The sequence below is a fragment of the Reichenbachiella sp. MALMAid0571 genome (assembly GCF_040151475.1).
Lineage (GTDB): Bacteria > Bacteroidota > Bacteroidia > Cytophagales > Cyclobacteriaceae > CAXBNB01.
On record NZ_JBDKWG010000097.1, the window covers coordinates 1 to 57,671 of the forward strand.

A 57,671-nucleotide genomic window follows, 5' to 3' on the forward strand; every position below is an offset into this window, starting at 1 on the left:
AAAGACCTACTTAAATCTACAGGTCAACCAAATCCACAGACCGAAAAACCCATAAGACTATCTGCCAAATACCAACTACGGTTCGTTCAACACTACATTCATGCTTGGCCTATCGGCCGCACGAATGCTTAGTTATTGGCGGCTGGCTTTTTTTTCTTTTTTGATGAAAGAGTCTTTTTCAATTGCGCTTTTCTTTTAGCAATAAATTCGCTTAACTCGTTTCTTTCTTTGTCTGTTAGTGGAGGACTTTGAATTACAAAATCAACTCCCTTTGGTGTTGCAATATGTCCCATATTAAATTGTTTTAAAATATTTTGTCACTAAAAATTTAGCTGCTCTTGTGTCAATTATCATTCTTTGATTCTTAAAATGATAAGCTCCTAATGCTTCTTCATAATGAGAAATTAAGTTCGATTTTGCTGTAAATGCTACAAAACCATCAAATCCTTTTTGGAATGATACCTTACAAGCATAGGCAACCAAATTTCCTGCTACGCCTTCATATAGTTTTTGTTTACCAATGTTAAACGGAGCGTTTTCCAATAAATTCATGAAAACATGATCTTTTTCAATTGTAATACTTAAAAGACCTTGAACAATTTCAGAATTGTTGGAAATATGAAGTTTATATACCTCTTTAGTTAGGTCTTCAAATTCTGATTTCCAATCAAAATTCCAACCAGTTTTCTTCGAAATATACTTTAAATCAGACTTTTTTAATGTTGCGACATCAGTCTGAAAACTATCTCCAGAAATTGTGTTAAGAATCGAATCGGTTAACCTATCAACTATGAACGCTTGTTCATTTTTTTCCATTCTACTAAGGTAAATAAATAGAAGGATTTTTACGATTCGATTTTTTGCTTGCCGCAAACCTTTAGCTTACCCTTATATTATTATTTTAAGATATAAAGGCCTAAATTTTAATAGTAAAAGAAAGCAAACCGGAACTACCCGCTAACCAAGACCGATTTCTAAATTTATATTTTACTTGGCGGACTTGCTAGAATCAGATGAACTTTCGGATTGCAGATCATCCCTATGTTTATTTATCTTTTTTTGGCGGTATTTATTTTTCAGTCTTTTTAATTTGGTTCAATAAAGGCAACCTTTTATAAGTTTCTTTAATCAGAGAAACGAAAGATTTGTCACTAATTCTCTCATCATTTTTCAGTTGTAAAACACCTACGATTCCGACAATTAGTATTCCCCCAATTAGGACTATAGGGAATAGGTACCACTCAACGGTATTCGATAATACTCCTAAACCACTTATTACAACTATTGTTGCTATCAGGTAAAATGAACCGGATAACCATGGATTGTTTTTTTTCATTTCAGGTTTCTTTTTACCAATATAATCTTCAAGTCGTTCAGCAATATTTTCAACGTCAAGTAGATTTACAGCCATATCTCTTGTATCGCAATAAACACTTTCAACTTTACGAAAATCATCATTCTCATAATCTTTGTTGTCATATTGTTGATGCCAAATTTTCCCTATGGCAATATTATTTTCTTGAGCAACAGTTGAAATTTTTCTTAATCGTTTTAAGTGGTTTTGTTGTACCTCATTTTGCAGGTCATTTTCCATATCTGTTAATTCGGAAATGACAGTATTAAAATGTGTCATTGCATAGGCTACAATATTTCTGAAATCAAAGGGTACGGAGTTTGCCCAATATCCATTCTTGGTAAGAATATCGATATTTTGTTGTATTTTATTTTTAAAAGCAGCCGCATTCTGTCGCTCTTTCTTTAAATCTCCCAAAATATCTTCAAACGACTGATGATTATAGTCGGTCATTCCTGCTAATAGTCCTTTTGCCATTCTGCCAACATTTGAGTATCACTCACTGTACGTGATATATACACTATACTTTTCTTAAATCTAATGATTTTTTATTCTTTCATATTTCAACTATTATTGATGAGGGGCTGAATACCCCATAAATCAAAATTGAAAAAACCAGAACAAATCCATTATATATCATCAGACGACCGCATCAACCTGGCCTTAAGGTTCGGGGTTTCCATGTCTTTGTCAAAAGGAAACATTGGCCGGATGATTCTTTGATGGTTCAGCCGTTCCAGATCCTGATCTACTCCTCCGGGTGTCAGTGCCATAATCCAGTCAGCCCTCATGTCGTACAACTCAGGCACCAAATAGCCAATCTTCACTACTACTATATCAGTATCTCTCGGGTTCAGTCCCAGCCTGGTAAAATCCTTTTCTTTATGGTAAGGCTTGCGCTTTTTCGTCACGATCACATGCACACTGCCTACTTTCACCACTACTTCCGTTTCGGCATGCATGTCTCCATGCTCTATGGACAGCACCGTTCCTGATAGTCGTACAGGAGGAGCAAACCTATCGTCAATGGCTGCACCTACCAATTCATTTACTTTTCCTCCTACGCCTGCTGCTATCGCCTGCTCTACCAGTTTTGGTCCCGGTATAGAAGCATAAATAAGTGACGGGCCACTTGCTGATTTAAATTCAGGACGAGCCAGTATTTCTTTCAATGTCCAGGTGACATCACCAGCCCCTCCTGCTGTAGGGTTGTCCCCCATATCACTGATCATGAAAGGTTTCTTTTCACTGACTACTGCTTTATCGAGAATCTCGTGCAATGTACCCGTTGGTGCTACAAACACAAATTCCGACCTCACATCCCAAAAACTTCTGGCCAAATCTTCGGCAGCACTGGTTACTTTTTCCTTGTCGTCACCTGTCACCATCACCACGGCATGATTACGGGGTTCGTCAGCCCAGGCATATCCCACCCATATCGCTGCATCTATTATTCCATCCGGAACGGTAGCAGGAGCTACTTTGGCATACAGGCTCTTTCCCGGCTCTATTCTCGTACTGGTTTTTTCACCAGGCAACAATACAGGCACTGGTATCCAGGCCTTGTAAGCAGGTTTTCCTTTGCCCGATTCTAATCTCGACAACAGATTGTCCACTGCCCGTTTTTTTGATTCCAAAGCATCCTCATGAGGTGCCATTCTGTAGCATGTGATCAGGTCAGTGTTTTCTGCCAGCCGCTGTGAGACATTGCCATGCAAATCCATAGAAGTAGAAATAACGGTTTTCTTCCCTACTACTTCACGCACTCTGACGATAAAATCACCTTCAGGATCATCCATGCCTACCACGCTCATAGCTCCATGAATGTCAAAAAAGAGTCCGTCGTAAGGAAGATTTTTTTTCAACATCTCCAGCGTCTTGCCTACCAGAGATTCATACGCTTCTCTGGTCACCACTCCTCCCGGGAGCGCATGAGCTCTCAAAGTTGGAAGCCAGTTGGCTCTTGATCTGTTTAATGAATCAGGAGATAAAAACGGATAAAAATCGAAAATCTCGTCACCGATTTTGGCATGGAAGGCTTCTTCATGGGTAAGTGCCGGAGAAAATGTACTCGACTCTATGGCAAGCCCTGCAATGGCTATTCTTGGTAATTCTTTTGATGCTGCTTTATTGTCAGTCTTTTGACTACACCCTGTGACAATAAGGAAAAGCGAGACAAAAACTATACTGATATTTATTCTATTCATGGCAATGACTTTTTGTGGTGGACTTACTATTGTACAAATAAGTCATTTTTTAAAAAGTAAGCAAAGTTTTACTCCTAAACTTCAGCGCATCAAAATCAATTATTCCTCCATTAGGATATTGAACCGATAATCGAAAGGGTCAAAAGAAGCCAGAAGTTGGGTAATGAAGTTTTCATTATTCAAATAAAAATTGAGGAAATTGTCGTGCCTTTCCTGCAGGCCTCCATTGGGAAATAATTTCTCTTTCAGTCCGGTAATCTGATTGAGTACAATTTCATGTTTTTGTTCTTCAGCTTTTTGCAATCGTTTTTCGATGATATCAAGGCTTTTTTGTGCTTTACTGTATTCAGCTCCTACAAACCCTGTCAATGAACCATCCACTTCTTTGGCTTTTTCTGCCAATCCATCAAACAAGGCTTTGAGTTTTTTACTTTCATTGCCCAGGTCAATGTCTATGTTGCTGTGCTCATCCAGGTAATTTTCCTTCAGTTGTTTTCCATCGTAGAATATCTCTTCGTTAGAGAGTCCGATTTTTTCTATCTTTTTGATTGAAGGTTTGTTGATGTACAATGCAAAATTTCGAGGCATCAAAATCGGAAAAGCAGTATTATAATGGTCAAATACTGCTTTCAATTGCATCCAATAAACAACCTCTGCAGGCCCGCCAACATAAGCCAAATTTGGCAATATCACTTCCTGATACAGTGGCCGCATCACCACATTGGGGCTAAATTTTTCCGGCTCATTTGCAATCAGTAATTTTATTTCTTCCAATGAAAATGACAGGTTGGTATTCAGCACTTTCCATGTAGTGCCTTCCTTAACTATTCGCTCACGAATATCTCCATCAAGGTAAAAAAAGTTGATAGTTCGCGGAAATACCTGTGCGCTATAACCCATGGAAGTAAGCCTGGAGCTGGTTTCCTCTACCAGGTCATTGGCATGGTGGTTGATCAAATCATCTTCGATCACATGGGTAAATTCTGCTTTGAGTCGCCTGTCATCAGCATCCAGCGCAATTACACCTTCCGTACCAAACAATTCATTGATATAATACCGTACGGCCTCTGCTAGTGAATTATGGTTTTTATACGCTTTTTCAAAGACCTCCGCCTTTTCCGGAAGCTGTTCCAAGACTTTTGACAAACCATCGGTTTTAAACCTACCCACCGCTCCTTTTTGATCACATTCCCAAGTATGTTTTTTTCCAAACAAATGGAAGTAACAGATTTCATCAAAATCATGATCTTCAGATGCCATCCAATATACAGGAACAAAGTTTTTATCGGGATACTTTTCTTTGAGGACTTTACAAGCATTGATCACAGTCACAATCTTGTAAATAAAATACAATGGCCCTGTGAAAATATTGAGCTGATGTCCGGTAGTAACTGTATAAGTGTTGTCCAACAACAGGCTATCAATATTTGCCCGCACTGCCGGGTGTATATCGACATATTGGTCTAATAATGTATCGTGCAAAATCTGCCTTTTGTCAGCAGAAAAATCTTTTTGCTCAATCTGATTTTGAAATCTTTCGGGTTCCGGTCTATTGCCGTAGTATGAACTAAGTTCTTTGGTGTTGGATAAATAATCTAAAAAGAATGGTGAAAACGAATTGGTTTTCGAAAGGTCAATTTTTTCTACCTTCATCAGCAGCAAATGGTCTTTTGGTGAATGAGTTTTAACATAGGCTTTACATACGAGAGAAAATAGTTTTAGATGTGTGAATCATAAAAAGATCATCAGTACATACAAGGCAAAAATGTCAGGCAAAATTTATTAGATACCTGAGGTTACTTCACAGGCTCTCCATACAAATCAAATGCCTCCGAACCTGTTATTTCCACATTTACAAAATCACCAATGCGCAAATAATTTTCTTTCGCATCAATCAACACTTCATTATCTACCTCCGGAGAATCAAACTCGGTTCTTCCAAAAAAGTAATCTCCTTCTTTTCTGTCAATCAGTACTTTTTGTATCGTGCTAATTTTCTCGTCATTCAATTCCATAGAAATTCCTTCCTGAAGTTCCATGACAGCTTCCAATCGCTCTTGCTTTACTTCCTCCGGAACATCGTCTTCAAACGAATGAGAGTGTGTGTCTTCCTCATGAGAATAAGTAAATACTCCCAGTCGGTCGAAACGTGTTTCTTCAATGAAATCAAGCATTTGCTCAAAGTCTTCTTCTGTTTCTCCGGGATGCCCGGCAATCATCGTAGTACGCAAAGCAATTCCCGGTACTTTGTCTCTTATTTTAGAGATAAGGTCAGTTGTTTTCTCTCTGGTTGTTCCCCTACGCATCATTTGAAGCATTTTGGTAGAACCATGCTGCAATGGTATATCCAGGTATTTGCAGATGTTTGGACGGTCGTTCATAATGTCCAAAACATCCTCGGGAAAACCAGTAGGAAAAGCGTAATGCAACCTGATCCACTCGATTCCTTCTACTTCAGACAATCGCTCCAGCAACTCTGCCAAATTTCTTTTTTTGTACAAATCCAGACCATAATAGGTAGAATCCTGTGCAATCAGCAACAGCTCTTTCGTCCCTTTTTTGGCCAAGTTGGTGGCTTGCAACACCAATTCTTCAATCGGTCTTGAGATGTGCTTGCCACGCATGAGCGGGATGGCACAAAAAGAACAGGGTCTGTCACAACCCTCGGATATTTTCAGGTATGAATAATGGGCCGTTGTAGTCGTAATCCGCTCTCCAATCAACTCATGTTTGTAATCTGCTTTGAAGCGAGCCAGCAATTGTTTCAGATCAGTAGTACCAAAATAGTCGTCCACATTAGGAATTTCTTTGGCTAAATCATCTTTGTAGCGGTGTGAAAGGCATCCTGTCACATAGACCTTTTTGATTAGCCCCGCTTCCTTAGCTTCGGCATATTTCAAGATGGTCTCAATAGACTCCTGCTTGGCATTTTCAATAAATCCACAGGTATTGATGATCACAATATTTGAATCATTTTTAGCCGACTCATGCTCTACATCTATCTGGTTGCCTCTCAGCTGGGTAAGGATTACCTCTGAATCCACCAGATTTTTGGCACAACCGAGGGTAACTATATTTACTTTGTCTTTGGTTCTTTCTTTTGTCTTCAATTCACCGCTTGCTTTATGAAGGTGCAAAAATCGGGTATTTGAGCCAGAAAGTTGAATTTTACTACATCTTTATCTTTTGATAACAAAAATGGACTTTAAAACTCCACACCCACCATCAAATTAGGAGCAAATCCAAGGGCATAGCGATCCCTGAACCCCTTCTGTCCACGAAAAACACGATCTGTAAGGTTTTTTTGGTCAAAAGCATTGATCAATGAGAAACCAAAAGTTGCCTCCCATTTCCGTCTATCGCTACGGGGTATTTTATAAGAAGCAGAAATATTCAACAGATATACATTGGGGTATCTTTCGGGCAGGTCCGCAAATGGATCGGATGAAGGAGGATTACCATTTGGAGGCATACCACCAGAACCACCACCTGGAGGACCACTACCGGGAGGAGGATTTGTGTCATTACTGTTTGCCACTATCTGAGCGTAAATGATGTCAAGCGATTGGGCATTTAAACCTGAAGAGTAGTTCCAGGCAGCTGAGAATTTGAAATGTCCTGTTTTTAAAGCACCCCCTATATACCATACCTGCGGTTGTACATATTTTGATTTATAAGTCACTTGATCGGTTGTATCCAGTTTGATCTCAGAATTGCTCAATGAATAACCTACCCACATAGATGCGTCATCACTCATTTGCCGCTTGAGCATAATATCAATGCCATAATTCTTTTGATCCATAGTAGATGTTCTTCTGGATTGCTCTAACATTCGTGTTTCAAACACGGTAATGTTGTTGACTGTTTTATAGTATGCTTCAACATCCATTATCCACCTGTCTTCGTTGATTACATAGCCCGCCATGGATTGAGTCCCTTCTATGATGTTGCCACCTTTGCCATCTGCGAGCAACCAAAGCTCATTGTCAAACCCTCCAGCACCATACTCAAGGTTTCTTGCCTGACTGAGGTACTGATTATACATACCGGTGGAGGCTTTGAGCGTCAACCAATTGTTCGCATCGTAGTTTACCAATAGTCTCGGGGCAATTTTGAAATTGTTGAGCTTACTGTAGTATGTACTTCGGAAACCGAGTTGAGCATACCACTTCTCAGAACCTTGGTATTCTATGTTAGCATAAGGGGAAACGGAATGTGAGCTTGCCGGACCTTTGAAAGTAAATACATTTTTACCTTCTGCGGAACTGGTAAAAAAATCTGTTAAGACTTTTTGCCACTTATAATCAATCCCGAATTGATAGGAAAACATGTCCGGTGAACTTTTTGAAAATTCCTGTTTCAGGTTGATATCTTTAAGGTCATTGATAGCATGGTAGTTCGAAAAATTCGCCGCAACACGCCATGTAGTATAGTTGAATTCATAGTCAGAGAAGGTTGCTGAAAAAGATGATGCCCAGTTGTTCTGCATTACTGATCTCCAGTCGAAGTTAAACCCCAGGTTCTTAAATTGATTTGAATGAAGCTCTGCTGGTAAATCGACTGGGGGAATGGGAGAATATTGCACTTCTGTGTTGGTATAGATAGAGGAAAACGACAACCGATTTTTTTCGTTTGCCTGAAAAATGAGTTTGCCGCTATAATCTTCAAACAATGCAGCAATGTCTGTTAAGATATTGCCTTGATCGTCTCTTACTCCTGTAGCTGCAAACACAGAATGTGAAATCGCATTCAACTTTGGAGACTGAAACTGTCTGGGATACGACCTACGTACTCCAATGGACAGGCCAACCCGGCTATTTACCAAAGGAACTTTTACATACCCCGATCCATATAAGGTATTAGCAGCAGCTCCCACTACAGGTTTCAATGCTGGATTTTCGTCAGAATTTATTATTATGGCACCACCCACCCTGTCGCCCAGCCTGGGATGAAATCCACTGCGGTAAACCTGTACATTATCCACTATTTTAGGATTGTAAGGAGAAATAGTACCATAATAGTGTCCACGGTGATAAACCGGAATGTTGTCAAAAAGAATCAGGGTCTGATCTGTTTCGCTTCCCCGGATGAAGAGGTTTCCGGCTCTTCCATCTGGTGTAGTAACACCAGGTAATGCAGTAATGGCCGCAAAGATATCTCCGTCTGTTTCGCCAGGTAGCAGTGGCAAATCCCTAACGGCAATGTCCACACTTTGATTGGCCGGATTTAGGTTAATGCCTTTTGTCAGGTATTCTTCAACCGTAACCTCAGAAAGCTGAAGCACCAATGGACTCAATATTAGCGATAATGCTTTATTGTTTAGAAGTTCACTAAAGAAAATGACTTTTCGTTTGTAGCCCAGGTTAAAAACTTCTAAAGTATCTGTGGATATTGGTTTATAAAGAAATGACCAACCTGATCCCATCTGTTTTGTTTTAATGGGTTGACCATTGACCAAAACAAAGATTCCCAGTTCCGGTGGAATAAGCTGGTTGTCAATCGAGTCTCTGATCGTTATGAAATACTTTGACTCTGCTATACGTATGGTGTAGTGTTTTTCATCCACCGCTTCTATCTCAATCGGCAATAACTCTTCGACTTTTCGAATGAAACCATCCAGATCAGAAGTGCCGAAAGTATGATCATTGGTGATCATACCAACAATTTCGGAATCAAAGGAAAAGTTAATTCCTTCCTCAGCTTGATAATGGTTAATGGCCTGTGCAAAAGAGACAGACGAATTAGGTTGGGCATAAACGGAAAACATAAACAGACAAACTGCTATACAAAAGAAAAATCTCATAAGCTGGTAATAGATTATTCAGTTAAATATAATTTGTTTCCCTTTAGTTCATAAGATATTTCGAATGGATTAAACACAATTTGCAGTGCAACATCTAGTTTGTCATTTGGATAAGACCCGGTAAACCTTCTTTTCAGAGAAATCGAACCCAAAAAGATTTCTATATTATATAATTTTTCCAGGCTTTTGATGACTTGGATTAATGGAGCTTTTTCAAACTTAGTTTCACTCTTTAACCAGGAAGGTGAAGAATCTCCGATATTTATTCGGTCTTCCCATTCTCCTTCGTAATATAAATAGGCCTCACCACCTTCTACTATAACCGATCGGTTATCATTTGCAGTAGTCTTTACTGAACCTTCATAGCAAACCACATTCAGGCCTTCCTCAAACTCATCTACTTCAAATGTGGTTCCCAGTACTTCTACTTTACCGTTTCCGGTTTTTACTTCAAACGGGCTTCCCGACCTTACTACAAAAAGGGCTTTTCCTTTGAGGATCAGGTTTCGTTTATTGACTGACCAATCGCCTTCATGCCAGGATACTTCTGAGTCAGGTGCGAGGGTTATTTTTGATGTTCCATCCGGTAAAAGAATTTCTTTAGTTTGCGCAGTACTGGTAGAGTAAGTAGTAATGTCCGGGGATATCGACAGCCATAGCATAGTGGAAACCACCAATAATACCGATGCAGCAACAGACATGGTTATCCAGGGGTTGATAAACCTTCTTTTTATTTTTTTTGGTTGACTGGTAACATCTTTTGGATTGAAAACCACTGAATCATTGTCCGGAACCCATCGCTCTACTTCTTCAATAATTTGTTTGTATTTGAGCATATCATGAGCCGGGATGGTTTTTTTCAACTCATCCTCACTTAGTTCCCCGTTAAGCCATTTTAAAAGTTGCTCATTCACTTGGTTATTGTTTTCTTGTCTCTGAATATGAAACGGTTAGCTGGCAAAAAACCCTACTAAATTTTCAACCCGTTCAGTTCGTCCAGGTTCGCTTTGAGTGTTTTTAGCGAATTGGAAATGTGTTTTTCAACAGTTTTTATTGACAGATTCAATTCTTTTGCTATTTCTTTGTTTTTAATTTTATCAATTCTACTCATTAAAAACACGACTCTTTGCTTTTCAGGAAGATTAGAAACAGCTTCTTCCAAACGTATTTTAAACTCTTCTTGCCTGTATAAAAATTCCGGATTATTTTCCTGTTGGCTTTCTGAGACTCCAGATCTGATCTGAAATTTAAGAGCTACTTTTTGGTGGTCAGTATCATCTAAAAAAAGCCTGTTGGCAATGGTAAAAAGATAGCTTTTTACTTTGTCCAACGACACCTTACTACAATTGTCCCAGAGTCGAACAAAAGCTTCTTGGGTGTAGTCTTTGGCTTTTTCCAGATCACCCAGTTTGTAATACAAGAAATTGCGAAGGGTCACAACATGACTACTGTGCACATCGTTGAATACCTGTTCCTCACATACTGATTTATCCATTTATTCAGGTGATAATCCCAGTCAAAGGTATCATATAATGATTTTGTAAAATATTTCCCGGCAGGGTTTTTTCACATCTTTTCGTTTTACCAATATATCAATAACAAAACGTCGTTCCATCAGTGCTCTCATGGTTACGATTTTAGGTGATAAAGTGAGACTCGAAAGGGTCTTGCTTTTTTTAAATTGTGTAGTAGGGTTTTTATAAACTACTCCGTTTTATCAATAATAGGTAAAAAGCATCTTAAAGAAATGAATATGAAATTAACAAAAAGCGCAATCAAGCTAAAAGTGATTTTTGGAATGTTGTTGTTAGTGGTTTTCACTACCAACTGCGGTGAGGAGGAGTCATCGGATATGGATGACCTTGATGAAACAGGTACTGTCGATATTAGTGTGGTAGCAGAGAAATTTTACAATACTTCTGCTGTTTCAGTAGCTGTGAGTGATAACTGGGTAACTATTACGACAAAAGACTTGCCGGATCACAAAAGCATGTATTATTCTCCGAATGACCCACTTTATGAAGGGTATGACGAACCCAATAATCCTGATTTCAAGAAAAATCCGGGTTCTGTCGGCACGCAAAATATAATTGCTAAAATCCCAAGGTTTCCCAAAGAGGCAAGTACTAAATCTTCACCAGGACTAGGACCAATGGGTGTCTCAATCAATAGTGTCGTGTTTTTTAATCAACAGGCCGGGCCTGGAGATGATATTTTCGAAGAAGTAAACACATTTGACCAATATGAAGGCCATCCGGCAGGAGATCAATATCACTATCATGTAGAGCCTGTCTGGTTGACTGAAACAAAGGGTAGTGATGCGTTCTTAGGGTTTCTACTGGATGGATTTCCAGTCTATGGCCCAATGGAAAATGGCAGTGAATTGACCAATAATGATTTGGATGATTATCATGGCCACACATCCGTGACAACTGATTTTCCCGACGGTATTTACCATTATCACATTACAGAAGAATACCCCTGGATTAATGGAGATGCTTTTTACGGTTCTCCGGGAACGGTTACTCAATAATAGACCCATGGTTCAAAAAAGAAAAATACTGAATCTGATTCTAAACTGTGTTGCAATTGCGGCATTAGCAAGTTGTGATCTTGCTTCTGGAAAAGAGATTGCAACGAAAAATTACAACATTGAAATTCCATTAATTGAAATCTCAGAAAATGACTCTCTACTCACCATCAACCGAAATGGGATTTTTTTGAAGGAGGGTATCCCATATTCCGGATATTTGGTCTCTTATAGTCCTGATGGAAATTTGGAATCCCGTAAAGGATATCTGAATGGGAGATTAGAAGGAAATTGGACAACCTATTTTTCAAATGGAAAGGTAGAAACTATCCGTTCTTATCGCAATGGCGAAAAACACGGAAACCACTATGGATTTTATGAAAATGGTCAGATGAAATTCAGCTATCATTTTGAAAATGGCTTTAGTCAGGGGACTCATAAAACATGGTATGCTAATGGTCAATTATCTACCGAAATGAACTACAAGGACGGGTATGAATTGGGAGCTCAGAAAGTATGGAGACCTGATGGAAAATTGCGATCTAATTACGTTGTGAGAGAAAATGGAAGACGATATGGCATGCTTGGCCTAAAGCGTTGTGCAAAAATAGATAGTGAAAGTGGCGATATAGACAAATACAAAGGCAGTTTGAAATGAGAATTCAAGGGGTCATACTGACAATCGTAATTGGTAGCATAGCTATAGCATGCAAAGAAAACAGAAGTAAGGAAATAGAATTGCCCTTCTATAATGAAGCAACCTTTACTCCGGAATGGATAAATGCAGAGGATGAAAAGTACAAAAGTATTCATGCCATTCCAGATTTTGAATTTGTAAACCAAAATGGGGATACCATTTCGAATAATACATTTCAGGATAAAATATATGTAACAAATTTTTTCTTTACCCTTTGTCCAAATGTATGTCCCAGGATGACTGATAACCTGACCATAGTTCAGAAAGCGTTCAACAAAGATGACAGGGTAAAAATATTATCCCACACTGTAATGCCTTGGGCAGACTCAGTTGCCAGATTGGCTGAATATGCTGCCCTGCATGAAATCAACAGCGATCAGTGGCATCTGGTGACGGGTGATCAAAAGGACATCTACAAAATTGCAAGAGAGTCTTACTTTGCCGATGAGGGATTTGGGAAGACCGTTACATCAGATGAAGATTTTCTGCATACCGAAAATATTATTTTGATAGATCAAAAAAGAAGAATCCGGGGAATTTACAACGGAACTATTCGGTTGGATATGAAACGAATGATAGACGATATATATACGTTGCTTTAAGAGATTGAAGATTCCATAGCTGGTAATTAAATCGGGGCTCGCTTTTTTTGAGTCCTGATTTTTCCTTCTGTTGCTCTTTTACAAGCTTCATATTAGATGCAGCAATAAGAATCCCTGGATTTGATACCCTGAATTCAGAAAAAACTGCTTGTTTATCTATACAGTCCAGTCGAGCAATAAAGTTTATTACCCATCGAAGAGGGCAGGATACATTATAATGATTTAATAAAACTTAATTTTACCTCTCAAAGGTAAAATGATTATAGCTTCCACCCGTGTTTGCTACACTCAATTGAATTCGTGCTTTTGTCATCAATTCATTATTTGCTCTATGAAGTTGCTCAAGTCTGGTATTTGAGATAAAATGCAGAAGTATGGTAAATAAATATTGAATTCAACTGTTTTGGTAATTTTACCTGAAAAAATCATAAACATGGATTTGTTTAATACAAACCCCACTTCTAATCTGCTGCCATACGATGGGGAAGTGATTTATTACGGACAGATAATAACTACACAAAAGGCGATACACTATTTTGAGCAATTATATGAGGCAATTGAATGGAGAAACGATGAGGCTGTCATATTCGGAAAACATATTGTAACCAATCGAAAAGTTGCCTGGTATGGCGAAAAACCATTCGAATACACCTATTCTAATACGACCAAATTCGCATTGCCCTGGAACGAAGTATTATTGGAATTGAAAAAAATCACAGAAGAAATTTCGAGAGAAACCTTCAATTCGTGTTTACTCAATTTATACCATGATGGTAATGAAGGCATGGCATGGCACAGCGATGGAGAAAAAGATTTGAAAAAAAATGGAGCTATTGCTTCACTGAGTTTTGGTGCAGATAGAACATTTTCATTTAAGCATAAAATCACAAAGCATCGTATTCCCATATTCCTTGAAAAAGGTAGTTTACTAGTGATGAAAGGAACTACCCAAACCCACTGGTTGCACCGGCTTCCTCCCTCAAAAAAAGTAAAAACACCCCGCATCAATTTGACTTTCAGAACAATCGTGGAGTGAAAATAAAAATTTATACAGAAGGATCGGGCAAAATTTCCGGATGATTATACCTTAATTATTTTATAGGGTAGTCTTTCCAACATTTTGAACCTTAAAACTTCCTTGATTTTTGGTTTGAAGTTTGTATAGACATTCAAATTCTGAAGCCTAATTTTTTAAAAGATCAAATTAACATCAAATGAAATTAACAAACCTAATGACACTATTGCTTGCACTGGTTGTGTCTTTGCCATTGCTTGCTGAGAAAGAGAAGCCTAAGGACAAAAATTACGAGAAAGTTTACAAAGACAAAAATTTCTATTTTTCAGGGTGGGGAAATCCTAAATCCGGAACAGAAGAAGAACAAATAAAGCGGATGCAGCAATGGGCTGATGCCGGAATCACCGATCTGTTGCCAGGTGCGGGAGTCGAAAGATTAAAAGAACTGATCAAATACGGTAATTCTACAGGGATCAGAATTCATGCCTGGCACTGGATGATGAACGTAGGTGGTAGCAAAGAGTGTAAGGAACATCCTGAGTGGTACTCTGTCAACAGGCTGGGACAAAGCTGTAGGGATTTCCATCCCTATGTTGGTTACTACAATTTTCTAAGCCCTTTTTCAGAGGGAGCCCGTGAATACATCAAGAGAGGAGTGAGGGAGAAGGCGCAAATAGAAGGGTTAGCTTCCGTACATTTCGATTACATAAGATTTGTCGATGTGATCCTTGGAGCCAATTTGCAAAAAAAGTACAAGCACAATGGAAGCGAATTGATTCAGGACAGGTTGCTGGCTGAATATGATTTTGGATATCATCCAGTGGCCAGAGAGCAGTACAAAGAAAAATTTGGTGTTGATCCTATGGATATGGCAGATGTTGTGGAAAATCCGGCCTGGCAGCAGTTTCGGATGAATGCCATCTCATCACTGGTAGAAGAATGTGTGCAAATATGCCATGAAGAGGGAACAGCTGCTTCAGCTGCAGTTTTTCCTTTTCCACAACTTGCACGCGAATATGTAAGGCAGGATTGGGGACACTGGAACCTGGATTACTTTTTTCCAATGGTGTATAAAAAAGACCATGAAGGAAACATGGGATGGGTTGGTTTTGCTACAAAGGAAGGTGTGCGAGACATGAATCCGGGACAGCTACTTTTCACAGGCGTATTAGTAGGTCACTACAAGGACAATATGGCGGATTTTGAAGAAGCAATCGTCCAGGCGCATGATAACGGAGCAAAAGGAATTACCTTCTTTACTGTCGGTTCACTGACTGATGAGCACCTTGCGATTATCAAAAGGTACGACGAGAAGTATAATAAGTAACGGATAGATCAGAAAATCCAATTGTATAAAAAATACCTCAAGGATTTCTTGAGGTATTTTTATTTAAGTGGTGCACGCGGAAGGATTCGAACCCTCAACCCCCAGAGCCGAAATCTGGTATTCTATCCAGTTGAACTACGCATGCATTTTGAATGTTGATAGTGTTTTTTAAAAACTCCCTACCAACACCTGATTTGAGATAACGTTCTCTGTTGACAACCTCTTCTCTTGTTTCAAAAGCTTCAAAGTAAACCAATTCTAATGGTTTGTAAGCTTTAGTTGATCTATTTTTTCCTGCATTATGTTGTTTCAGACGTTCTTTTATGTTTTTAGTTTGACCTATGTAATGCCAGTTTTTAATTGTACTTCTTAGGACATATACGTAAAACATAATCAATTTTAATGAACCCTCAACCCCCAGAGCCGAAATCTGGTATTCCCAGCCTGCCGGCTGGCAGGTATCCTATAGTTGAACTACGCATGCATTTTGAATGTTGATAGTGTTTTTTAAAAACTCCCTACCAACACCTGATTTGAGATAACGTTCTCTATTGACAACTTCTTCTCTTGTTTTAAAAGCTTCAAAGTAAACCAATTCAAGTGGTTTGTAAGCTTTAGTTGATCTATTTTTTCCTGCATTGTGTTGTTTCAGACGTTCTTTTATGTTTTTAGTTTGACCTGTGTAATGCCAATTTTTAATTGTACTCCTTAGAACATAAACATAAAACATAATCAATTTTAATGAACCCTCAACCCCCAGAGCCGAAATCTGGTATTCCCAGCCTGCCGGCTGGCAGGTATCCAGTTGAACTACGCATGCATTTTGAATGTCAAGATTCCTTGTTACCCTATCAATTCTGCTACTTTATTGGCAGCATCTTTCAATACGATAGCAGAGTAAACTTTCAATCCGGATTCTTCTATGATTTTAGCACCTTCTTCAGCATTAGTGCCTTGAAGCCTCACTATAATCGGAATGCTGATCTCTCCAATATTTTTGTATGCCTCAACCACTCCGCTAGCCACTCTGTCACATCTTACAATACCACCAAATATATTGATGAGTATGGCTTTGACATTAGGATCTTTCATGATGATTCTGAAACCAGCTTCAACAGTTTTGGCATTTGCCGCTCCTCCTACGTCGAGGAAGTTAGCCGGTTCACCACCTGATAACTTGATAATGTCCATAGTAGCCATTGCAAGGCCAGCACCGTTTACCATACAGCCAACGTTTCCATCTAGCTTTACATAGTTCAGGCCGGATTCAGCTGCTTCTACTTCAGCAGGGTCTTCTTCAGACAAATCTCTCAATTCCTGAAGGTCTTTGTGTCTGAATAGCGCATTGTCATCAAGATTTACCTTGGCATCTACTGCAATTATCTTATCGTCCGATGTTTTCAATACAGGGTTGATCTCAAACATTGAGGAATCTGTACCTAAATAAGCTTTGTACAAGGCAAAAATAAATTTCACCATGTTTTTGAATGCTTCTCCTTCCAAACCTAAGGCAAATGCTACTTTTCTTGCCTGAAATCCCTGAAGACCAACACTAGGATCAATCCATTCTTTTACTATTTTCTCGGGTGTTTCTTCTGCTACTGTTTCTATGTCCATACCACCTTCAGTAGAAGCCATGATCACATTACACCCCTTTGCCCTGTCAAGTAAAATACTTAGATAAAATTCTTTCGGCTCTGATGCTCCAGGGTAATAAACATCCTGAGCAATCAGTACTTTATTCACGACTTTTCCTTCAGGACCAGTTTGGTGTGTCACCAACGTGCCTTTCAGAATTTTCTCAGCTTTTTCAGGTACTTCGTCCAGGCTTTTTGCCAACACTACTCCATTAGAACCTGTTTCATTCACCTTCCCTTTTCCCCTGCCTCCTGCATGTATTTGTGCTTTGATCACAAACCACTCAGTTCCAGTTTCTTGTTTTAGCTGTTTGGCAGCTTCTGCTGCTTTGGCCGGATTGTCCGCTACTATTCCTTCCTGAATTGCAACTCCATATCCTTTTAGTATTTCCTTTGCCTGATATTCGTGAATGTTCATTTTTTTAGAAATTATCCTACTTTGTGCATCTTAAAAAAGGCCTGTCCGGCTGTTGTTTTGCAATAACCCAAAGAAGGCAGGTTTATCTTTTTAAATTTTGTGCGAAGCTAAAGCATTCAACTTGTATTATCAAGAGTAAATTATTGCAGTTTCCAATTTAAAAACCAAAGTAAAATTTTCTCAGAAAAAAACCTCAGTCCACAAGTGTCTATTTTGCTTCCGTCAGATGTGCAATTGCCAGTTTGTAACTGTTCAACCCAAACCCTGATATAATGCCTATACTAACGGAACTGATGAAACTATGGTGTCGAAATTTTTCTCTGGTGAAAATATTTGAAATATGTACCTCGATTACAGGGCTTGTAATAGCTTTAATGGCATCCGCAATGGCAACAGAAGTATGTGTAAATGCTCCTGCATTGAGTACAATCCCGTCATAATCGAAACCAACTTCCTGCATTTTATCAATGATTGCACCTTCATGATTGGACTGAAAGTATTCAAGGTTTATGGCTGGAAACTCTTTTTTTAATTTTTTGAAGTAAGATCCGAAATCATTGCTGCCATAAATTTCAGGTTCACGCTTACCAAGTAAGTTCAGGTTTGGTCCGTTAAGAATTAATATCTTCATCACAATCGTTAAGTGTGTAAATTGCTTTTACTTTGAATAAAGTTAGGCTCAAATTTATTCACATTTGAATAATTAATTGATTTTGAACCATCAATTTGTGATAACCTTAAAGGATTCAAGTTTTAGAGTGTATTAAAAGTAGTCACTAATCAGGGCAAACGCATTTAAAAATTCTTGCTGTCCCCAGACTCCTGCCTCGGCAGGCAAGTGTTCTGGGGTCTGTTAGAATTGACTGTAATTTCAATGGATACCGTAACTGGTACGGTAAGGAGGTTTTTGTTTTTAAATGCGTTTGCCCTGAGTCACTAATGTATTATTTTCATAAAATTGGTAGAAACCCGATTGAACAAAGTATGTCCTGGGATTTACAAATCAAACAATACAAATCATACCTTCAATTTGAAAGGTCGCTTGCTGGTAACTCGGTAGAAGGATACGTGCAAGATGTGAAAAAATTACAACAGCATCTGGAGTTGTTGGGGTCTGATAAGGGACCTCTGGAAGTACAGGATACTGATATTCGCAATTTGATTGAATATATCAGTGAATTGGGAATGTCGGTACATTCTCAGGCTAGAATCATTTCTGGCATAAAATCTTTTTATAAGTATCTACTGTATGAAGGAGATATCAAAAAGGATCCTTCGGAATTGATAGAGGGTCCGAAACTTGGACGCAAATTGCCGGACACATTAAATTTTCTGGAGATAGAAGAACTATTGGGGGCTATAGATTTGTCAAAGCCTGAAGGACAAAGAAACCGAGCCATGTTGGAGACTCTCTACAGCTCCGGTTTGAGGGTTTCGGAGTTGACAGGGTTGAAGCTGAACAATATCCTCGAAGACGTTGGCTTTTTGAGGGTAACGGGAAAGGGCAGCAAAGAAAGATTGGTGCCAATTGGCAGTCATGCACTCAAGCACATTAATTTATATGTTGACCACTTCAGATGCCATTTGGACATTAAGCCGGGCAATGAATCTTATGTTTTTTTGAACCGACGAGGGGCTAAGTTGACAAGAGTGATGATTTTTACCATCATAAAAAATCTTACATTGGCAATCGGAATGAAAAAGTCTGTAAGTCCACATACCTTCCGGCATTCTTTTGCAACGCACCTGATAGAAGGCGGAGCTGATCTTCGCGCAGTACAGGAGATGCTCGGACACGAGTCAATTACTACTACTGAAATTTACACCCACCTCGATAGGGATTACTTAAAGCAGGTTATTAGAGATTTTCATCCCAGAAGTTGAAGCCTCTTTGGGTAAACGCAAATACCATAACGTTTTGAAAATTGATCTGCTTTATAATTCGATATGCTCAAAAGTTTGAGATAGTTTTGTCAGCAGAAAATTTACTGGTATGTACAAAAGTGTTATTCGTCCTTTTCTGTTTTTAATGGCTCCAGAGCAAGCCCATAACTTCACTTTTTCGATATTGAAGATGGTAAAGGCAGTACCCGGTTTGCGTCAGTTAATTCAGCTATTTTCAGACTATCAGCACCCTTCACTCGAAAGAGAACTTTTTGGATTGAAAATTAAAAATCCTGTTGGATTGGCTGCCGGTTTGGATAAAAATGCAGAAGCCATTGACGTGATGTCCTCTTTCGGATTTGGATTTATAGAAATAGGCACGGTTACACCCAAGCCTCAGGGCGGCAATCCAAAACCAAGAATGTTTCGCCTTCCCAAGGATAAGTCACTCATCAATAGAATGGGATTTAACAATGACGGTGTGGTGACAATCAAGAACCGTTTGACCAAAAGAAAATCCAAGGTTTTAGTGGGTGGAAATATTGGGAAAAACAAACTAACTCCTAATGAAAATGCAATTGACGATTATTTGATTTGTTTCAATGAGCTGTTTGATCAGGTAGATTATTTTGTGGTAAATGTCAGCTCTCCCAATACTCCCGGACTGAGGGAGTTGCAAGAAAAGGAGCCGTTAATGAAACTGCTACAAACGTTGATGGATGAAAATAACAAGAAGCACAATCCTAAACCAATTCTGCTGAAAATAGCTCCGGACTTAACCAATGAGCAATTGGATGATATAGTTGAGATCGTAAACGAAACTAAAATATCGGGCGTTATCGCTACCAACACAACCATTGATCGCAATAATTTATTGACCGATAAGCAGACAGTTGAAGATATAGGCAATGGTGGTTTGAGTGGAGCTGTATTGGCTAAAAGATCCACCGATGTTATTCGCTATTTGAGTGAAAGATCTAATGGAAAAATTCCTCTTATTGGTGTAGGTGGAATAGCTTCAGCAGAGGATGTCATTGAGAAGTTGGAAGCCGGAGCTAGCTTGGTTCAGGTGTATTCAGGTCTTATTTACGAAGGGCCTGGTTTAGTGAAGAAAATCAACAAGAAACTGGTTCAGAAATACAGAAACTGAATTCCGGTTTTCTAATCTGTCTAATCACTAAATTATTGCCTTTGTTTTATTTATTTTGCGGTAGCAAATTTCAGAATGTCAAAAAACACATACAAGTCTAAGCCCAAAGAAAAGGAGAAATCAGGTTTCAAACTCCCATCTGTCAATGTGAGTTTTTTGCATGACCGAAGACTTCATCTGTCTCTCGGTTTTTTGCTTCTGGTTTCCAGCTTGTTTTTACTCACAGCTTTTATTTCATACCTGTTTACAGGCCAATCCGATCAGAGCCTGATTGGAGTAGCTGATGAAGGGGTTGTAACGATAGGTCAGGAAACAGATAATTGGCTTGGTTCGATGGGCGCAATTGCTTCGCATTATTTTATGTTTAAGTATTTTGGGATTGCTTCTTATTTGATTCCTCCTTTGTTGTTTCTTGTAGGATTTAAAATCGTTTTCCAAAAGGAAATCCTGTCCATTCAACGATCCTTCGTTTTTGTTGCTTTTTTTCTGGTTTGGATCAGCATGTTTCTGGGCTATATCATGTTCAGTTCAGATCAGGTCAATAGCTGGGGATTTTTAGTAGGTGGTGCTGGGTACGAGTTGGCATTGTTTTTTGACAGCCTGTTTGGCTGGGGCACTGTCATGGTGCTGATATTATCCCTTCTTGTGTTTATTATTTATTTTTTCAATGTTACCAGTTTGATGGGGTTGGAAAATATTTCTTTCCTGAATCCTGAAAAAAGCAAGCCAGCAGAGGAAGGAAATCAATCGGAAGAAGAACTATCAGAATCAGCAAAACTGGCAGCAGTGGTAGAAGCCATCAAGGAAGAAGTAGAGCAGGAAGAGCAAGGAGGTTTTGAAGGGTTGGAAGATGAGGATGAAGAACCCTCTGTAGAAGAATGGGAAGTCAAAGAGGTCAAACCTAAGAAAGTAGAGAAACCTGAGTTGGTTCTTGATGTAGAAATCAAAGACAGTGAAGAGGAAGAGGAAGATGAATTGCCTTTTGAAGTGGCTGACACCTCAAGCAAGGAAGAAAGAACTGATGTGCTGGAAAACTATGATCCAACATTAGATTTGGCATCCTACAAGTATCCAACTGTCGATCTTTTGACCGATTATCCTGAGAAAAATGTACAGGTATCCAAAGAAGAGCTGGAGCAGAATAAGGACAAAATTGTAGAGACACTGATCAATTTCAAAATTGGAATTTCCAGTATCAAAGCGACAATTGGGCCAACTGTAACACTCTACGAGATAGTGCCTGATGCAGGGGTGAAAATTTCTAAGATCAAAAACCTTGAGGATGACATTGCGCTTAGCCTGGCAGCCTTGGGTATCAGGATCATTGCTCCCATTCCCGGCAAGGGAACTATTGGTATAGAAGTACCGAACAAAAACAGGGAGATGGTTGATGTGAAGTCTGTGCTCATGACTGATAAATTCATGAAGAGCAATATGGAGCTTCCAATAGTATTGGGAAAGACCATTTCGAACGAAGTATTTGTGACTGACTTGGCCAAAATGCCCCACCTTTTGATGGCTGGTGCTACCGGACAAGGTAAATCAGTAGGTCTAAATATATTGCTTACTTCGTTGATTTATAAGAAGCATCCGTCTCAACTGAAATTGGTGTTGGTAGATCCAAAAAAAGTGGAATTAACACTTTTCAATAAAATAGAAAGGCATTTCTTAGCCAAACTTCCGGATTCCGAAGAGGCGATCATTACGGACACCAAAAAAGTAATCTATACTTTGAATTCTTTGTGTATCGAAATGGACAACAGGTATGACCTGTTGAAAGATGCCGGGTGCCGAAATCTAAAAGAATACAATAAAAAATTCGTTCAACGAAAATTGAATCCGAATTCTGGTCACAAATTTTTGCCGTATATTGTACTGGTAATTGATGAGTTGGCAGATTTGATGATGACTGCTGGTAAAGAGATTGAAACACCTATAGCACGATTGGCTCAGTTGGCCAGAGCGATTGGAATCCATTTGGTGGTAGCTACACAGCGGCCTTCAGTCAATGTAATTACGGGTATTATTAAAGCCAATTTCCCGGCTCGCCTTTCTTTCAGAGTGACGTCCAAGATAGATTCCAGAACCATTCTGGATGCAGGAGGAGCGGATCAATTGGTGGGCATGGGAGACATGCTGTTGTCAATGGGATCAGAGATCATCAGATTGCAGTGCGGATTTGTGGATACTCCCGAAGTGGAGCGGATATGTGAGTTTGTGGGGTCACAAAGAGGATATGAAACAGCCTATATGCTTCCGGAGTTTGTTGGAGAAGATGGCGAAAGTAGTGTAGGGGATATTGACCTAGCAGATAGGGATGTATTATTTGATGATGCTGCAAGGCTTATTGTTTTACACCAGCAGGGTAGTACATCACTCATTCAAAGAAAATTAAAATTAGGATACAATAGGGCTGGAAGGTTAATCGACCAACTGGAAGCAGCAGGCATAGTGGGAGCCTTTGAAGGCAGTAAGGCCAGAGAAGTGCTGGTCAAAGATGAATACAGTTTGGAACAGTTATTGAATAGCCTCTAGCTGGCATGATAAAAGACTTAAAACTATAAGATTATGAATAAATCAATTTTAATAGTGATGGCTTGTTTGTTTTTTACAATTCAGGCGTTCGCTCAAAAAGATACTCAGGCGTTGGCGATTCTTGATGCGATGAGTGAAAAATACCAGAAGATTCCTGCCTTTAGTGCCAACTTCAGTTACATCATGGAGAATGAATCTGAGGGTATAGATGAGAAATTTGAAGGAAAGATTACTGTGAAAAGTAATAAATATAAACTGGAAATGAGTGGACAGGAAATCATCAATGATGGTTCTACGGTTTGGACTTATTTAAAAGATGACAATGAAGTGACCATATCTGAGTATGATGATTCAGAAGAAGAAATCACACTATCCAATATATTTTCAATATATAAATCTGGTTACAAATACCTTTTCTTAGAAACAAAAGACAATGGCAAGCTGGATGTGGTGGATTTGGTGCCTGACGACAAAGACAAAACATTTTATAAAATCAGGATGGAAATCCAAAATGCTGACAATGAACTCAAAAACTTCAGAATCTTCGATAAGTCCGGTAGTCGGTATTTGTACAAAATCAATCAGTTTGCTGTTAACAATACCATTAAAGACAGTGATTTCAAATTTGACGAAAAGAAACATCCCAATGTAGAGATAGTTGATTTCAGGTAAAAAACATTTCTTTCAGAAGTAAAAAGGGAGCGCAATGATTGCGCTCCCTTTTTTTGTGCGTTAAAAACAGGACAGAATATTACTTTGGAAGTTGGAAGAAGTAATAGTAAATGCAAGTGGTGGGAAGAGTTAATGAAATCAATTAGATTTGATGTAGCTATAGTCATATATATAGCTAGTGGCAAAACAAAATTGTTGTTGGAGCTTATACTCCTTCGCAAGACATGAATCAAGAAACAAAAAGACAACATTACGTTCCTCAAGCCTATCTAAGGAAATTTGGCTATCAACGCAAGAAGGATCAGTTTCAAGTATTTTTAGCAGATAAAGGACGCCTTAACAAACCATTTCCAGTTAACACCTCCAAAATATGTATACAAACTGACCTTTATAGCCTTACAGGAGAAACGGAAGAAGAAAGACAGGCTATTGAAAAATTTTACGACTTTGAAATAGAGACCAACTATGACCGAATTTATAAGATTTTAACTGATGACAGTATCCGGGTCATTGACGATGAAACAAAAGAAGCCATTGTGCTAACTATGATCACTCTTCTGTTTCGGGTAACCAACTGGATTTCATCGTTTAACTTGTTTGTTAACAGAATTTTCACTGATCGTTTTGCAACTGCAAAACAGATGGAAAAAAAATACTTCTATTTTGAAGGAAAAAAGATTGAGATATCTAAAAAAAATGTAAAGGAGTTAATAGTTGAATATGAGAAGAAAACTAGAGAGGGTCAAGTAGTAACTCAGCTTGTTGCCGCCCTTAGACTTTCTAAAATTAGAATGAAGGGTAACCTCGGTATTGTTAAGGTCGAACATAGTAGCAATTTTATTACTTCTGATAACCCGGTAAACCTAAGTAGGTTAGGAGGAGGACATGTTATGCCTTTTGATCCTGACAACCTAATCAGTTTGCCACTCAATGAAAAATATAAACTTACCTTATACTCCAACTTTGATAAAGAGCGACCAAATTTTATTAGTAGAATCTTACATAAAGGAGAAATGGCTGACCGAGAAATTCTCATGAATAACTTTGAGCAATATCAGCAGGCTGAAAAATTCATTATTGGTAACAAGAAAGAACTTACAACTTTTGAAGACTTCCTTAAGCGTTGTAAACAACCAATTGAGCCTAGCGAAGAGCTTAAAAAAAGATTGGAGAAAATGGAAGATTTGGCAAAAAAACTAGGTTTAGAATAACACCCCCTTCTGGTCTTAGCGTCTCGCTGAGACCTTGCACATCATTTGCTATGGCTGGGAGATATAAAACAAAGCGGAAAATTTATCATTTGAATCGTTTTGCACTGAATCTTAGCGAGACGCTAAGACTAGGCAGGGCAATTATGATTGCAGAATTAAAGTGGTCACCAATATTTAAAGAAAATGAATACTATGTATCATAATTTGAAAACAGTTATTTTATTACCGAGCGTGGTTATACTTTTCAGTATTTCAGCATGTAAGAGAATGAATGACCACACTATAAGTAAACCAAATATTCTCTACATATTCACTGATGACCAAAGCATTCGTACCGTCAGCTGTTATCCTGAATCACATAGCTGGGTAAAAACACCCAACATAGATCAACTTGTAAAAGAGGGGGTCAGATTTACCCCTACTGGTCTTAGCGTCTCGCTGAGGCCTAGCGTTCCGTCTCCTATCCTAGAGAGATACGAGACAAAGCGAAAAAATTATAATTTGAATTCGTCTATATTGAATCTTAGCGAGACGCTAAGACTAGGCAAGAGAAAAGACTAAGAAGCAGTAGTAAATACATGCGGTAAGAAGAATGAGGGAAATTTATTAGATTTGAGAAAATTATATAGTAAGTATATGCGACTAAGGTGTATATACTCAAATGTTTGTCACAATGCCCTCATTCCTCGAAGGATATGGTTAAATCGAAACTTTGGATTTTCATAATTTTAGCCCTAACAGGAATGCTAACCATACCTTTTGTCTCTATTTTTTGGGACAGCAACTTATCAGAACAAATAGGTGACTGGGGAGCCTTTGGAAGCTATTTTTCTATTGTTATAAGTGTAGCCAACCTCGTTGTTTTCATTTACTTAACTATTTACATTTCTCAACTTGACGAAGAACACCACAAAAGTCAAATAGCATCCCAACATAAGATTACACTATCACAATTTCGTCAAACTGAGATCACCGCACTTTCGAACAGGTTGAACTTGCTCTTTGAAAACTTCGGTACAGAATCGAAATCAGAGATTTTAGGAAACTTGACAATTAACTCGGTATATCTTAACAACTTTTTTAATGAGAAAACCTATCTCTTTCCAATCTTGGAGAGCAGAGAGATGAAGATCCGAAACAAGAACTTTCAGTCAAGATGTAACCAACTTATTTCCATTGTGGATGAACATTATGGAACCGAATTACCAGAGGAATATCAACAAAAACTCGCAACAAAAATTCAGTTCGTATTTACCATGCGAAATGCAATAATTGAGGAGCTACAGAAATTTCTGCTTGAAGATTTGAAAACATAAAGTAACGAACAGGTGCTCTCACTGGTCTTAGCGTCTCGCTGAGACCTTGTGCGATAAAGAGTCTAACATGTTTATCTGTGTATCACAATCTATCGACTTACTTTAACCCATTCTCGCCATCCTAAAATCACGAGATATGTATTACCTTTAAGTGCTTGAAGACATATTCAAATAGATGATTCGGAAAGAGGAAAACTTGTTTATTGGAAAACCAGCAGACACTGCGGCTGGGAATAAGGCTGTCTATGTGGCTTTAAAGTCCATATTGAAAAGGGTGAACCCATTCAAGGCTTTTCAAGTGCTCAAGGGACTCAATCAAAAAAATGGAGTGGATTGTCCCGGATGTGCCTGGCCGGATCCTTCGCATAGATCCAATTTAGGAGAGTTTTGCGAAAATGGAGTGAAAGCCATAGCTGAGGAAACCATGGACAAAAATGCGGACGAAGCTTTTTTTTCCAAATTCACAGTAGCCGAACTAAAAGACAAGACTGACTACTGGCTTGGGCAGCAAGGACGATTGACACAGCCAATGATGGTTCGACAAGGGGAAAGCCACTACGCTTCGATAGAGTGGGATGAAGCATTCGCATTGGTTGCTGAAAAGCTCAATGCACTCCCAAGTCCAGATGATGCCATATTTTATACTTCCGGGCGCACCAGCAATGAAGCGGCATTTTTATACCAGTTGTTTGTGCGCATATTTGGCACCAACAACCTTCCTGATTGCTCCAATATGTGCCATGAATCAAGTGGAGTTGCTTTAAGTCACGCCTTGGGCATTGGAAAGGGGTCTGTTACTTTGGAGGATTTTGAAAAATCTGAGTTGATATTAATTTTCGGTCAAAATCCTGGGACAAATCACCCGAGAATGCTTTCTTCCCTAGAAAAAGCCAAAAAGAATGGGGCAAAAGTGGTATCCATTAACCCACTGAAAGAGCCTGGCTTAATTAGGTTTAAAAACCCACAAAACCTGTCAGGAGTGTTGGGAGCGGGCACTGAAATCACGGACTTATACCTACAAGTAAAAATAAATGAAGATGTGGCTTTGTTGAAAGCTGTCATGATCAGTCTTTTGGAAAGGCATGAAAATGGAGAGGGTTGCATTGATTTAGATTTTATCAATGATAAAACATCAGATTTTGAATTATTCAAAAGCAGTCTTCAGAATGAAAGTTATGATGCGTTAATCAAAAGAACAGGCTTGGAGGAAAAGGATGTAGCCACACTTGTAGATTTAATTGCAAAAAGGAAGAGGATTATTGCTTGCTGGGCGATGGGACTTACCCAGCATGTAAACGCTGTGGACAACATTCAGGAGGTCGTAAACCTTTTGTTGCTCAAAGGCAGTATAGGCAAAGAAGGAGCGGGCACGTGTCCTGTTCGGGGGCATAGCAATGTTCAGGGAGACCGAACCATGGGAATCTGGGAAAAACCAAGCAAGGAGTTCTTAAATACTTTGGCTGACACTTTTAATTTCCAGCCTCCTCAAAACCATGGAGTGGATGTAGTGGCTTCCATCGAAAAAATGACCAGTACCAAGGGTAATGTATTTATGGGTCTTGGTGGAAATTTTTTGTCTGCTGCTCCTGACACACATTATACCGCCAAAGCACTTTCTAACTGTTCATTGACGGTACATGTTTCCACAAAACTCAACAGATCACACCTGGAGCATGGGGAAGTTGGATTGATATTTCCATGTCTTGGCCGTACCGACCAGATTGTGGAAAAATCAGGTGTGCAAAAACTTACGGTAGAAAATTCCATGGGGATGGTGCACACTACAGAAGGCATGCTCAAACCTAGATCGGAATATTTGTTGAGTGAACCGAAAATCATTGCAAAAATTGCTTCATTAACAGTGGGCAATGACGTGGTGGATTGGGAAAGCCTGATAGAAAATTATGATAACATTCGGGATTTGATAGCCAAATCTGTGAAGGGGTTTGAAAAATACAACGAACGCATTACAAATGAAAATGGGTTTGAATTGCCCAATGGCCCGAGGTATGGTGTTTTCAATACACCTTCTGGTAAGGCACTGTTTACGGTGAACAAGCTTCCTGAGCATGTGTTGGAGGAGAATGAATACCTGATGACTACTATCAGAAGTCACGACCAATTCAATACTACTGTTTATGGTCTCGACGATAGATACAGGGGGATTTTTGGTGCCAGGAATATCGTATTGATGAACAAAGAAGATATGGCAGTTGAAGGCTTTAAAGAGCAATCTTTGGTAACTCTTTACAATACTTACGGAGCAAAAGAAAGGCTGGTTGAGAACCTGAAAATCGTACCTTATGATATTCCTCGAGGATGTTTGGCTACTTATTTTCCTGAATGCAATGCACTCGTTCCTCTTGGCCTAAAAGCAAATCTGAGCCATACGCCTGCTTCAAAGTCCGTCAAGGTGAAGATCAGAAAGTGATTGGCATTAATTTAATTCTCCAATGCTTCCATTTGAAGCCCCGTCACTTCCCAGTTGTCATTCAGTGTCTCCAAAGAAGCGGTTAATTCTTCGTATTGTTGGTTGAGTGTATTTAATTTTTCCAGGTCATTGAAATTGTCAGGACTTGCCAGTTCTTCTTCCAAAGCTACTTTTTTAATCTCTAAAGCTTCAATCTCATTTTCTATTTTCTCCAACTCTTTCTTGAGTTTGTTCAACTCTGCCTGATCAGGATTGGATTTAGGTTTGATGGATTTTTCCTTTTCGGGCTTTGATTTCTTTTCTATTACTTCCTGCTTCGACGTTTTTTTGGAGTCTTGTTTTTCTTTCCACCAAACAAATTCATCGTAAGTACCAGGGTATTCTTTGATCTCCTGATCTTCTATATACCAAATCTTATTGGCAATGTCTGATACAAACTGCCTATCGTGAGACACTACTATAAAAGTACCTTCATACTGAGTAAGTGCCTGTGTGAGAATATTTACAGACTGTATGTCAAGGTGGTTCGTGGGTTCATCCAGTAACAAAAAGTTAGCTTCTGAGATCAATGTTTTTGCCAATGCGACCCTTGATTTTTCTCCACCCGAAAGTACTTTTATTTTCTTAAATACTTCCTCATCTGAAAACAAGAAGCAGCCCAGTACAGACCTGAGTTCTTGCTCCGACTTGTTACTTCCAAATTGCTTTAATTCATCCAGGATTTCGTTGTTGATGTCCAAAGACTCCAACTGATGTTGTGCATAAAATGATGGGATCACATTGTGTCCATGAGATACTTTTCCATCCACTTTTTCTGTACCACTGATGATTCTTAGGAGCGTGGATTTCCCTTTTCCGTTGGCACCAATCAATGCTATTTTATCCCCTCTACTGATGGTAGCGGATGTATTTTTTAGAATCTCAATATCAGGATAAGATTTAGAGACATTTTCAATGATACAGACATGCCTGCCTGATTTCTGTCCAAAATTAAATTTGAAGTTGACTTTTGCATTTTCGTCGATCACATCTTCCACAACTTCCATGCGCTCAAGTGCTTTTACCCTAGACTGAACCTGCTTGGCTTTAGTTGCTTTTGCTCTGAAACGTTCTACAAACCGCTCGGTTTGACGGATTTTTTGCTGCTGATTTTCGAATGCATTTTTTTGCAGTTCATTGCGCATTGTCTTTTCTTCCAGATAGCTGTCGTAGTTGCCGGTATATCCAGTAAGGGTAGAACCCGATACCTCTACTATCGTAGTTACGGTGTTGTTGATGAATTTTCTGTCGTGTGAAACTACAATCACTCCACCCTCATAAGATTTCAGGTAATTTTCTATCCATTGAATGGATGGCATGTCAAGGTGGTTGGTAGGTTCATCGAGCATGAGTAACGATGGTTTTTCCAACAAGAGTTTTGCCAATATCACCCTCATTCGCCATCCTCCGGAAAATTCTTTCAATGGGCGTTTTAAATCGGAGGTAGTAAAACCTATTCCTTCCAATACTTCTTCTGCTTTTGATTGTAGCGTATATCCATCAAGCGCATCAAATTGCTCCTGTAGCTTAGTGAGCTTCTCCACCAGCTTATCTTCATAGGCAGTTTCCATCTGATGCAGTACTTTTTCCATCTTGTGTTGGATGTCCAGTGCTTCCTGAAAAGCACTCATGGCTACATCGAGTATGCTTTCTTCGGATTGAAAGGAAAGCATGTCCTGATTCAGGAAGCCAATAGTACATTCTTTGGATTTACTGATTTCACCTTCATCCGGCTTTAAGTCCCCCACAATCAATTTGAGCAAAGTTGACTTTCCAGTGCCATTTAGTCCTATCAAACCTATTTTAGCCTTTGGTTTAATGTGATAAGATGCATTTTTGAATAAAACCCGGCTGCCCAGGTAGTAAGAAAGGTTGCCAATTGAAATCATGGCGCAAATTAAATAAAGGTATGGCAGTTAAACCCAATAAAAACTGAATAGCTTGATACTATCTATAGATCAGTGTTGATTTTGGAAGAATTAGGAGTTTAAGACCTTTGGCGGAACATCAATCCGTTTTTTTGCTTTTAAATTTCAAGTGTTTATCCAGAAATTCATACGTACCTTTTCCATTGATCGAATGTGGACCGTCAAAAAATTCTATTTCTGTTCTATCACCAATTTTGAGGAGTGCGTTATAGAGGTAACGGACTTTGGCATATTCATAGGCTACCGTTTCATCAGGTGCCACTCCGTCAAAATGTCCTCTTTCTACCATAAATGGGCGTGGAGCAATTAATGTAGCCATTTCAGCATAATTGAAAGTGCCTCCCAAATTCCATTCAAATATTTCGTATTCACTCATAAATGCATAACTATAAGGACTTCTGGTTGATGCATTTTTCCAAACCCACTCGTTGAAATCGGCAGAGCAAATTGAAAGACAATAGTTGTCAACCAATGGAGGAATACGCATAGCGGATTTTCCACCATAGCTTAATCCATAAAAAGCGATTCGATCTTTATCTACCATACCAAGGCTACCCAACCAATTGGTAATTTGCTGATGTTGTGGCACCATGATTGAAAAAAGCGTTTTTTTGATGGCATTAGATTTAAACTGTAGCATTCTAAACCGATCTCCAAATATGTAAATATTCTGTGGAGCAAACGTGATATATCCTTTTTCAGCCAAAGTTGTTGTAAAAGCTTTGTAATAGTGATAATCCTGCTGTCCTATGGTGGATTGAGGTCTTCCTTCCAGTCCATGTTGGCAGACTACTACCGGCCTTTTTTCTCCTGATTTGATATCATTTGGTATTACTAATATTCCGTATGCAAAAATATTTTCAAATACATCGAGTACCACTTCGTAAGCCGTCACCTCATCATTCCCAACGTCTAATTTTCTTGTTCTGGCGTTTGGAGGCAATAGGGTATGATCAAATTTTCCGATAATTTCTTCCGCAAAATATGTTTTGTATGGTTTTATTGATTTCTCAAAAGCTTCCAGTGATTCGGTATTGATATCTGACATAAATGCTTTACGAATATATGTCCCTTCTGTAAGCAACCATTGGTTGTGTTTATCCAGTTCGTTCATCAATCGAATGTGTCTGGCATTGGCATCCGGAAGCTGAAATATTGTTGTTTTTATACCTTTTGGTTTTTGTGTTTTCTGCCTGGAAACCTTCCAGGCCAGTCCTGACGTTAGCTTGTAAAGACGGTTGATTTCGTTTTCTACTTCTTTGGTTTCAGGAGGAACTAACCTGCCGGGTTTACTTTCTGTCCCGGACGGGATCACAATAGTTGGGGCATCATTGTCAATAGGAATAGTCAGTTTTCTGGGTACAATCATGCTGGCAATCTCTGCATCTCCAAATTGCTCCAGAAGGCCAAATATATTTCTATAGGCAGGTTCCTGCCATACATTTTGTCTTGAAGCAAAATAACCTGCCACTACAGTTTCATCTATTCGGATGTCAATAGCACCTGCATAAAATGCCAGCAGGCCTCCTTCACCCCAACCTGATACCATAATATTTTCAATTCCCAAAGTGGTAAACCAATCTACACCTGCAAGTATTTTTTGAACTTCATAGCCAATAAGGTGTCTGCCTAATTCAAATGCCGATCGATATAAGAATTCCCTGTTACTGATCTTTTTATGTGCTGTCTCTCGATTGATGATAGCTGGAATTAGTACCGTCAAGCCTTGTTCGGCAAGTAGCCGGGCTCTTTGCATTTCAAGAGGAAGGTTTCCTGAAATGCCCATGATTTCTTCCGGAGTTTGGTCAGCATCAGGTATCACAATTACTGCCTCAGATGTATTCGCTTTGATAGGAGAAACAAGTAAACCCTCACTGTAAACCTGCCCAAATACAGGCCAGCGTACAACGTTTACTCTGTAAATAGAATTCTCAGCTACTTTGTCTAATATATCAGGGCTGTTGAAAGGAATACGTTTCTCTCTGATTCCAATTATTTCTGCAAAGGAGCTGCGATTTTTTTCTATGGATTTTTCATAGGTTTCCGGTGAAGAAAAATCTCTATTCCAATATTTTTTACGAAGATTAATTGATTGTTTAATTTCGTTGAGCAAAAAAGCATCACACGAGTCTATCAGCATAGAAGCGATATCACCTTGCCATGTCAGGGACTGTGTTTTAGGGAGAAGTTGCACTGTTTGTGCTTGTAAAGCAAAGCCCAGGAAGCAAAGGATTCCCACATTAAGGAAATGATACTTTTTCATGGAAAACACTAAAATTGGCACTTATTTGCATTTTAAATACATGTCAATTTAATTAAATAAACCTTTTTTTAAATCAAAACCTCTAGATTAGTATGTCAAAATATCCGTTTTGTTTTTTTACATGTTTTGAAATACATCAAACTTCATTTATGAAAAGTATTAAAATTTATCTTCTGATTCTATTGACCGCTTCGTTTTCTTATGGGATGCCGGAAGCCACAATAAACGACGTTTCACAGTCCTCCGAAAAAAAACCAGCCGATGATAAAATCCCTTTGAATCCAAAGGTGAAATACGGCAAACTACAAAATGGTTTGACATATTATATCATGGAAAATCCAAAGCCGGAAGACAAGGTAGAACTTCGGTTGGTTGTAAATGCCGGATCAATTCTGGAAGATGATGATCAGGTAGGACTTGCCCATTTCATGGAACACATGAATTTTAACGGCACCAAAAATTTTAAAAAAAATGAGCTGGTTGATTATTTGCAATCTGTAGGAGTAAAATTCGGAGCACACCTCAATGCCTACACAGGTTTTGATCAAACTGTATATATACTACCTATTCCTTCCGACGATGATGAAGTTTTAGAAAAAGGTTTTCAAATTCTCGAAGATTGGGCTCACAACGCCAACCTGGCTGGTGACGAAATAGACAAAGAAAGAGGTGTGGTATTGGAAGAATACAGAATAGGCCTTGGAGCCGGAAAAAGAATGCTCAACAACTACTTGCCTAAAGTAATGTACGGATCAAAATATGCTGAACGCCTGCCAATCGGCACAAAAGAAAACCTGGAAAATTTCGAATATTCATCGCTGAGAAAATTTTACAAAGACTGGTACCGACCTGATTTGATGGCTGTCATTGCTGTTGGTGATATTGATGCCGGCAAAATAGAGGAAAAAATAAAGGCTCATTTTTCAAAAATCAAAAGCCCATCTAAAGAAAGGGAAAGAAAGGAATTTCTGGTTCCAAATCACGATGAAACTTTTATAGCCATTGAGAGCGACGTTGAAGCTCCATACGCCAATGTGAGCCTCATGTACAAAGACCCCAAACCTGTAGAAGATGTAACCACACCTGAGGGCTATAAGAAAATGATTACTATCCAATTGTTTTCCAGTATGCTCAACAGCAGGTTGGATGAATTAAGAAACAGTCCAAACCCTCCTTTCACCTATGGGGGTGGCTACTATGGAGCGTCCTGGTCACGCAACAAAAACGCATTTCAACTCTATGCCGGAGTAGCTGAAACCGAACAATTAACCGGATTGCGTGCACTACTTACCGAGGCTCAAAGAATCAAACAACATGGTTTTCAGGCCGGAGAGCTTGAGCGGGTTAAAAAATCTTTGCTCGCCGGAATGGAAAAAGCATACAATGAAAAAGACAAATCTCAATCCGGCACTTTTGCGGATGAGATGATCCGTCATTTCCTGGACAAAGAACCTGCTCCGGGTATCGAATGGGAATTTGAGCAACAGAAAAAAATGTTGCCGCAAATAACCATAGCTGATGTTAATGGACTAATTGGTTCTTTTATTTCCGATAAAAATCGTGTCGTTATATTAACAGGCCCAGAAAAAGAAGGGTTGGAAAAAGTTTCAGAACAAGAAGTATTGGACTTGTTAAAAGAAACCGATGCTATAAAACTTGAAGCCTATGAGGATAAAGTTATAGCCTCAACCCTTATTGAAAAAATACCCACTCCCGGAAAAATAAGCAATATCGAAACCAGTGAAAAACTGGACTTCACAACACTTACTCTTGAAAACGGTATGAAGGTGACCTACAAAGTCACTGATTTTAAAAATGATGAAGTGCTCCTGTCAGGTTACAGTTATGGAGGAACATCTAATTACACTGATGAAGAATATGAAAAGACCAATTTGGCCAATAGGATAATCTCTTCTTCAGGCGTGGGTGAGTTTTCTAATGTTGACCTGAGAAAATCACTTGCCGGAAAAGTAGTGAATGTGAGCCCATACATTGACGGCACAAGTGAAGGATTGAGCGGCAATGCTACCCCAAAGGATTTAGAAACCATGTTCCAACTCATCCATTTGTATTTTACCTCTCCCAGAAAAGATGAAGATGCTTACAGTTCGTATGTTCAGCGTCTGAAAAGCCAATATGCCAATTTAAGTTCCAACCCCGAATACTACTTTTATATCAATCATGGCAAATTTATGTCCAGCAATCACAAGAGGACTTTTCACCTGCCAACAGAAGAAGAATGGAACAATACGGATTATGATTTGATTTTGAAAAAGTACAAAGAAGCATTTGCAAATCCTGGGGATTTCAATTTGTTTTTTGTCGGGAATATTGAGGAGGAAAAATTCAAAACTCTTGTCAAAACCTATTTAGCAAGCATAAAAGGAATCGAACGAAAAGATAAAGTGGTAGATCTCGGAATAAGACCACCAGAAGGTACCTACGAATTGATTTATAAAAAAGGGCTCGATCCTAAATCAATGGTGAAAATAAACTTCGGTGGAGAAACAAAATACGACACTAAAAAAAAGTATTACCTCAGTTGTCTTGGGGAAATTTTAACCATTAAGTTGATTGAAATTATGAGAGAAGAAAAGGGTGGAGTTTATGGCGTAGGAGCTCAGGGCGGTATGTCCATCTATCCTTATGAGCAATTCAGTTTTTCGATTAGCTTCCCTTGCGGACCGGAAACAGCAATAGAATTAAAAGAATCTGCACTTACTGAACTAAACAAAATCATAGAGCTTGGTCCGGAAGAAAAAGACTTACAAAAAATCAAAGAGTCTCAAAGAAAAGAACTTAAAGAAAAACTAAAGCTAAATGGACATTGGCTCAACAAATTGGAAGGAGCATCTTTCATCAATCAGGAGCCATCAACCGAAAAAGAATTGGAAGAGAGAATAAATTCCCTTACTGCTACGGACATTCAAAACGTAGGAAAGAAATACCTGACTGGAGATTTTATTGTTGGAATGCTGTTTCCGGAAAGTTATGAATTGGAGAAACCTGCTAACCCTGATGAGACTGTAATCGAAAGTGAAACATCAAAAGATAAATAAGAATTGGTGTTCCTATTGAACTTTCAAACTCTGATTTTTAGGAGCCATAATCGCCGGATGGATTGATGCTAAAAAAGTGATCATAATGATGCACAAAGCGGTGTAAATGAAATCGGCAAGTTGAATTTCTACAGGGTAAGCAGTTAAAATAAGTGACTCACCTCCACCCATGGAAACAAGCCCGAAGGTTTCCTGAAGCCAGGCGATGGTCAGCCCCAGAAGCAAGCCAACTCCAGAACCTACAAATGCAATAATCGCTCCCTCGGACAAAAATATCCTTCGTATTTTATGCGTAGAGGCACCCATCGCAAGCAATACGGCTATGTCTCTTCTTTTTTCAATCACCAGCATAGAAAGTGAAAAAAAGATGTTGATAGATGCTATGCCTATGATAAGAGAAAAGATCAGAAAAACCAGAAGTTTCTCTATTCTCAATATTTTATATAAATCTGCATGTTGCTGATCGCTGTTTAATACCCGGAAATCATCTCCTAAAACTGCAATCAATTGCTCCTGAACTTCGGCAACAGAAATGGCTCTATTGGTTGTTATTTCAAGACTGGTTCTCTTATCTCCGTAGTTGAGTAGATTTTGCGCAAAATCCAAAGGAACAAACACATATTCATCATCATAATGCTGCTCTAACCTGAACACCCCACCCGGCATAATATTCGCCCTGCTAAAATAATTTGAAGGATCAAGTCCACCTGGCTTTACATTTTTTGGATAAAAAAACTGCAACGGATAAAAGTCGTCTTGCATGTTGATAGACAAAGCATACCTTATTCCATTTCCTAAAATGGCATATTGAACGCTATCCTTTCGAAAAGTAAACCGGCCATCAACTATGTATGGATTCATATTGCTGTGCTCGATGAAATTGTCACTGAGCCCTTTCATTTTTACCAACTTCTGAGACTCATTGTATTTCAGCAGCACATTGTCTTCTATTACTTCCGTAATATTCTCTACTCCCGGCACTTTACTAATTTCTTTCAGTATTTCATCGGTGAGTACAAAAGATTTGCCCTCCGCAGGAGAAATTGACAACTCCGCATCAAATGAACCATATATAGACCTAAGCAAACCTTCCATACCATTATATACTGACAAAGCTATGATCAATGCAGCCGTAGCTATAGCAACCACCGCCATAGATATAATGGCTATTACATTGATAAAGTTTTTCTTTTTTTTAGAAAAAAAATATCTGTTTGCTATGAATAAGGGAAAGTTCATGTAGCAGCCTAAATCAATTTATTGAAGGTTGTAATACCAGTGATGAAATGATATTTAAGTATTGGATAAAGATATAAATTTTGAATTGAATTTCATTACTCGTGTTATTCTTCATCCTGTGCAGGAGGTATATCCAAACCAGAAAGAATATCGTCTATCTTTTGAGCTTTTTCCTCTGTTTCATCCAGAAAAAAAGCTATCTCAGGCACAATTCTCACTTGCTTTCCTATCTTATTTCCCAAGGCTTTCCTGATTTCCTTTTTATGCTTATCCAACAATGAAATAAAAGCCGTTTTATCCTCTACCATCATCAAGCTGATGAATATTTTGGCAAAACTTAAATCAGGGCTGACTTCTACACCCATAACGGTGACAAAAGCATTGCCAACAATATGTCTGGCATCTCTTTGGAAAATTTCACTAAGATCTTTTTGAATTAATCCGGCGTATTTTAATTGACGTGTTTGACTCATAATGTATTTGAGATTCTTATATAAACGAACTTCCCACGGCTCCCAAAAATATATTGCGGCTGTGAAGTGTGTTACCCGGCTACATGCAGGCTCAGGCTGAAAAATATATGATCGATGTTAATACGACAGCCTTCTTATAAGGTGCAAATATCCCGATAATTTTATATTTAATTTTAATATTGGTGTAATTTCGTTTGAATCTAAAAGTTAACAGCATAATACACGTTCCAATTATTTTTAAATTCAACCATTGAATACAACTTTGCATTGTTCATTTTTCCATGCATTAACCAGCCTTAGCACTTGCTCAATTTCTTTAAAATAAATGATCCCTATCGACTAGCATTCATATTCTTGTTGATGCTGTTGATAAGAATTCCCCTATTCTATATGGGTATTCCTATCATTATTCCTGAGTTAAAATGGATGCTGATAGGAGAAGCCATCGCAGGAGGAAAAGATATGTACAAGGATATTTGGGATTTCACCGGGCCGCTTGCCGCAGGAGCATACAGTATTATTCATCTCCTGTTCGGGAAAAGTGTAGTTGCATACCGAACTATTTCAATCATTCTGGTAATCATTCAATGTGGAATATTCAACAATCTCTTGCTCAAAAACAAGGCTTACAATCAAAACACATATATCCCGGCATTGCTATACATGCTGTTTATGCATACTTCTTTCGATTTCTTTACGCTTTCTCCTGTACTGATGGGGATGACTTTTACGCTACTGGGTATCAACAACCTGTTTCAAAGAATGGACAATACAACCAGAGACGATCTTTTTGTCCGAATAGGTTTGTACCTTGGAATTGCCACTTTATTTTATTTGCCATTCTTCTTCTACTTCATTGTCATTATCATTTCTTTACTTGTTTATACCGGCTCTATTCTCCGAAGAATTTTTCTTATGATGTATGGGTTCTCATTGGTATTTATTCTTACTTCTCTTTATTACTTCTGGTTTGATTCATTTGTTCTTTTTAGAATAGAATATATTGAATCCATTTTCAGCATTGAGCGATTTAAATATTTCTCATGGTCTCAATTTTTAGGATTAGCCTTTGTTCCTGTATCCATTTTTGTTGTGTCTTATTTCAAGGTCAAAACACTGGGTAGGTACATCAATTTTCAGGTTAAAATTCAAAATGTCATGTTGATGTTTATAATGACAGGTGTTCTGGCAATTCTGATTTCAAAAGAATTTTCGATGTATCAACTCATTTATATCGTACCTGGGCTGGCATTTTTTACTGCTCACTATTTAATAGCGATGAAAAAGTGGATTCTTGCGGAAATGGTTTCCGTAATTATTGTTGGGGCTCTTTTGCTCAACCTACTATTCCCATTGAAACAATGGCTTTTCATCAATGAGTTTGTATCCTATGACAACCTCATCGTTAAGGAGACTCCTTATGATGCAATCACCTCTGAAAAAAAGGTCTTGGTAATCGGCGATCATTTAGACATTTATAAAAACAGCTCCTTAGCTACTCCATACTTAAACTGGCAATTTTCTAAGTCACATTTAGAAAATCCGGACTACTATGATAACCTAACAGAGGTCTATCAAAACTTCAACAATGATCTGCCAGATGTCATAATTGATGAAAAGGACATTGTTCCAACCTTATTTGATAAGATGCCTACAGTTGCATTAAAATACATTCAGCATTACAATATGAAGAATGTTTATTTGAAAAAGAAATAGCTGTTGGATCAACTTTGGCCTTATCAGGAAAAAATCAAAGACTTAGCAAGAAATCTTATTCACCCTGGTTTGGTGTCTGCCTCCTTCAAATTCAGCAGACAGGAAAGTATCCACCATGCTCTGAGCCAGATCATAATCCACAAATCGTTCGGGAATACAAATGATATTGGCATTGTTGTGCTGACGGGCTAAAGCAGCCAGATCAGTATTCCAACATAATGCCGCACGGATTTGTTGATGCTTATTTGCTGTCATGGCTACTCCATTGCCACTTCCACAAATCAATATTCCCAAGTCAAACTCTTTGTCAGCTACTGCATTTGCAACCGGATGAACAAAATCAGGATAGTCAACAGACTCAGGTGCATACGGGCCAAAATCTTTCACTTCAATCCCCTTCTCTTTCAGATATTGAGTTATCTTTTCTTTGTATGTAAACCCGGCATGATCACCTCCAATTGCAATTTTCATATTGTCTTTTCTAAATATTTATTCTTCTGCCTTCATCTTTTTATAAGTCCTTTTTGATATCAGCATGCTAAACTGATAAAGTCCAATTAACGGCAATGCTATCAGTACCTGGCTAAAAGGATCTGGAGGTGTAAGCATGGCTCCAAGAAAGAAAATAACGACAATACTATGTCTCCTATAGGTTTTTAACATATCAGGAGTAACCAGACCAGTTTTGGTGAGGAAATATACCACCATAGGCAGTTGAAACAAAATACCACAAGCCAGAACCAAGGTAGTGATAGTAGATACGTAAGACACCAAATCAAATTCGTTCAAAATAGTTGGAGAAACTGTAAAATTTGACAAAAAATTGATTGATAGTGGTGCAAGAATAAAGTATCCAAAGGTTATTCCTATTCCAAACAACAAACTAACATAAAACACTGCACCTCTTGCTACACTTCTTTCATTGAGGTGCATCCCCGGGCTGATAAACCTCCAAACTTCCCAAAAGGCATAAGGAAATGCACAAATTAAACCAACCACTAATGAGGTGGTAATAGCCATGGTGAACTGACCAGTCATTGTTCTATTTTGAATGATGAAAGGAAGTGAATCTATGCACAAACCCTGAGTTCCCAGCATATCAGCCAGTTTACACATCATCTTATAGGTCCAAAAATCCGTTTTGGCTGGAGACAAAATAACTTGCTCATATATTCTCTGAATAAATAAAAATGCGGCAATTGTAAATATTCCAATGGCTAAAACTGCTCGAATAATATGCCACCGAAGTTCTTCCAAATGGTCTAAGAAAGACATTTCCGCCTGCTCTTGTGGCTGTTCCTGAACTTCAGGCAAATTGCTCATGCTCTAAAATTTAAACTAGTTCTTTGTATAATGGAAACTCATGCATCCATTCATTCACCTGATTTTTGATTGCTGCAATATTATGGTCATCATCAGTATCTGACAATATAGAATCAATCAAATCAACAATTTTCACCATATCAGTTTCTTTCATCCCTCTGGTGGTCATTGCAGCCGTTCCAACCCGCATTCCAGAGGTAACAAAAGGAGATTTGTCATCAAATGGAACCATGTTTTTATTGACCGTGATGTCTGCCTTAATCAAGGTGTTTTCAGCCAACTTTCCGGTAAGTCCTTTCGATCTTAAATCTATCAAACAAATATGATTGTCAGTACCTCCCGAAATTACATGATATCCTTTATTCACAAAAGCCTTAGCCATTGCTCTTCCGTTTTTCTGCACCTGAATAACATACTCCATGTATTCGTCAGACAATGCTTCTCCAAAAGCCACCGCTTTAGCAGCTATCACATGTTCCAACGGACCTCCTTGAGTTCCTGGAAATACTCCGGAATCCAATAGAGCAGTCATTTTTCTCAACTCTCCCTTAGGATTTTTCAGTCCAAACGGATTGTCAAAATCTTCTCTCATCAGGATCATACCACCTCTGGGTCCTCTAAGCGTTTTATGTGTGGTAGTGGTAATTATATGACAATATTCCAACGGATCATTCAAAAGCCCTCTGGCGATTAGCCCGGCAGGATGAGAAACGTCCGCCATCAATAAAGCTCCTACTTCATCTGCAATAGCTCTGAATCTTGCATAATCCCAATCCCTACTGTAAGCAGATGCCCCACAAATAATCAACTTAGGTTTCTCTGTCAATGCTGTCTCTTCCAGTTTTTCATAGTCGATAATACCTGTTTCCTTATTTACTCCGTAGAAACTGGTTTGATACAATTTCCCAGAAAAATTGACAGGAGAACCATGTGTTAAATGCCCTCCATGAGAAAGGTCAAATCCCAATATTTTATCTCCTGCATCAAGAGTTGCTAACATCACTGCGGCATTAGCCTGTGCTCCCGAATGAGGTTGTACATTAGCCCAGGTAGCTCCAAATAGCTTCTGTGCCCTATAAATAGCAAGATTTTCCGTTTCATCTACGACTTCACAGCCACCATAATATCTTTTCCCTGGTAAACCTTCAGCGTATTTATTGGTTAACACGCTTCCTTGTGCCTCCATTACCTGAGGAGAAACAAAATTTTCTGATGCTATAAGCTCTAATCCTTCTTCCTGTCTTACCTGCTCTCGCTGAATTATGTCAAATACTTGTTGGTCTCTTTGCATATTATTAGTGGTTCATTTGGGCGGCAAATTTACCTTATGAGAAAGTTTTTAGTATTATCATTGGCTATAAAATTTAGATACTTATCAAATTAATTCATTAAATTAATTTAAGAAAGAATCGTTTATGTCTAACTCCGTTCAAAAACAAGCATCTAGCACACAAAACTACCCTACCCGGGAGCCTATGTTTCGAATACTCAAAAATGACTGGAGTGTGATTGACTATAGTGGCTCTGAAAATATACTAAGTGGGAAAAAATCAAAAAAGTTTATTGGCCAACCTTTTTACAAACTCCTTGGATTGAAAAAATCCGATAATCCACTAAAACAATTAGAAGGTAACTCTGCTCCTTTCAATACTTTTTTACTAGAAAATGTTTCCGTAAGAAATCAATCATACAACATCCGAATCATAAATACAGGTGAAAAAGAATGCATCGCCATTCTAAAGGATGTTACCGAACAAAAAAAGACAGAATTTAAACTCAAACAATCACAGAAGGAATTCATAGATGTTTTCAATTCAATTACTGACGTCTATTATAAAACAAATTCTGATAGAGTAATAGAAACCATTAGCCCTTCTATTGAAAGAATCACAGGAAAAAAACCCGAAGTGTTTATTGGCAAAAAGACTACCAGCCTAATAGAAAAACAAAAAGCCGATAATATCTTTAAAACACTTGAAGCCCTGGGTCGAGTAGAAGATTTACGAGTGAGTGTGGACTTACCCAATGGTGACACCAAGGTTTTATCATTCAGTATTATAGCCGAATATGATGACAATAAGAAGATAATAGGGACAAATGGTATCATTCGAGATATTACCAAATTGAACAAGCAAAACCAACTTACACAACTAAATAAAGAGATACTTGAAAAAGCAGCTAAAGGAAATGACCTTTTTGAAATATTAAATTTTACGTGTAAAGGAATTGAAATATTATATCCTGAATTGATTTGTTCTGTATTGCTTTATGATCCAATCAACAAATGGCTGACTAATGGAGCTAGCCCCAGTTTACCAGAAACTTATATTAAATTAATTCATCAGTATCCCATTGGACCATCTAGTGGTTCTTGCGGAACAGCCGCCTTTACTCAAAAAACAATAATAGTTTCAGATATCGAACATGACCCGCTTTGGGCAGGTTCTGCTCACCCAGCTCTGAATGAAAACCTGAAAGCCTGTTGGTCTGTACCAATAATTTCATCCGAAAAACAAACTCTGGGAACATTTGCGGTTTACTACAATAAGGTAAAAGAACCAAATAACGATGAGTTAGAACTGATACAAAATATTGGCACTTTCTTAAGTGTGGTGATTGAAAATTATAAAAACAAAGAAGCTTTGGTGTCCAATGAAAAACGATACCGACAGTTGGTTAACAACTCTCCTGTGGCTATTTTAATACATACTGATGGCTTAATACAGTTTGTGAATGATGAGGTAATAAGGATAGCCAAAGCCAGAAATAAGGAAGACCTTCTGGGAAAAAATATACTCGACTTTGTGAAGCCTCAATTTTGGGAAGAGGTGAAGAAAAAGATGGCAATAACTGCGAAGACGAAAACCAGGTCTGAAGAACAATTCATAAAACTGGATGGAAATATAGTTGATGTGGAGGTAATAGGAACGCCCATCATTTATCAAGGACAACCGGCTACACAGCTAGTATTTCATGACATCTCGGACAGAAAAACACTAGAAGCCAAACAAAACAGTCTGAATGAATATTTAATAAAACAAAATAAGCAACTGGAAGAGTTTGCCCATATAGCCTCCCACAATTTAAGAGCCCCTATTGCTAATATCCATTCACTACTCCAGTTATACGAAATGGATAACTCCGCAGAAAATCTGCAGTTTATTATTGATCAGGTTAAAAAGACGTCAAATAATTTATATGAAACAATTAATGAATTAACAGAGGTTATAAAAACATCCTGGGAGTTGAATAAACAAAAGCAAAAACTAAGATTTTCAGAGATATTCAATAAGGTAAAACAAGATATAAGTATAGAAATAATTCAAAAAAATGCCGTTATTAATGAAAATTTTGATCAAATTGACACCTTGGAATATCCTAAGGTATATCTTGAAAGTATTTTACAAAACTTGCTTTCAAATGCTTTGAAATATTGTCATCCTAATCGAAAACCAAACATTGAAGTGAAAACTAAAATAGATAATAATAATGTGCTTATGAGTTTTAAAGACAATGGATTAGGAATTGACTTGAATAGATACGGAACCAGAATTTTTGGTTTGAGAAAAACTTTTCATCAAAATGAAAATGCCAGAGGGGTAGGCTTGTTCATTACAAAGGCCCAGATAGACTCCATGGGAGGAGATATTACTATTAGGAGCGAAGTAAATGTGGGCACAGAGTTTATTATAAATTTTGGTGCGATTAAATCTTAAATAGAATTGAGCAGATTATATAAAATAGCGGTAATAGATGACGATGAAGTATTCCAGCTTATTATCAAAAAACAACTTGAAATGAGAAATTTCAGCTGTGAAATTTTAAGGTTTTCCAATGGACAAGAATCCATAAATTTCCTTAAAGACAACATACAGTATTCTGAAAAATTACCTCAATTAATAATGCTGGATGTGAATATGCCCATTAAAGATGGTTGGGAGTTTTTAGAAGAATACAAACATCTTCCGTTTGATACCAAAAAATCTATTATGCTCTATATGGTAACATCTTCGGTAATACAAACTGATATTGATAGGGCAGCTAAAAACGAGGACATACATAGTTTTATTAGCAAGCCTATTACCAACCAGAATCTGGATGAGATTTTAATGCACTTTTCTACTGTCAATTAAGCTTCCTCCTCAAAATACAGCTTATAATAATTCTTCTGTCTGCTGTCGTCAAAACCTTTTTGGATGTTTTCCCTATTGCCATGTACATAAACATGGAAATTTTTATCGAGCTTGATAACCGAGCGAATAAATTTTTTGCTTTGTTTCAGAGCTGGTTTTGATATTTCAAACTCTTCCTTTTCTAATATCTCGTTAGTTTCAGACTGCTCTTCTCTAAATACCTCATAAGAGGCAATCAACTCCGGAGCTTGCAACACTTGTTCTTTATATTGCTCATGGCTAAATGTCTCATTGGACTTTAGGTAATCCATAGAGCTGTTGAAAAGGGCTATTTTCCCTGTTTTATCTTCATCTGAAACGGCCTCTCCGATAAAATCCTGGCAGAGGTGTACCAATTGTTTTGTTTGATAATATTCGTTTTTCAACGGCTTTAGTTTGAGAAAATCATCTCTCCAATATTGAGCACTGTTGGTTTTATTTGTATTGTCAATTGTAACAACTACGTATCCGTTCTCCTTTTCCGTATTAAAGATCAGAGTGCCTTTATCTAGTTTGTTGATATTTATGCCCTCATCCGAGTTCACACCGAACACATTATCTTGGGTAGAAACTTTAAGAAAGGTATCTTTTTTTTCAGCTTTAAAAAGACCAACCACTTCAACTATCTCATCGTCTAACACACAGTCTTCAAAGTACACAGTGAAGAAATCACCTGTTTTTATATTGGCATTTTGGGATGCATCAAAAAGGTTGTGAGCCAAATCAACAGACTTTTCATGCAAAGATTCGGGATTTTCAAATATTGAATTGATTGAATTGAAAGCACGATTTTGTTCCAAAGAATTTTCATCACCAAAGCAAAACCGTTCATCATCCTTAAATGAGTGAAAGAAATACTTTACAAGTACCTCTCTTAAAAAACTATCCTGAATTGAAATGGAGTCAGAAGAAACTATTAATTCAGAATCTGTTAGCTTGTGAACAGAGAGCCTCTTTAAAAATACGTTTGAAGAAATAACCATGTGAAGTTCATTTATTATTGAACTTCACAAAGTAAATACATTATACGCTATAATTAATATGGATAGTTTTGATACTTACCCGAGGCAATATGCTCCAGCCACTCTCGATTAGCAAGATACCAGTCAACCGTTTTTTCCAAACCCTCCTCAAACTGTAGTGATGGTTTCCAGTTTAGTTCCTCCGATAGTTTTGTAGAATCAATAGCATACCTCAAATCATGACCAGCCCTATCCGTCACATAGCTGATTAATTTTTCTGAATCTCCTTCAATCCTCAACAATTTCTTGTCCATTATTTTGCACAATACTCTTATCAAATCTATGTTTTTCCATTCGTTGAAGCCACCAATGTTATATGTATCTCCAATTTTCCCATTATGGAATATCACATCAATTGCTCTGGCGTGATCAATAACATAAAGCCAGTCTCTAATATTTTCACCTTGGCCATATACTGGCAAAGGCTTTTCGTCAATAATATTCTGAATGAAAAGCGGAATCAATTTTTCAGGAAATTGATTGGGACCATAATTATTTGAACAGTTGGAAATAATATAAGGCAGTTTATAGGTATTCCCATAAGCCCTGACAAAGTGATCCGAACTTGCTTTAGACGCTGAATACGGAGATTGTGGATCGTAAGAAGTGGTTTCTAGAAAAAAACCACCATCGTCCAATGAACCATAAACCTCATCAGTAGAAATATGATAAAATAATTTGTTTTCCAGGTCACCTTTCCAATAATCTTTACAAGTATTCAACAGGTTCACTGTGCCAATAACATTGGTCTCAATAAATGCCATCGGATCAGAAATGGATCGATCTACATGAGATTCGGCAGCAAGATGAATAACCGCATCAAATGAATACTTGTCAAATAATTTTGTGATTACTTCGGCATTACAGATGTCTCCCTTTGCAAAAGTATAATTATCCGTATTTTCTATATCTGAAATGTTTTCAAGATTCCCCGCATATGTCAGCTTATCCAGATTAACAATCTGATATTTGGGATAATTATTCACAAAAAGCCTTACTACATGAGATCCAATGAACCCTGCCCCTCCGGTTATAAGTATTGTTTTTTTTTCAGACATTTTGCGGTGCTCTTCCTATACTATAGTAAGTAAAACCTAATTCCGCCATAGTTTCGGTACTGTATAAATTTCGACCGTCAAATATAAGATTATTCTTAAGCAAAGTTTTTAACAGATCGAAATCAGGAGTTCTGAATACCGGCCACTCGGTCATGATCATCAGGGCATCAGCACCTTTAGTTGCTTCGTATTCGTTTTTAGAAAACTCAATTTGATCACCCAATAACTCTTTTACATTTTCCATAGCCTCCGGATCGTAAGTTTTTACTTTTGCTCCGGCATCAAGAAGTGCTTTGATATTTAACAATGCAGGTGCTTCCCTGACATCATCGGTATAAGGTTTAAAGGCCAAGCCCCATATTGCAAATGTTTTACCAGTCAAATCACCTCCAAAACGTTGCTTTACTCTATCAATCAGTTTTAGTTTCTGAGTCTCATTAATATTCATTACCGCTTTCAGAATGCCAAAATCATAATTGACTTCAGCCGAAGACCTGGCCAACGCCTGTACATCCTTTGGAAAACAACTACCTCCATAACCAATGCCAGCAAATAAGAACCTTTTGCCAATACGAGAGTCAGTACCTATCCCCTTCCTCACCATATCCACATCCGCTCCAACCAATTCACACATGTTGGCTATTTCATTCATAAATGTAATCTTGGTCGCAAGGAATGAATTGGCAGCATATTTTGTCAATTCTGCAGATTTTTCATCCATAAATATGATTGGATTCCCTTGACGGACTAGAGGAGCATATAAAGCACTCATTACTTTATTTGCTCTCTCGGAAGAACTTCCAATGACAACCCTGTCAGGCTTCATGAAATCATCAACAGCTACCCCTTCTCTTAAAAACTCAGGATTAGAAACCACATCAAATTCAACCTTTGCATTTTCAGCTACTTTTGCTCTCACCTTATCTGCTGTGCCCACCGGAACGGTACTTTTATCAATTAGCACAGTATATTGATCTAACAAGTATCCCAAATCATCTGCTACTTTCAATACAAAACTAAGATCTGCAGATCCATCTCCATCAGGAGGGGTTGGCAATGCTAAAAATATAGCCTTCGCACCCTTTATTCCTTCAGCAAGGTTGGTTGTGAATTCCAATCTTTCTTGCTGTATGTTTCGTTCAAAAAGAACCTCTAAGCCAGGTTCATAAATTGGCATTATTTTATTCTTAAGCTTTTCAACTTTTTTCTCATCGATATCAATACAAGTCACATGATTTCCTGTTTCAGCAAAACAAGTACCCGTGACCAGCCCTACATATCCTGTTCCTACAACTGCTATTTTCATTTTAAAATAATTAAGTCATTTCGATTTTTTTTAACCGCCGCAAAAATAAGAGAAAATTAAAATTATAACATATAAAACCTTATGTAACTCGTTTCTAGTCATAAACTCCCTCATGGAAAGCTTATAAACATTATTTTATTCGCAAAAATAAAATATTAACCATTTGGCGAAATGTATTTATATATTTGCTACTACATACTGAATATGAACAAGTTAACATGAAAAACAATAGCGGAAATACGCAAGATGTTATCAAAGAAAACCAAAAAATGATTATTGATATGATCAGGAGTTTTGGCGAAAAGGAAATAAAGCCCAACATTATGCAGTGGGATGAGAATCAAATTTTTCCTATTGAATTATTCAAGAAATTAGGAGCATTAGGGCTAATGGGAGTACTCGTACCTCAGGAATATGGTGGTAGTGGTTTTGGGTATGAAGAGTATGTCACTGTTATATCAGAAATATCCAAAATAGATGGATCCATCGGATTATCAGTTGCTGCTCATAATTCGCTATGTACCGGACACATTTTACAATTCGGAAATGAAGAGCAAAAAAAGAGATGGCTTCCAAAATTAGCCACAGCAAAATGGATAGGTGCGTGGGGCCTTACCGAACCCAATACCGGATCTGATGCTGGCAACATGAAAACTATAGCAATAAAAGACGGAAATTATTGGATACTCAACGGAACAAAGAATTTCATTACTCATGGAAAAACCGGAGATGTAGCTGTAGTAATCGCTCGAACGGGAAAGTCAGATGACTCCCATGCAATGACAGCTTTTGTGATCGAGAGGGGAACTCCCGGTTTTGGTGCAGGAAAAAAGGAAAACAAACTAGGCATGCGAGCTTCCGAAACAGCAGAAATGCTATTCGATAATTGCAGAGTGCACGAAAGCAATGTTCTGGGCAAAGTCGGAGAAGGTTTTATTCAATCGCTTAAAGTATTGGATGGGGGTAGAATTTCTATTGCTGCTCTGGGACTTGGAATCTCAAAAGGTGCTCTGGAAGCTGCCATTTCATATTCAAAAGAAAGGCATCAGTTCAACAAGCCAATTTCCAGCTTCCAAGGCGTCTCCTTTAAGCTTTCAGAAATGGCAACAAACATAGAAGCTGCTGAGCTTCTTACCTACAGAGCTGCTCAACTCAAAAATGAAGGAAAAGAGGTAAACAAAGAATCTGCAATGGCCAAACTATTTACATCAGAAACCGCCGTAAGTGTGGCTAATGATGCCGTACAAATTTTTGGGGGATATGGTTATGTCAAAGACTTCCCTGTAGAAAAATATTACAGAGACGCTAAACTTTGTACCATCGGTGAAGGAACTTCAAACATTCAAAAAATGGTCATTTCCCGGTCAATATTAAAATGAGAGCTACTATTTCTATAAATGCCCAAGCAAATAACTAATATTGTTTGGCATTTTATTTTAATACTTCTACATTTGCAGCCCAATTAATAATAATGAAATATGTTGATCATTAACGTAAAAGAAAACGAATCGGTAGATAGAGCACTTAAAAGATTCAAAAAGAAGTTTGAAAAGACTGGCGTTTTGAAAGAATTGAGAGCAAGAACTCATTTCGAAAAACCATCTATTACCCGAAGAAAAGAAGTTATAAAAGCAGCATACAAACAAAAAATGTATGCGAGTGATAATTACTAAATTATAGTAATTATTAAATTGAATTTATTAAGTTAGTATTACCTTTCGAGAAAGGGTAATACTACATGATAAATACCTATTTAAAATACCTCCTTCACGAGAAAAAGTACAGCGAGCACACCATTCTATCATACAAGAATGACCTGCTTCAGGCAGAAACTTTTGTTACCCGGATTGATCCAAATCTGGAGATGTGTGATCTTAACCACAAAATTCTTCGATCTTGGATCGTATCCTTAATAGAAGATAAAATAAACCCTCGCTCAGTCAATAGAAAGATAGCAACCCTTAGGTCATTCTATAAGTTCCTGCATTCCCGGGAAATAATTAATGACAATCCGGCTACTAAGCTAAAACCACTCAAAACAGACAAGCCTCTGCCAGAGTTTGTGCAGAAAAAAGAAATGGATACACTGCTGGACAAAGTAGATTTTGTCAAAGACTTTTTTGGTCTAAGAGACAAGCTTATTCTGGAGCTTTTTTATGGCACTGGCATCCGCCTGTCCGAGCTCATAAACATATCAGACCGGTCCATCAGCCTCTATGACAGCACTGTGAAAGTTTTAGGAAAAAGAAATAAGGAAAGGGTAATCCCTTTAACCAAAGAAATCGTTAATATTATCAATATATATATTGCCAAAAGAAATGAGCTATTTGGCGAATCAAGAGATGATGTTTTATTGTTAACCGACGCTGGAAAGAAGTGTTATCCAATGATGGTGTACAGAACTGTGAAGAAATATTTGGAACATATAACTAAATCTTCTAAGAAAAGTCCTCACGTCCTAAGGCATACATTTGCCACACACTTACTGGATAAGGGAGCAGACCTAAATGCTGTTAAAGACTTGCTGGGTCACTCTAGTCTTGCTGCCACTCAGGTTTACACTCACAATTCTCTTGAGAAACTAAAATCAGTATTTGATCAGGCTCACCCTAAGGCATAATTTTTTCAACATATAAACTTTAAACATTATGAAGTTACAAATGCATTCCATTCATTTCGACGCTGACAACAAGCTTGTTGATTTTATCCAAAAAAAAGCGGATAAATTGGAAACTTTTTTCGACAGAATAATTGACGGAGAGGTGTTCTTGCGAATAGAAAAAAACGAGTCAAATGAAAACAAAGTTATTGAGATTAAACTCAATATTCCCGGGAATCAATTGTTTGCAAAGCAGCAATCAAATTCATTTGAAGCTGCTGCAGATGAAGCCGTAGAATCACTAAGGCGTCAACTGAAAAAACATAAAGAAAAATTAGTAGCTTTCTAAGCATAAAGAGACAGAGCACAAAAAAACACAACTCAAATGAGTTGTGTTTTTTTGTGCTCTGAATATTATTAAATATTAAGCTTCTGTTTCAGTTACCACGGAAACAAAAGATCTGTTTTGCCTTCCTTTTTTGAACTCAACTTTACCATCAGTTAAAGCAAATAAGGTGTGGTCTTTACCCATCCCTACGTTAGTACCAGGGTGATGAACCGTTCCTCTTTGTCTTACAATGATGTTGCCGGCTATAATGTCCTGCCCACCAAAGATTTTTACACCTAGTCTTTTACTATGTGACTCTCTTCCGTTTTTAGAGCTACCTGCTCCTTTCTTATGTGCCATGAGATTATATCTTTATGAAATGGTTTCAATTAAAACTTTAGTCAATTGCTGTCTGTGGCCATTCTTGACTTTATATCCTTTTCTTCTTTTCTTTTTGAAAACAACGACTTTGTCGTCTTTCACGTGACCAAGAATTTTACCTGTCACCTTAGAACCCTTTACTGTAGGAGTTCCAACTTTCACTTTTCCGTCATTGTCTATCAACAATACGTCATTAAATTCTACGGAAGCGCCTTCTTCGCCTTCTAATACCGGAGCATAAACGAATTGGTCTTGTGTTACTTTGAACTGCTTTCCTGCTATATCAACTATTGCGTACATAAAAATTACCTTAATACTTGGTTTTTTTAAAAATGGAGTGCAAAAATACAGAATTGAATCACAATAGCAAACCATCCTTACTACATTTTCACTCAAAAAAATAATTTAATTTATTTTCACTTTTTTTTACCCCCAATTTCTGCCAGTATAAAATGAAGTTTTGATTTAATTTCATCCAACAATACTTTAACTATCAAACAATTAAGTGAAATTTTATGACAACCTTAAATCCCATTCACAAAGGGTATTGACCTTTGATTTTTAATGTGCTTTTCATCATATTTGTATTGTCTGAACAAAAGAATCATACGCCGGGTTCTTCAGATATTCCAAAGAAAAATATACACCAGCTAAAAAAATAGAACAATCAGTCAGATACTGCGGATTTCTGTAGTTTCTGAATTTTTTGTTTACAGTGACTTATTGTCCTAGAATTAAAACCAAGGGAAACAAAAGAATGAAAAGCGACGCAATGCAAGAAGAACCAATACTTAAAGAAAATAAAGATCGTTTTGTACTTTTCCCAATTCAAAAAAATGACATCTGGCAATTTTATAAAAAAGCAGAAGCCAGCATTTGGACTGCTGAAGAAATAGACCTGAGTCAGGATTTAAAAGATTGGAACAATCTCAATGATGGTGAAAGACATTTTATATCACATGTACTGGCCTTTTTTGCAGCAAGCGATGGTATTGTAAATGAAAACTTGGCGGAAAACTTTTTATCAGAAGTACAATATACGGAAGCCAAGTTCTTTTACGGTTTCCAGATTGCGATAGAAAACATACATTCTGAAACTTACTCACTCCTAATAGACACTTACGTAAAAGACCCGGCTGAGAAGAGTAAGCTTTTTAATGCAATTGAAACTATACCATGTGTAAAGAGAAAAGCTGATTGGGCTTTGAGATGGATAGACAATGGTTCTTTTGCTGAAAGACTGATTGCATTTGCTGCTGTAGAAGGCATATTCTTCTCAGGAAGTTTCTGTTCTATCTTTTGGCTGAAAAAAAGAGGACTAATGCCAGGACTTACTTTTTCCAATGAGTTGATTTCTCGTGATGAAGGACTGCACTGTGATTTTGCATGTCTTATATATAATGAGCATTTGGTAAATCAACTGCCAAAAGAAACCGTAACCAAGATAATAAAAGATGCTGTAGAAATTGAAAAGGAATTTGTAACCGATGCTATTCCAGTAAAGCTCATTGGAATGAATGCTGAACTTATGTGTCAGTATATTGAATTTGTTGCAGATCGATTGTTGTCCGAGTTAGAATGCGATAAAATATATAATACCACCAATCCGTTTGATTTTATGGATATGATTTCTCTTCAAGGGAAAACTAACTTTTTTGAAAAACGAGTTGCAGAATACCAAAAAGCGGGAGTAATGAAAGACGGTGACGATGATTCACCGAAATTTAGTTTAAGCGAAGATTTTTAAATACCTGTCTGTAGCAATACAGATTCTAATGATAAATAAATAACCTGTGCACCTATGTTAGTATTAAAGAGAGACGGAAGAAGAGAATCCGTCAAATTTGACAAGATCACCGCCCGAATAGATAAAATGTGCTACGGGCTCAATACAAAATATATTGAACCTATTGATATTGCCAAAAAGGTAATTACCGGGATTTACGATGGAGTAACCACCGTAGAGTTGGACAACCTTGCTGCTGAAACTGCTGCATCCATGACCACTGCACATCCGGACTTTGCAAAACTGGCAGCAAGAATCGCCACATCAAACCTACACAAGGTGACTAGTAAGTCTTTTTCAAATACAATGAAAAGGCTCTACACCTATATAGATCCTAAAACAGGTGAGAATGCTTCTTTAATCTCTACGGAGATTTATGGCATTATAAAAAAGAATGCGGCATTATTAGACAGCACTATTATTTATGACAGAGATTTCAATTATGATTATTTCGGCTTTAAAACGCTGGAAAGATCGTACCTGATGAAACTTGATGGCAAAATAGTAGAACGCCCTCAGCACATGCTTATGAGAGTGGCTATTGGCATTCACAAGGAAGACATCAATGCTGCTATAGAAACATACAATTTACTATCTGAGAAGTGGTTTACGCACGCAACCCCTACTCTTTTCAATGCAGGTACTCCTAAACCTCAGCTTTCTTCTTGTTTTCTCTTGACAATGAAGGACGACAGTATTGATGGCATATATGACACACTCAAACAAACAGCAAAAATTTCTCAGTCTGCAGGTGGGATTGGGTTAAGCATCCATAATATACGCGCCACAGGATCATACATCAAAGGCACAAATGGTGTGAGTAACGGAATCGTACCAATGCTTAGAAACTTCGACATGACTGCCAGGTATGTAGATCAGGGAGGAGGGAAAAGGAAAGGCTCTTTTGCTATTTACCTTGAGCCATGGCATGCAGATATTTTTGATTTTCTTGATTTAAAGAAAAATCATGGTAAGGAAGAACTGAGAGCAAGAGACTTGTTTTATGCTCTTTGGACTCCAGACCTTTTTATGAAAAGGGTAAAAGAAAATGGAGACTGGACACTTATGTGTCCACACGAATGCCCTGGGTTGTCAGAAGTTTATGGCGAGGAATTTGAAAAATTGTATGAAAAATACGAAACAGAAGGAAGAGGCAGAAGAACTATAAAAGCACAAGACCTTTGGTTTGAGGTATTGGAATCTCAAATTGAAACAGGTACACCTTATATGTTGTACAAAGATGCCGCCAACAAGAAATCTAACCAGAAAAATCTGGGTACTATCAAGTCTAGTAACTTGTGTACTGAAATCATGGAATATACTTCTCCTGATGAGGTAGCTGTTTGTAACCTGGCTTCTGTGGCACTTCCAAAATTTGTAAATGAAGAAACCGGAGAATTCGATCACCAAAAACTTTATGACATTACTTATGTGATGACTAAAAACCTTAACAAGGTAATCGATGTGAATTACTACCCTGTACCTGAGGCTAGAAATTCTAACATGAAACACAGGCCAATAGGTATTGGTATTCAGGGATTAGCGGATACATTCATCATGTTGAGAATGCCGTTTGACTCTCCAGCTGCCCGTAAGCTTAATAAAGAAATATTTGAGACACTTTATTTTGCAGCAATGACAGCTTCAAAAGATTGTGCCATTGCGGAAGGCCCTTATGAAACATTTAAAGGATCCCCTGTGTCAAAAGGAATCTTCCAGTTTGACATGTGGAATGTGACTCCTTCAGACCGTTGGGACTGGACATCATTGAAGCAGGAAGTGAAAAAGCATGGCGTAAGAAACTCATTGTTACTTGCTCCTATGCCAACAGCCTCTACTTCTCAGATTCTTGGAAACAACGAATGCTTTGAGCCTTATACTTCAAACATTTATACCAGAAGGGTATTGTCAGGTGAGTTCATTGTTGTGAACAAACATTTGATGAAAGACCTTATTGCTTTGAACCTTTGGGATGAAAGCATGAAAAACAGAATCATGCAGGCAAACGGTTCTGTTCAAAACATTCCTGAAATTCCTAAAGATATTAAAGAGCTTTACAAAACAGTATGGGAAATTTCTCAGAAGGCTATTATAGACATGTCTGCTGACCGTGGCGCATATATTTGCCAGAGCCAAAGCCTGAACATACACTTGCAAGAGCCTAACTTCGGCAAGATGACTTCTATGCACTTCTATGCCTGGGAAAAAGGATTGAAGACTGGAATGTACTATTTGAGAACAAAAGCGGCAGCCGATGCAATCAAATTTACATTAGGCAAGCAAGAAGCAAGAGACAAGCCAAAAACTGCCATTGAGCTTCAGGAAGAAGAATTAAGAAAAGCTGCTGACATGACTTGCTCACTGGACAACCCGGAAGGATGCGAGGCTTGTGGAAGCTAAAAATTTATACTTTGATATAATTGAAAAAACCCGCCATAAGCGGGTTTTTTTATTGTTTAATGAAATTCTTGTTGATATAAAGTCCTTCGGTAATCAATTGAATAATGTACATCCCATTACTTAAACTAGGAATTTTACTTTTCAAATGTGTATTTATATGAGTCAACTTTCCATTACTTTGGCTTAATTTATTACCAGCCAAATCTGAAATAATCAATTCAATGTTTTTAAACTCATAACCCTCAATACTTATTTGTAAATAGGTAGATGTAGGATTAGGAAATAGCTTAAACTTATTTTGATTCACATCATTCATTCCTGAAACGACAGGTTCTTCAGTATCGTTTTCTATATTAATTTCGAAAATATTTTCAAAACTTTCGTTTTCCTTGTCAAGGGTTCTGACTCGTATAGAATATAGATTTTGTTGTTCATAATCAAAAACAACTTCACCCACCAGCTCATCTTTTGTGATGGAAAAACTAGAATTATCATCATCGCCTATTCCGGCTACAAGGTAATATTTATGACTATCATTGGCATCCAAGTCAACAGATGAAAATACCCCAATAGTACTTCCGACCGATAGATTTTCCACTATTACATCATTACTAAGTAAAATATCAGAAGGAGCACTATTTGTTGGTTCATCTACATCAGTTATGGATATGACAAATACTTCCTCTATGCTTCCACCATTTCCATCATCGCTTCTGATACGGATGCTGTAGTTGCTCTGAGTTTCATAATCGAATGACTCTTTACTTAATAGCTGCGCTTCTGAAATGCTAAAACTTGCATTGTCTGAATCACCTGATCCAGCCACCATATAGTAAATATGTATATCATTTTCATCTGGATCATCAGTAGCAAAACTACCGATTGCAGTGCCAACTGGTTCAGTCTCTAAAATGGTATTATTGCTTAAAGTGACGTTCGTTGGATTCTCATTTGGATCATCATCAATATCATTTATGTAGATAGTAAATATTTTCTCTATCGTACCTCCATTGCCATCATTACTTTGCACCCTGATGCTATACTGTGACTGCTTCTCGAAATCGAATGCCACATTGCTATATAGATTAGCATCCGTTATATAAAAATTAGAATTATCTATAGCTCCAGATCCCGACACTAAACTATAATTATGTACATCATCAACATCAAGATCGACACTTGTAAAACTTCCTACCAGTGTTCCGGATAACTCATTTTCATTGACATCAGAATTGTCAATCTGGATATCCGTCGGAACACTATTATTATCTTCATTTTCATCAATAACATCAATTACGAATACTTTTTCGATTACCCCTCCATTTCCGTCATCAACACTCACTCTAATACTACGACTTTCTTTCGTCTCAAAGTCAAAAATATGGTTGCTTAATAGTTCATCCCCAATGATAGAAAATTTGGAATTATCGTTATCACCCAAACCAGATACTAAATTGTATGTATGATCGTCTTCGTCAGGATCAATCGTAGAAAAAATCCCAACTATAGAACCAACTGGCTCATTCTCCAATATCTCCAAAGCCGTAAGATTAAAATCTGTTGGTATATTGTTTTCATTTGGATCATCCTCAATGTTGATAGTGAAGTTTTTTGTGTAGGCACCACCACGATTGTCATCGGTTACAATAGTTATTTTGTAGCTTGATTTTTGCTCAAAATCAAATTTTGTTATTGCCTTAAGTTGATTTTCGTCAATCTTGAAAAATTCATTATCTAATATTCCATTCAAAAGAGAATAATAATGATTATCGGAAAGATCATTATCAGAA

Annotated in this window: 47 protein-coding genes, 1 tRNA gene and 1 pseudogene (1 of these 49 running past the window's edge); 22 read left to right on the top strand and 27 right to left on the bottom strand. The window is 37.9% G+C overall.

All coding sequences use genetic code 11. The features are described 5' to 3' along the window. Positions 1-128: 128 nt before the first annotated feature. The 9 genes from AAOP42_RS04040 to AAOP42_RS04080 form a co-directional block, all read right to left on the bottom strand. Entirely contained in the window at positions 129-293 is a 165-nt protein-coding gene (locus tag AAOP42_RS04040) for a hypothetical protein (protein ID WP_349527178.1), read from the bottom strand. A 1-nt stretch (position 294) separates the two neighbouring features. Beyond that, a complete protein-coding gene (locus tag AAOP42_RS04045; protein WP_349527179.1) occupies positions 295-816 on the bottom strand; it encodes a hypothetical protein in 522 nt (173 codons plus the stop codon). A 253-nt stretch (positions 817-1,069) separates the two neighbouring features. Continuing rightward, entirely contained in the window at positions 1,070-1,831 is a 762-nt protein-coding gene (locus AAOP42_RS04050; protein ID WP_349527180.1) for a hypothetical protein, read from the bottom strand. Positions 1,832-1,983: 152 nt separating this feature from the next. Further along, positions 1,984-3,561, bottom strand: a complete 1,578-nt coding sequence (locus AAOP42_RS04055; protein WP_349527181.1) for a M81 family metallopeptidase — start codon at positions 3,559-3,561, stop codon at positions 1,984-1,986. A gap of 99 nt (positions 3,562-3,660) precedes the next feature. Next, entirely contained in the window at positions 3,661-5,214 is a 1,554-nt protein-coding gene (gene bshC / locus AAOP42_RS04060; protein ID WP_349527182.1) for a bacillithiol biosynthesis cysteine-adding enzyme BshC, read from the bottom strand. A gap of 143 nt (positions 5,215-5,357) precedes the next feature. Then, positions 5,358-6,671 (bottom strand): 30S ribosomal protein S12 methylthiotransferase RimO, encoded by a 1,314-nt coding sequence (gene rimO / locus AAOP42_RS04065; protein WP_349527183.1) that lies wholly within the window; start codon positions 6,669-6,671, stop codon positions 5,358-5,360. Positions 6,672-6,766: 95 nt separating this feature from the next. Beyond that, entirely contained in the window at positions 6,767-9,364 is a 2,598-nt protein-coding gene (locus AAOP42_RS04070; protein ID WP_349527184.1) for a TonB-dependent receptor plug domain-containing protein, read from the bottom strand. Positions 9,365-9,378: 14 nt separating this feature from the next. Further along, positions 9,379-10,278: a FecR family protein gene (locus tag AAOP42_RS04075; RefSeq protein ID WP_349527185.1), complete on the bottom strand. Its 900-nt coding sequence runs from the start codon at positions 10,276-10,278 to the stop codon at positions 9,379-9,381. A 56-nt stretch (positions 10,279-10,334) separates the two neighbouring features. Beyond that, positions 10,335-10,859 (bottom strand): RNA polymerase sigma factor, encoded by a 525-nt coding sequence (locus AAOP42_RS04080; protein WP_349527186.1) that lies wholly within the window; start codon positions 10,857-10,859, stop codon positions 10,335-10,337. 258 nt (positions 10,860-11,117) lie between these two features. Here AAOP42_RS04080 and AAOP42_RS04085 point away from each other — a divergent pair, with 258 nt between their 5' ends. The 5 genes from AAOP42_RS04085 to AAOP42_RS04105 all read left to right on the top strand — a co-directional run bounded on the left by AAOP42_RS04085 (position 11,118) and on the right by AAOP42_RS04105 (position 15,535). Continuing rightward, on the top strand, positions 11,118-11,897 hold the full coding sequence (locus tag AAOP42_RS04085; RefSeq protein ID WP_349527187.1) for a YHYH protein: 780 nt from the start codon (positions 11,118-11,120) through the stop codon (positions 11,895-11,897). 7 nt (positions 11,898-11,904) lie between these two features. Continuing rightward, positions 11,905-12,552: a toxin-antitoxin system YwqK family antitoxin gene (locus tag AAOP42_RS04090; protein WP_349527188.1), complete on the top strand. Its 648-nt coding sequence runs from the start codon at positions 11,905-11,907 to the stop codon at positions 12,550-12,552. Further along, positions 12,549-13,193: an SCO family protein gene (locus AAOP42_RS04095; RefSeq protein WP_349527189.1), complete on the top strand. Its 645-nt coding sequence runs from the start codon at positions 12,549-12,551 to the stop codon at positions 13,191-13,193. Before AAOP42_RS04090 ends, AAOP42_RS04095 begins: the two co-directional genes overlap by 4 nt. A 433-nt stretch (positions 13,194-13,626) precedes the next feature. After that, positions 13,627-14,229: an alpha-ketoglutarate-dependent dioxygenase AlkB family protein gene (locus AAOP42_RS04100; protein WP_349527190.1), complete on the top strand. Its 603-nt coding sequence runs from the start codon at positions 13,627-13,629 to the stop codon at positions 14,227-14,229. 178 nt (positions 14,230-14,407) lie between these two features. After that, a complete protein-coding gene (locus AAOP42_RS04105; protein ID WP_349527191.1) occupies positions 14,408-15,535 on the top strand; it encodes a glycoside hydrolase family protein in 1,128 nt (375 codons plus the stop codon). Positions 15,536-15,603: 68 nt separating this feature from the next. Here the strand turns inward: AAOP42_RS04105 and AAOP42_RS04110 are convergent. The 5 genes and pseudogenes from AAOP42_RS04110 to aroQ form a co-directional block, all read right to left on the bottom strand. Then, a tRNA-Arg gene (locus AAOP42_RS04110) sits at positions 15,604-15,680 on the bottom strand. 54 nt (positions 15,681-15,734) lie between these two features. Beyond that, positions 15,735-15,926 (bottom strand): annotated as a pseudogene (locus AAOP42_RS04115) (GIY-YIG nuclease family protein); the annotation flags it as partial. Between the two features lie 72 nt (positions 15,927-15,998). Further along, positions 15,999-16,265 carry a GIY-YIG nuclease family protein gene (locus AAOP42_RS04120; protein ID WP_349527192.1) on the bottom strand — a complete coding sequence of 89 codons (267 nt, stop codon included), beginning with the start codon at positions 16,263-16,265 and terminating at the stop codon, positions 15,999-16,001. A gap of 113 nt (positions 16,266-16,378) precedes the next feature. After that, complete coding sequence (sucC, locus tag AAOP42_RS04125) at positions 16,379-17,590, bottom strand: ADP-forming succinate--CoA ligase subunit beta (protein ID WP_349527193.1); 1,212 nt, start codon at positions 17,588-17,590, stop codon at positions 16,379-16,381. A gap of 208 nt (positions 17,591-17,798) precedes the next feature. After that, positions 17,799-18,221, bottom strand: coding sequence for a type II 3-dehydroquinate dehydratase (gene aroQ / locus AAOP42_RS04130; RefSeq protein WP_349527194.1), 423 nt, complete (start codon positions 18,219-18,221; stop codon positions 17,799-17,801). 353 nt (positions 18,222-18,574) lie between these two features. On the opposite strand from aroQ, the gene xerD reads away from it, so the two are divergent. The 7 genes from xerD to AAOP42_RS04165 all read left to right on the top strand — a co-directional run bounded on the left by xerD (position 18,575) and on the right by AAOP42_RS04165 (position 28,789). After that, complete coding sequence (xerD, locus tag AAOP42_RS04135; protein ID WP_349527228.1) at positions 18,575-19,474, top strand: site-specific tyrosine recombinase XerD; 900 nt, start codon at positions 18,575-18,577, stop codon at positions 19,472-19,474. 109 nt (positions 19,475-19,583) lie between these two features. Then, the gene (locus tag AAOP42_RS04140; protein WP_349527195.1) at positions 19,584-20,624 is read left to right on the top strand and encodes a quinone-dependent dihydroorotate dehydrogenase; all 1,041 of its coding nucleotides are present in this window, start codon (positions 19,584-19,586) and stop codon (positions 20,622-20,624) included. Between the two features lie 75 nt (positions 20,625-20,699). Continuing rightward, on the top strand, positions 20,700-23,159 hold the full coding sequence (locus AAOP42_RS04145) for an FtsK/SpoIIIE family DNA translocase (protein WP_349527196.1): 2,460 nt from the start codon (positions 20,700-20,702) through the stop codon (positions 23,157-23,159). Between the two features lie 33 nt (positions 23,160-23,192). After that, positions 23,193-23,831, top strand: a complete 639-nt coding sequence (lolA1, locus tag AAOP42_RS04150) for an outer membrane lipoprotein periplasmic chaperone LolA1 (protein ID WP_349527197.1) — start codon at positions 23,193-23,195, stop codon at positions 23,829-23,831. A gap of 224 nt (positions 23,832-24,055) precedes the next feature. Then, a complete protein-coding gene (locus AAOP42_RS04155; protein ID WP_349527198.1) occupies positions 24,056-25,042 on the top strand; it encodes a DUF4238 domain-containing protein in 987 nt (328 codons plus the stop codon). 743 nt (positions 25,043-25,785) lie between these two features. After that, positions 25,786-26,358 carry a hypothetical protein gene (locus AAOP42_RS04160; protein ID WP_349527199.1) on the top strand — a complete coding sequence of 191 codons (573 nt, stop codon included), beginning with the start codon at positions 25,786-25,788 and terminating at the stop codon, positions 26,356-26,358. Positions 26,359-26,533: 175 nt separating this feature from the next. After that, positions 26,534-28,789, top strand: coding sequence for an FdhF/YdeP family oxidoreductase (locus tag AAOP42_RS04165; protein ID WP_349527200.1), 2,256 nt, complete (start codon positions 26,534-26,536; stop codon positions 28,787-28,789). 11 nt (positions 28,790-28,800) lie between these two features. Here the strand turns inward: AAOP42_RS04165 and AAOP42_RS04170 are convergent, their stop codons facing one another. Beyond that, entirely contained in the window at positions 28,801-30,717 is a 1,917-nt protein-coding gene (locus AAOP42_RS04170) for an ABC-F family ATP-binding cassette domain-containing protein (RefSeq protein ID WP_349527201.1), read from the bottom strand. A 118-nt stretch (positions 30,718-30,835) separates the two neighbouring features. After that, complete coding sequence (locus AAOP42_RS04175) at positions 30,836-33,019, bottom strand: alpha/beta hydrolase family protein (protein WP_349527202.1); 2,184 nt, start codon at positions 33,017-33,019, stop codon at positions 30,836-30,838. A 149-nt stretch (positions 33,020-33,168) separates the two neighbouring features. Between AAOP42_RS04175 and AAOP42_RS04180 the strand changes: the two genes are divergently transcribed. Further along, positions 33,169-36,078: a M16 family metallopeptidase gene (locus AAOP42_RS04180; RefSeq protein WP_349527203.1), complete on the top strand. Its 2,910-nt coding sequence runs from the start codon at positions 33,169-33,171 to the stop codon at positions 36,076-36,078. 12 nt (positions 36,079-36,090) lie between these two features. On the opposite strand, the gene AAOP42_RS04185 is transcribed toward AAOP42_RS04180, so the two are convergent. Together AAOP42_RS04185 and rbfA are read right to left on the bottom strand one after the other, a co-directional pair. Beyond that, positions 36,091-37,317 carry an FtsX-like permease family protein gene (locus AAOP42_RS04185; protein WP_349527204.1) on the bottom strand — a complete coding sequence of 409 codons (1,227 nt, stop codon included), beginning with the start codon at positions 37,315-37,317 and terminating at the stop codon, positions 36,091-36,093. Between the two features lie 104 nt (positions 37,318-37,421). Beyond that, entirely contained in the window at positions 37,422-37,790 is a 369-nt protein-coding gene (rbfA, locus tag AAOP42_RS04190; RefSeq protein ID WP_349527205.1) for a 30S ribosome-binding factor RbfA, read from the bottom strand. Between the two features lie 360 nt (positions 37,791-38,150). Between rbfA and AAOP42_RS04195 the strand changes: the two genes are divergently transcribed. Next, a complete protein-coding gene (locus AAOP42_RS04195; RefSeq protein ID WP_349527206.1) occupies positions 38,151-39,506 on the top strand; it encodes a hypothetical protein in 1,356 nt (451 codons plus the stop codon). Positions 39,507-39,548: 42 nt separating this feature from the next. Here AAOP42_RS04195 and rpiB read toward each other — a convergent pair whose 3' ends face one another. From rpiB to glyA, 3 genes are read right to left on the bottom strand one after another with little or no spacing between them, the layout of a single operon-like run. Beyond that, on the bottom strand, positions 39,549-39,977 hold the full coding sequence (gene rpiB / locus AAOP42_RS04200) for a ribose 5-phosphate isomerase B (protein ID WP_349527207.1): 429 nt from the start codon (positions 39,975-39,977) through the stop codon (positions 39,549-39,551). Between the two features lie 18 nt (positions 39,978-39,995). Next, a complete protein-coding gene (tatC, locus tag AAOP42_RS04205) occupies positions 39,996-40,829 on the bottom strand; it encodes a twin-arginine translocase subunit TatC (RefSeq protein WP_349527208.1) in 834 nt (277 codons plus the stop codon). Between the two features lie 10 nt (positions 40,830-40,839). Beyond that, positions 40,840-42,120, bottom strand: a complete 1,281-nt coding sequence (glyA, locus tag AAOP42_RS04210) for a serine hydroxymethyltransferase (protein WP_349527209.1) — start codon at positions 42,118-42,120, stop codon at positions 40,840-40,842. Positions 42,121-42,244: 124 nt separating this feature from the next. Between glyA and AAOP42_RS04215 the strand changes: the two genes are divergently transcribed. Then, positions 42,245-44,545 carry a PAS domain S-box protein gene (locus AAOP42_RS04215; RefSeq protein WP_349527210.1) on the top strand — a complete coding sequence of 767 codons (2,301 nt, stop codon included), beginning with the start codon at positions 42,245-42,247 and terminating at the stop codon, positions 44,543-44,545. 6 nt (positions 44,546-44,551) lie between these two features. Continuing rightward, positions 44,552-44,962 carry a response regulator gene (locus tag AAOP42_RS04220; protein WP_349527211.1) on the top strand — a complete coding sequence of 137 codons (411 nt, stop codon included), beginning with the start codon at positions 44,552-44,554 and terminating at the stop codon, positions 44,960-44,962. Here AAOP42_RS04220 and AAOP42_RS04225 read toward each other — a convergent pair. The 3 genes from AAOP42_RS04225 to AAOP42_RS04235 are packed head-to-tail and all read right to left on the bottom strand — an operon-like array spanning position 44,959 to position 48,387. Further along, positions 44,959-45,984 carry a nucleoid-associated protein gene (locus AAOP42_RS04225; RefSeq protein ID WP_349527212.1) on the bottom strand — a complete coding sequence of 342 codons (1,026 nt, stop codon included), beginning with the start codon at positions 45,982-45,984 and terminating at the stop codon, positions 44,959-44,961. The two genes, AAOP42_RS04220 and AAOP42_RS04225, sit on opposite strands and share 4 nt — an antisense overlap. Before the next feature lie 53 nt (positions 45,985-46,037). After that, on the bottom strand, positions 46,038-47,081 hold the full coding sequence (rfbB, locus tag AAOP42_RS04230; protein ID WP_349527213.1) for a dTDP-glucose 4,6-dehydratase: 1,044 nt from the start codon (positions 47,079-47,081) through the stop codon (positions 46,038-46,040). Next, on the bottom strand, positions 47,074-48,387 hold the full coding sequence (locus tag AAOP42_RS04235; protein WP_349527214.1) for a UDP-glucose dehydrogenase family protein: 1,314 nt from the start codon (positions 48,385-48,387) through the stop codon (positions 47,074-47,076). The genes rfbB and AAOP42_RS04235 overlap by 8 nt, the downstream gene beginning before the upstream one ends. 218 nt (positions 48,388-48,605) lie before the next feature. Here AAOP42_RS04235 and AAOP42_RS04240 point away from each other — a divergent pair, with 218 nt between their 5' ends. The 4 genes from AAOP42_RS04240 (at position 48,606) to hpf (ending at position 51,335) form a co-directional block, all read left to right on the top strand. Next, positions 48,606-49,766, top strand: a complete 1,161-nt coding sequence (locus tag AAOP42_RS04240) for an acyl-CoA dehydrogenase family protein (RefSeq protein WP_349527215.1) — start codon at positions 48,606-48,608, stop codon at positions 49,764-49,766. 99 nt (positions 49,767-49,865) lie between these two features. Continuing rightward, the gene (rpsU, locus tag AAOP42_RS04245) at positions 49,866-50,060 is read left to right on the top strand and encodes a 30S ribosomal protein S21 (protein WP_349527216.1); all 195 of its coding nucleotides are present in this window, start codon (positions 49,866-49,868) and stop codon (positions 50,058-50,060) included. Between the two features lie 65 nt (positions 50,061-50,125). After that, complete coding sequence (locus AAOP42_RS04250) at positions 50,126-51,007, top strand: tyrosine-type recombinase/integrase (RefSeq protein ID WP_349527217.1); 882 nt, start codon at positions 50,126-50,128, stop codon at positions 51,005-51,007. A gap of 28 nt (positions 51,008-51,035) precedes the next feature. Further along, positions 51,036-51,335: a ribosome hibernation-promoting factor, HPF/YfiA family gene (gene hpf / locus AAOP42_RS04255; RefSeq protein ID WP_349527218.1), complete on the top strand. Its 300-nt coding sequence runs from the start codon at positions 51,036-51,038 to the stop codon at positions 51,333-51,335. Positions 51,336-51,410: 75 nt separating this feature from the next. Here hpf and rpmA read toward each other — a convergent pair whose 3' ends face one another. Both rpmA and rplU read right to left on the bottom strand, forming a co-directional pair. Beyond that, entirely contained in the window at positions 51,411-51,674 is a 264-nt protein-coding gene (rpmA, locus tag AAOP42_RS04260; RefSeq protein ID WP_349527219.1) for a 50S ribosomal protein L27, read from the bottom strand. A gap of 12 nt (positions 51,675-51,686) precedes the next feature. Beyond that, entirely contained in the window at positions 51,687-51,995 is a 309-nt protein-coding gene (gene rplU, locus AAOP42_RS04265) for a 50S ribosomal protein L21 (protein ID WP_349527220.1), read from the bottom strand. A gap of 457 nt (positions 51,996-52,452) precedes the next feature. On the opposite strand from rplU, the gene AAOP42_RS04270 reads away from it, so the two are divergent. Together AAOP42_RS04270 and AAOP42_RS04275 are read left to right on the top strand one after the other, a co-directional pair. Beyond that, on the top strand, positions 52,453-53,442 hold the full coding sequence (locus AAOP42_RS04270; RefSeq protein ID WP_349527221.1) for a ribonucleoside-diphosphate reductase small subunit: 990 nt from the start codon (positions 52,453-52,455) through the stop codon (positions 53,440-53,442). A 54-nt stretch (positions 53,443-53,496) separates the two neighbouring features. Beyond that, the gene (locus AAOP42_RS04275) at positions 53,497-55,881 is read left to right on the top strand and encodes a ribonucleoside-diphosphate reductase subunit alpha (RefSeq protein ID WP_349527222.1); all 2,385 of its coding nucleotides are present in this window, start codon (positions 53,497-53,499) and stop codon (positions 55,879-55,881) included. Between the two features lie 49 nt (positions 55,882-55,930). Here AAOP42_RS04275 and AAOP42_RS04280 read toward each other — a convergent pair whose 3' ends face one another. Continuing rightward, on the bottom strand, positions 55,931-57,671 hold the final stretch of the coding sequence (locus tag AAOP42_RS04280; protein WP_349527223.1) for a S8 family serine peptidase. 3,590 nt of this gene lie beyond the right edge of the window; only the last 1,741 of its 5,331 coding nucleotides appear in the window; its start codon lies beyond the right edge, outside the window — the gene reads right to left on this strand; the stop codon is at positions 55,931-55,933.

Excerpts from the sequence above, each read along its gene's own strand:
- AAOP42_RS04045 (WP_349527179.1), bottom strand. The coding sequence starts at position 816 with ATGGAAAAAAATGAACAAGCGTTCATAGTTGATAGGTTAACCGATTCG.
- AAOP42_RS04185 (WP_349527204.1), bottom strand. The coding sequence starts at position 37,317 with ATGAACTTTCCCTTATTCATAGCAAACAGATATTTTTTTTCTAAAAAA.
- rfbB (WP_349527213.1), bottom strand. The coding sequence starts at position 47,081 with ATGTCTGAAAAAAAAACAATACTTATAACCGGAGGGGCAGGGTTCATT.
- aroQ (WP_349527194.1), bottom strand. The coding sequence starts at position 18,221 with ATGAAGATATTAATTCTTAACGGACCAAACCTGAACTTACTTGGTAAG.
- AAOP42_RS04105 (WP_349527191.1), top strand. The coding sequence starts at position 14,408 with ATGAAATTAACAAACCTAATGACACTATTGCTTGCACTGGTTGTGTCT.
- AAOP42_RS04100 (WP_349527190.1), top strand. The coding sequence starts at position 13,627 with ATGGATTTGTTTAATACAAACCCCACTTCTAATCTGCTGCCATACGAT.
- AAOP42_RS04180 (WP_349527203.1), top strand. The coding sequence starts at position 33,169 with ATGAAAAGTATTAAAATTTATCTTCTGATTCTATTGACCGCTTCGTTT.
- AAOP42_RS04080 (WP_349527186.1), bottom strand. The coding sequence starts at position 10,859 with ATGGATAAATCAGTATGTGAGGAACAGGTATTCAACGATGTGCACAGT.
- glyA (WP_349527209.1), bottom strand. The coding sequence starts at position 42,120 with ATGCAAAGAGACCAACAAGTATTTGACATAATTCAGCGAGAGCAGGTA.
- AAOP42_RS04070 (WP_349527184.1), bottom strand. The coding sequence starts at position 9,364 with ATGAGATTTTTCTTTTGTATAGCAGTTTGTCTGTTTATGTTTTCCGTT.
- AAOP42_RS04225 (WP_349527212.1), bottom strand. The coding sequence starts at position 45,984 with ATGGTTATTTCTTCAAACGTATTTTTAAAGAGGCTCTCTGTTCACAAG.
- AAOP42_RS04160 (WP_349527199.1), top strand. The coding sequence starts at position 25,786 with ATGCTAACCATACCTTTTGTCTCTATTTTTTGGGACAGCAACTTATCA.
- AAOP42_RS04120 (WP_349527192.1), bottom strand. The coding sequence starts at position 16,265 with ATGTTTTATGTTTATGTTCTAAGGAGTACAATTAAAAATTGGCATTAC.
- AAOP42_RS04085 (WP_349527187.1), top strand. The coding sequence starts at position 11,118 with ATGAAATTAACAAAAAGCGCAATCAAGCTAAAAGTGATTTTTGGAATG.
- AAOP42_RS04240 (WP_349527215.1), top strand. The coding sequence starts at position 48,606 with ATGAAAAACAATAGCGGAAATACGCAAGATGTTATCAAAGAAAACCAA.
- AAOP42_RS04055 (WP_349527181.1), bottom strand. The coding sequence starts at position 3,561 with ATGAATAGAATAAATATCAGTATAGTTTTTGTCTCGCTTTTCCTTATT.
- rbfA (WP_349527205.1), bottom strand. The coding sequence starts at position 37,790 with ATGAGTCAAACACGTCAATTAAAATACGCCGGATTAATTCAAAAAGAT.
- rpmA (WP_349527219.1), bottom strand. The coding sequence starts at position 51,674 with ATGGCACATAAGAAAGGAGCAGGTAGCTCTAAAAACGGAAGAGAGTCA.
- AAOP42_RS04090 (WP_349527188.1), top strand. The coding sequence starts at position 11,905 with ATGGTTCAAAAAAGAAAAATACTGAATCTGATTCTAAACTGTGTTGCA.
- rpiB (WP_349527207.1), bottom strand. The coding sequence starts at position 39,977 with ATGAAAATTGCAATTGGAGGTGATCATGCCGGGTTTACATACAAAGAA.
- AAOP42_RS04215 (WP_349527210.1), top strand. The coding sequence starts at position 42,245 with ATGTCTAACTCCGTTCAAAAACAAGCATCTAGCACACAAAACTACCCT.
- AAOP42_RS04250 (WP_349527217.1), top strand. The coding sequence starts at position 50,126 with ATGATAAATACCTATTTAAAATACCTCCTTCACGAGAAAAAGTACAGC.
- hpf (WP_349527218.1), top strand. The coding sequence starts at position 51,036 with ATGAAGTTACAAATGCATTCCATTCATTTCGACGCTGACAACAAGCTT.
- AAOP42_RS04145 (WP_349527196.1), top strand. The coding sequence starts at position 20,700 with ATGTCAAAAAACACATACAAGTCTAAGCCCAAAGAAAAGGAGAAATCA.
- rpsU (WP_349527216.1), top strand. The coding sequence starts at position 49,866 with ATGTTGATCATTAACGTAAAAGAAAACGAATCGGTAGATAGAGCACTT.
- AAOP42_RS04170 (WP_349527201.1), bottom strand. The coding sequence starts at position 30,717 with ATGATTTCAATTGGCAACCTTTCTTACTACCTGGGCAGCCGGGTTTTA.
- AAOP42_RS04235 (WP_349527214.1), bottom strand. The coding sequence starts at position 48,387 with ATGAAAATAGCAGTTGTAGGAACAGGATATGTAGGGCTGGTCACGGGT.
- AAOP42_RS04195 (WP_349527206.1), top strand. The coding sequence starts at position 38,151 with ATGCTGTTGATAAGAATTCCCCTATTCTATATGGGTATTCCTATCATT.
- AAOP42_RS04155 (WP_349527198.1), top strand. The coding sequence starts at position 24,056 with ATGAATCAAGAAACAAAAAGACAACATTACGTTCCTCAAGCCTATCTA.
- lolA1 (WP_349527197.1), top strand. The coding sequence starts at position 23,193 with ATGAATAAATCAATTTTAATAGTGATGGCTTGTTTGTTTTTTACAATT.
- AAOP42_RS04165 (WP_349527200.1), top strand. The coding sequence starts at position 26,534 with ATGATTCGGAAAGAGGAAAACTTGTTTATTGGAAAACCAGCAGACACT.
- rplU (WP_349527220.1), bottom strand. The coding sequence starts at position 51,995 with ATGTACGCAATAGTTGATATAGCAGGAAAGCAGTTCAAAGTAACACAA.
- AAOP42_RS04140 (WP_349527195.1), top strand. The coding sequence starts at position 19,584 with ATGTACAAAAGTGTTATTCGTCCTTTTCTGTTTTTAATGGCTCCAGAG.
- AAOP42_RS04050 (WP_349527180.1), bottom strand. The coding sequence starts at position 1,831 with ATGGCAAAAGGACTATTAGCAGGAATGACCGACTATAATCATCAGTCG.
- bshC (WP_349527182.1), bottom strand. The coding sequence starts at position 5,214 with ATGAAGGTAGAAAAAATTGACCTTTCGAAAACCAATTCGTTTTCACCA.
- xerD (WP_349527228.1), top strand. The coding sequence starts at position 18,575 with ATGTCCTGGGATTTACAAATCAAACAATACAAATCATACCTTCAATTT.
- AAOP42_RS04040 (WP_349527178.1), bottom strand. The coding sequence starts at position 293 with ATGGGACATATTGCAACACCAAAGGGAGTTGATTTTGTAATTCAAAGT.
- AAOP42_RS04270 (WP_349527221.1), top strand. The coding sequence starts at position 52,453 with ATGAAAAGCGACGCAATGCAAGAAGAACCAATACTTAAAGAAAATAAA.
- AAOP42_RS04095 (WP_349527189.1), top strand. The coding sequence starts at position 12,549 with ATGAGAATTCAAGGGGTCATACTGACAATCGTAATTGGTAGCATAGCT.
- sucC (WP_349527193.1), bottom strand. The coding sequence starts at position 17,590 with ATGAACATTCACGAATATCAGGCAAAGGAAATACTAAAAGGATATGGA.
- AAOP42_RS04175 (WP_349527202.1), bottom strand. The coding sequence starts at position 33,019 with ATGAAAAAGTATCATTTCCTTAATGTGGGAATCCTTTGCTTCCTGGGC.
- AAOP42_RS04275 (WP_349527222.1), top strand. The coding sequence starts at position 53,497 with ATGTTAGTATTAAAGAGAGACGGAAGAAGAGAATCCGTCAAATTTGAC.
- tatC (WP_349527208.1), bottom strand. The coding sequence starts at position 40,829 with ATGAGCAATTTGCCTGAAGTTCAGGAACAGCCACAAGAGCAGGCGGAA.